The organism is Actinomadura soli, from assembly GCF_005889715.1.
Lineage (GTDB): Bacteria > Actinomycetota > Actinomycetes > Streptosporangiales > Streptosporangiaceae > Spirillospora > Spirillospora soli.
Genome location: NZ_VCKW01000004.1, coordinates 1 through 54,996 on the forward strand (window position 1 = coordinate 1; position 54,996 = coordinate 54,996).

The following is a 54,996-nucleotide window of genomic DNA, read 5'->3' on the forward strand; positions in this document are numbered from 1 at the left end:
CCGGGGTCGTGTCCGGCGCGCAGGCGGCGCAGCCGCGCCAGGCCCCGGGAGATGTGCGACTTGACGGTGCCCTCCGGGACGCCCAGCACGGCCGAGATCTCCGCGACGGGCAGGTCGGTGACGTGGCGGAGCACCACCGCGGCGCGCTGGGCGTGCGGGAGCTCGGCGAGCAGCCCGGCCAGCTCGCGGCCGGTCTCATGGCGGGCGGCCGCGTCCTCCACGCCCTCGCCCGGGTCGGGCAGGTCGGGGGCGTCCTCGATCGGCGGGCCCGGCGGCGGGCGCCGCGCCGCCGACCGCAGGCCGTTGCGCCACACGTTCGTCAGGATCGTCAGCAGCCACGCCCGGGGCCGCAGCTCGGCGATCCGGTCCGGCCCGTACCCGCACAGCGCCCGGTAGGCGCGCAGGAACGCCTCGGCGGACAGGTCCTCGGCCTCGGCCCACCGCCCGCACAGCCGCAGCGCGGTGGAGAACACCGCGCCCCGGTACGCCTCGTAGAGGGCCTCGAACCCGGTGTCCAGGTCCCGCGCCAGCGCCGCGACGACCCGCGCGGCCACCTCGTCGGCCGCCGTGCCGGCCGCCGCGTCGGTGTCGGGGCCGCCGGGCGTCTCCGGGTCGTCGGCCACGCCGGCGGTGTTTGGCGCCGGGGCGGCGACGGGGCGGTCCACCACGCCGCCGCCCGCGGCGGCGACGCCGGTGCTGGCGAGGACTGCGCCCGCCACACCGAGGGCCACGATGGTGCGGGGGCCGCGGCGGCGTGAGCCCGAACCGGGCCCGGACGGGCCGGGCGGCATGGGCATGACGGGCGGGGCCGGTTCGGAGCCGGAGTCGGATCCGGGGGCCTGGTCGTCCACATCGGTGATCAGTGCGCGCAGCAGGCGGACGGCCGGGTCGGGGTCGTCGGCCTGGCGTGGGCGTTCGCCCTCGGCCAGGGCACTGCCCTCGGCCAGGGCACTGCCTTCGGCCAGGGCAGCGGCTTCGGCCTCGGGCGTGGGAGCGTTCTCTGGGAGAGAGGCCGGGGAGGTGCCTTCAGGCTCGGCCGCCACGGCCGCAGCTTCGGCGGCCGTCGAGCGGGCGGCGGAGCCGGCAGCGCGCCGGGCCGCCAGGGAGTCGATGATCGCGTCCGTGCGGCGAACGGCGCTGAGGTCGGCCGGGAGAGCGGCGGCGGCCTGCGGCAGGCCCGCCGGCGCGGGGGAACCGCCGGAGTTCGAAGGCTCGGCCGGACCCGGGGCGCCCTGCATGCCAGTGAAGGGGCCGCGCTCCGTCAAGCGATCGACTCCTCTCTGGCCATCGCCCGAAGCCGGGCCAGAGCCCGGTGCTGCGCGACCCGTACCGCCCCCGCGGACATGCCCAGTACATTACCGGTCTCCTCGGCAGACAGGCCCGCCACCACCCGCAGCAGCACCAGCTCGCGCTGGTGGTCGGGGAGGCGCGTCAGCAGGTCGCGGGCGCGCTGCGCCTCGATGTAGCGCACCACCGTCTCCTCGGGCCCTGGACGGTCGTCCGGACCGTCCGGCAGGTCCTCGGTCGGCACCGCCGCGCGGACGGCGCTGCGCAGCGCGTCGGCGATCTTGTGCGAGGCGATCCCGAAGACGAAGGACGCGAAGGGGCGGCCCATGTCCCGGTAGCGGGGCAGGGCCGACAGGACGGCGATGCAGACCTCCTGGGCGACGTCGTCCGCGATGTGGTACTGCCCGGAGACCCGTCCGAGACGGGCCCGGCAGTACCGGACGATCATCGGCCGCACCTCGGCGATGAGGACCTCGATGGCCCCGGGGTCGCCCTGGACGGCGAGGCTGGTCAGCTCTCGGAGGTCACCGTCCGCCGCTTTCGCCGCGCGCAGAACCCTTACTCCACGGCCGGTGTCGTGGGGTATCGGAGGGGCGAGCCCTCCCGAGGGTTCGGCGGCGCTCGCGGTCATGGTCCCGGCGTAGCATCCCTCGGTCACGTCAAGCATGATGCCCAGCGCGCACCGGCGTGTCTCCCCAGTCCTCTACAACGGAATGGTCACAGTGCGGGAGCGGCCCTGGGGATACTACACAGAGCGACTGATCCACTTCGCCGTGTTCAGGATTCTCGTCCGTCCCACACCCGACGATCAGTCGGAAACAGCTCATTGATCAACAGACAGCATATTCAGCACCAAAAGGCAAGACCCCCGTCCGGACGGACGGGGGTCTGCCGATGGTCTCCCGGACGGGGCGAGCCGCGCGCCCGTCCGGTGTGGGCGGTCTCAGTGACCGTGACCGTGCCCGTGACCGTGGCCGCCGGCGGCCTCCTCGGCCTCCTCCGGCTTGTCGACCACGAGTACCTCGGTCGTGAGCAGCATGCCCGCGATCGAGGCGGCGTTGGTGACGGCGCTGCGCGTCACCTTCACCGGGTCGATGACGCCCTGCGCGATCAGGTCGCCGTACTCGTTGGTGGCGGCGTTGTAGCCGTGGCCCGGCTGCAGCGCGCGCACCTTGGAGACGACGACGTACCCCTCCTGGCCGGCGTTCTCGGAGATCCAGCGCAGCGGCTCGTCCAGCGCGCGGCGGACGGCCTCGGCGCCGGTCGCCTCGTCGCCGGACAGCCCGAGGGTGTCGAAGCCCTCCTTGGCGACGTGCACCAGGGCGGCGCCGCCGCCGGCGACGATGCCCTCCTCGATCGCCGCGCGGGTCGCCGAGATGGCGTCCTCCAGGCGGTGCTTCTTCTCCTTCAGCTCCACCTCGGTGGCGGCGCCGACGCGCAGCACGCAGACGCCCCCGGCCAGCTTGGCCAGGCGCTCCTGCAGCTTCTCCCGGTCCCAGTCGGAGTCGGAGTTCTCGATCTCGACCTTGATCTGGTTGATCCGGGCGGTGATGTCGTCCGCGGCGCCCTCACCGTCGACGATGGTGGTGGCGTCCTTGGTGACGGTGATGCGGCGGGCGCGGCCGAGGTCCTCCAGGCCGATGGAGTCGAGCTTGAGGCCGATGGCCTCGCTGACGACCTGGCCGCCGGTGAGGGTGGCCATGTCGCCCAGCATCGCCTTGCGGCGGTCGCCGAAGCCCGGCGCCTTCACCCCGACGGACAGGAACGTCCCGCGGATCTTGTTGGCGACGAGCAGGGCCAGCGCCTCGCCCTCGACGTCCTCGGCCACCACGAGCAGCGGCTTCTTCGTCTGGGCGACCTTCTCGGCCAGCGGCAGGAACTCCTGCACGTTGGAGATCTTGCCGTCCACGATGAGCACGTAGGCGTCCTCCAGGACGGCCTCCATGCGCTCGGGGTCGGTCACCATGTGCGGCGACAGGTAGCCCTTGTCGAACTGGAGGCCCTCGGTGAACTCCAGCTCAAGGCCCATCGTGTGGGCCTCCTCGACGGTGATGACGCCGTCCTTGCCGACCTTCTCGAACGCCTCCGCGATCAGCTCGCCGATCTGCGGGTCCTGCGCGGAGATGGTCGCGACGTGCGCGATCTCGCTCTTCTCCTCGACCTCGCGGGCCGTCTTGAGGAGCTGGTCGGACACGTACCGGGCGGCGGCGTCGATGCCCCGCTTCAGCGCCAGCGGCGACGCGCCGGCCGCCACGTTGCGGGTGCCTTCGCGGACCAGCGCCTGCGCGAGGACGGTCGCCGTGGTGGTGCCGTCGCCCGCGATGTCGTTGGTCTTGGTCGCCACTTCCTTGGCGAGCTGGGCCCCGAGGTTCTCGTAGGGGTCCTCCAGCTCCACCTCGCGGGCGATGGTGACGCCGTCGTTGGTGATCGTCGGCGCGCCGAACTTCTTGTCGATGACGACGTTGCGGCCGCGCGGGCCGATCGTCACCTTGACGGCGTCCGCGAGAGCGTTGACGCCGCGCTCAAGAGCCCGGCGAGCGTCCTCCTCGAATTCCAGGATCTTCGCCATGCGGATACTCCTCTTTACGCGATCCGCCCCGACCGGCCCGCCGAAGGCGGCGCCGACCGGGGCGGGTGCATCACGTTCTCGGTGATTACTTCTCGATGACCGCGAGCACGTCGCGGGCCGAGAGCACGAGGTAGTCCTCGTTGTTGTACTTGACCTCGGTGCCCCCGTACTTGCTGTAGAGCACGACCTCGCCGACCTTGACGTCGACGGGGACGCGCTCGCCCTTGTCGTCGACGCGGCCCGGGCCAACGGCAAGGACGGTGCCCTCCTGGGGCTTCTCCTTGGCGGTGTCCGGAATCACCAGGCCCGACGCGGTGGTGGTCTCGGCCTCAAGCGGCTGGACGACGATACGGTCCTCAAGCGGCTTGAGAACAACCTTGGTGGCGGTCGTCACGATCTGACCTCCCCTTCGATTGGTCCTCGGCCGGCCATGGCGGGCCGGCCAGCACATGTGACAGAAGAGGCGACCCTGGACCGGCCTGTCGTCGCGGGTGCCAGACCGACCTTCGTCGCTGTTGTTGGCACTCTCCCTCGGAGAGTGCCAGTCATGGAGACTATTCCGTGCCCGGTAAGCAGTCAACACGGACACGGAGACGCCCCGGAGCCGCCCGCCTGCGTTCACCGCAGGCTAACGTCACAGGCCGTCAACTGCCCGAACAGGGGTCGCCCCGTCCGCCCGGGGCGTCACACACGTCATCTGTAGGCGCGTCCCCGTGCTCCGTGGGCGCCGCTAACGTCCTTCTATGGACACCGCGTCGTTCCGGGCTCTGCTCGGCCCGTCCGGTCAGGTACTGCTCGGCGAGGCGGCGGGCCTGGACGTGAGCGAGGACGGCCTGCTCGCGACGGCGTCCCGGCTGCGCGAACGGCACGATCCCGCGCTCGTCGCCGCCGCGCTCACGCAGGTCCGGTTGCGCGAGCGGGGACGGGTGAAGTTCGGTGACGACGCCGACCGCATGTACTTCACCCAGGCGGGGCTCGAACAGTCGACCCGCGCGAGTGTGGCGTCGCACCGTGCGCGACGGTTCGCTGACCGTCTGGCTGGCGCGCGTGTGCTGGAACTGGGGTGCGGGATAGGCGCCGACCTCATCGCACGGGCGCGCGTGGGTCTCGCCGGGGAAGGCGTGGAACTCGACCCGTTGACGGCTGAGGTGGCGCTCGCGAACGTGGCTTCCCTAGAGCTGGACGGTCTCGCCACCGTGCGCGTTGGAGATGCGGCTGAGGAGGACCCGGACGGATTCGATGCCGTCTTCGCCGATCCTGGGCGACGCACAGCACGAGGCAGAGTCTTCGACCCCCGCTCCTATGAGCCGCCGCTGGACGTCGTCCTGGACAAGGCCGAACGGACACCGGCCGCATGCGTGAAGGTCGCCCCGGGCATTCCGCATGAGGCCGTCCCAGACGGCGCGGAGGCAGAGTGGGTCTCCGTGGGCGGGGACGTTAAGGAAGCGGCCCTGTGGCTTGGCGAACTCGCTGGGAACGTTGGCCGGCGGGCCACTCTGCTCCCGTCCGACGCGCAGCCCGCTACCGGCCAGAACGCGTGGACGCTGACGCCGCAGGGACTGGACGACCCGGACATCCGCGTATGGGGCCGCTATCTGTACGAGCCCGATGGGGCCGTGATCCGCGCCCATCTCGTCGGGGAGGTCGCGGATCTGGTCGGTGGCGGGCTCGCGGACCCGCACATCGCGTACGTCACGTCCGACCGGCTGCGTCCGACGCCGTTCGCCTCCGCGTACGAGATCGAGGACGTGCTCCCGTTCTCCGTCAAGCGCCTGCGCGCGGAACTGCGCCGCCGCGGCGTCGGCGTGCTCACCGTGAAGAAGCGCGGCTCGGCGGTCGACGTCGACCGGCTGCGCCGCGACCTGGGCTTCGGCGGTCGGCGTGCGCCGCGAGGGACGGCGGCGGCGGAGCTGACGCTGGTGGTGACCCGCGTCGGACGGGACCCGGTCGCCCTCCTCACCCGTCCCGTCCGCTGACCTGGGACCCGCCCGGAACGGCCTCGGACCCGCCCGGAAGGACCTGGGACCCGCCCGGAACGGCCTCGGACCCGCCCGGAAGGACCTGGGACCCGCCCGGAACGGCGGGCGGCGCCGATCGAGTCCAAAGATCTTCCCGCCGTCCGGGCGCGCCAAGTGCGGCCGGGCGACGCGCAACGTCCGGGCAAATCATCTCCGCTTTCCGGCATCGCGTTCACCAGAGATTGCGGGTGCCCGGCAAGGCCGTAACACCGAGCGCAAATCGGCGCACCGGGATGGGCGGGACCGGAAAACACCAAGTCAGGTTCGGCGGCGGTGACTTCCGCGCTCCGAATACACCGCGGAAATGGCCCGAAGCCCGGCCGGCGGCATGACATTCCGCGGACACGTGTCACCCGGGCCGTGAGCGACCGCGGTCCGCCAACTGCCGATGTCGGACGAGATGTACGGACAGAACGCCGGTCCGAGCACGCCCCGCCCGTGCCCGAACGCCTCGCTCATCACCACAATCGGCGCGATAGCCGCAAAGCAGGAAAAAGCCCTTGCCGCCGGAGAACTCTCACTATTCGCCCCAGCCGGGTAACAGGCACATTACACAGAACTCACAATGTTCTCTGCTCCCCGTTATAGCGACCCCCCGCACGCACTACAGTGGCGGCTCCAGAGATTCATTGCCGTGCGTCATTTCGTCGCGCCGGCACACGAAGGAGCATCGGGTGGAAACGAATCACAACTTCCTGCAGACGGGGGGTCAACCGGTCTCGGATCGGATGCGGGAGTTGCTCGCCCGTGCGGCGCAGGACCACGTCTATGAACAGCGCTCACAGGGTCAGGTCCTGGACGAGATTCGCCAGCGGCTGGAAGGGATGGAGTGGCTGCTCCGCGAGGTCCGCGAGCGGGAGCTGAGCGGGCTGACCGGGCAGCTCGACACCGTCCGCGGGCAGGTCGACGAGCTGACCGGCAAACCCCCGCAATGGGCCGAGGGGCTGGCCGAGCACATCGAGGCCTTCGGCGAGCGGGTCAAGCCCGTCGCCGAGTTGCCCGCGCTGTGGGCCGACGTCGGCGTCGTCGCGGAGAACGTCGACGAGGGCCTGACCCGCATCCAGGCCGTCCTCGACTCCGCGCAGCAGATCACCGACGCCGCACAGGAGGCGTCGCAGCGCATGGACGAGATGACCAAGCGGCTCGACAAGCTCCAGGGCAGCATGGAGGCCGCGTCCGTCCGGTTCAACCGGCTCGACAAGTCGCTCGCGGAGCTCGGCCACCGGTCCGAGCGGCTCGAACACTCGATCAACGGCGTCACGGCGCGGGTCGACCAGGCGCTCGGCGAGATGGCCGAGCGGATGGAGCAGGGCCTTGAGGCGGTCAACGGCCGGGTCGAAGGCGTCGGCGGGCGGCTCGACGGCCTGGACGGGCGGCTCGACGGCGTCGACGGCCGGCTCGAAGGGGTGTCCGGCAAGCTGGAGGGCCTGGACGGCAGGTTCGAGGGCATCGACGGCCGCATCGACGGCGTCGGGGAGCGGATCACCCGGCTGCCCGCCACGCTGGAGATCGCCGAGGTGCACCGGCTGCTGGCCGAGCTCGTGCAGCGCGCGCCGGTCGACCACGGCGACCGCTTCGACGCGCTGGAGAAGCACCTAGCCGAGGCCGTCGACCCGCTGGTCGAGGAGCTGCGCGCCCGGCCGGACCGCGACGAGGTCAGGGCGACCCTGACACAGGTCGCCGAGACGGCCTACAGCGACGTCGCCAAGCGCATGGACGCGTTCTCCCGCCGGTTCGAGGACGTGCACGACGACGTCCGCAAGCGCATCGAGGGCATCCACGAGGAGGTCGCCAAGCGGGTCGACGGGGCGCTGGAGGAGTTCACCGCGCAGGTCGACATCGTGTCCCGCCGGGTCGAGTCGGTGCACGCCGACGTCACCAAGCAGGTCGAGTCCGTCCACACTGAGGTGTCGCGGCAGGTCAGCGGCGTCCACGACGACTTCGGCAAGCGGATCGGCGACATCCACGCCGACGTCACGCGGCAGGTCGGCTCCATCCACGAGGACGTCGCCAAGCAGGTCGGCAACCTGCAGGAGGACGTCACCCGGCACGTCGGGGGCGTCCACGAGGAGTTCGCGCGGCGCGTGGAGGGCATGCAGGACGAGGCCGTACGCCGCGCCGACACCGCGCAGGCCGAGTTCGCCAAGCGCTTCGCGCACGTCGAGGACGAGGTCGGCCGGAAGGTCGACGGCGTCCACGACGACGTCTCCAAGCAGGTCAACGCCGTGCACGAGGACGTGCTGAAGCGGCTGTCCACCCTGGAGGAGACGATGCTCGCCCTCGCCGAGGCGCTGCTGCGCCCCCGCCGCGAGGCCAAGGACTGACCGGCCCCGCCGCGACACGATCGATCATCGGACGGGTGGGGCCGCTTCCGGCCCCACCCGATCTTTGCCATCCCCAACCGATCCGCTTTCGGGGGTATTCGGATACCCACTGGAATCCACGAAGTTTGTCCGGCAAAACACCGTAACGACCGGAGGTGCTCCGCCAAAGCACCGCGATGACGTGCATCTTGTTACGTTCCGTCTTCGCAAAATCACTCCCAATACCCTTCGGAATCCGTTTTCATGGATCAGGTGACTCGCACACCGGCTCTCTGCCTGCCGACCGGCGCTCCACCCGGCCACGCCACCCTGCGCTGGGTCGAGGAATGTCTGGGCAAGGGCGCCGAGGTCCGCATGGTGCGGCCGCTCGCGGGCGGCACCGCGCACGCCAACCACGCCCTGCTCGTGGAGAGCCGCTCCGGCAGCGCGCACCGGCTCGTCCTGCGCCGCTGGACGTCCAGCGAACCGGTTCCCGCGCGCCGCCCCCACGGCACCGAGTTCTCCCCCGAACGCGAGATCGCCGCGCTCGCGCTGCTCGCCGCGTGCGAGATCCCCACCCCGGCCCTCGTCGCCGCCGACCCCGCCGGCGCTTACTGCGACGTCCCCGCGCTGCTGATCACCCGCCTCGCCGGCCACCCGCCGCGCCCGTCGCCGGACGACCTGCCCGAGTACCTCATCCAGCTGGCCGCCGCGCTGCTGTCGGTGCACACGCTGAACGGCGCGTCCACGATGCCGCCGTACGTCCCGCACAACCGGCTCGACGAACGGTGCCCGCCCAAGCACGCGCACCGGCCCGAGCTGTGGGAGCGCGCCTACGAGATCGCGGCCCGGCCCGCCCCTGAGGCGCCCGTCCGGTTCATCCACCGCGACTACCACGCCGACAACACGCTGTGGTCCTACGGCAAGCTCACGGGCGTCGTCGACTGGTCGGACGCCTCGTCCGGCCCCATCGCCGTCGACATCGCCCACATGCGCCGCGGCCTCGCCCTCCGCTACGGCCCCGCCATCGCCGACCGCTTCCTCTCCGCGTTCGACCAGGTCTCCGGCGGCTACCCGCACGACCCGTACTGGGACGTGCGGAGCCTCCTCGACCTCCTCCCCGAAGACCACACGCGCGTCATGGACGAGGCCCACGTCCCCCTCTACGAGGACTACCTCTCGAAACTCCTGGCCGACTGCTGAGGCCGAGCCGGCCTCAGAGGAGGACGGAGTCGATCGGGAGGCTCGAATCCGCCGGGAGTTCGAGGGCGGACGGGGACGCCCCGGCGGCGAGCAGTTCGGAGCCGAGCGCGGCGACCATGGCGCCGTTGTCGGTGCAGAGCTTCGGGCGCGGGACGCGCAGCCGCACCCCCGCCCGCTCGCAGCGCTCCGCCGCGAGCGCCCGCAGCCGCGAGTTGGCCGCGACCCCGCCGCCGATCAGCAGGTCGTGGACGCCGTTGTCCTTGCAGACCTTCAGCGCCTTCTGCGTCAGGACGTCCACGACAGCTTCCTGGAATGACGCCGCCACGTCCGCGACCGGGACGGGCTCGCCCGCGTGCTCCTTGGCCTCCACCCAGCGCGCCACCGCCGTCTTCAGGCCGGAGAACGAGAAGTCGTAGGTGCCGTCGTTGTACTTGCCGCGCGGGAACGCGATCGCGGCCGGGTCGCCGTCGCGGGCCATCCGGTCGATGACGGGGCCGCCGGGGAAGCCGAGGTCGAGGACGCGGGCGACCTTGTCGAACGCCTCGCCGGCCGCGTCGTCCACCGTGGCGCCGAGGGAGCGGACGTCGCCCGTCACGTCCGGCACCAGGAGCAGCGACGAATGCCCGCCCGACACCAGCAGCGCCACGCACGGCTTCGGCAGCGGGCCATGTTCGAGCTGGTCGACGCACACGTGCGCGGCCAGGTGGTTGACGCCGTACAGCGGCTTGCCCAGCGACAGCGCGTACGCCTTGGCCGCGGCGACGCCGACCATCAGCGCGCCCGGCAGGCCGGGCCCGGCCGTCACCGCGAACGCGTCGACATCGGTGAAGGCGACGCCCGCGTCGGCGAGGGCCCGCTCGACCGTCGGGGCCATCGCCTCCAGGTGGGCGCGCGACGCGACCTCGGGCACCACGCCGCCGAACCGGGCGTGCTCGTCCACGCTGGAGGCGATCGCGTCCGCGAGGAGGGTATGGCCGCGCACGATCCCGACGCCGGTCTCGTCGCAGGACGTCTCGATGCCGAGCACGAGCGGCTCGTCCGAAATCACGTGTTCTCCCTGGTGAAGCCCATGGGCGGACGGTCGCGGAGCTTGCGGCACATGACGATCGCGTCCACGTCGGAGGGCTGGTAGTAGCGTTTGCGGATGCCGACCTCGTCGAAGCCGAACCGCTCGTAGAGGCGGCGCGCGGCGTCGTTGTCGGCGCGGACCTCCAGGAACACCGCCTCGCTGCCCCGGCGGGCGGCCTCGTCCAGCAGCTCGGCGAGCAGCGCGGCGCCGACGCCCGACTTGCGCTGGTCGGCGCGGACGCCGATGGTCTGCACGTCGGCCTGCCCGCCGGCCGCGGCGAGGCCCGCGTAGCCGACGATCTCGCCGCCGGACGCCTCCGCGACGACGTAGTGGCGCGTCCGCGGCTGGTCGGCGAGCTCGCCGGCGATCATCTCCTCGCTCCACGCGTCCTCGGGGAACAGCGACTGTTCCAGCAGGTGGACGGTCGGGACGTCCGCGTCGGACATCGCCCGCAGGACGATCTCGCTCACGCCCGCGTCACCTTCTTGCGCGGCCCCGGCTCCCTGGCGTCCGGACGGCGGAGGTACAGCGGCTCGGGCGGCAGGAGGTCCGGGCCCTTCAGCCCGGCCAGGCGCGCGACGGTCAGCTCGGCGAGCGCGCCTGCGGTGGGCAGCAGCGGCTCGTGCCCCACCTCACCGAGGATCTCCGGGTAGAGGGCGGCTCCTTCGCCGACGACAGGGAGGCCGTGCGGGGCCCCGTCCAGGACGTCGGCGGGCAGGCCCACGGCGGGCTCGGTGGCGCGCGCGCGGAACGAGTGGTACCGCGCCCAGTAGACCTCTTTGCGGCGGGCGTCCGTGGCGACGGCGAACGGCTCGTCCATTCCGGTGGCCCAGGCGATGATGTCAAGCGTGCAGATGCCGTGCACCGGGATGCTGAGCGCGTCGCCCATGGAACGGGCGGTGACCAGCCCGACGCGCAACCCCGTGTACGGGCCCGGCCCGACGCCGACGGCGATGGCGCTCAGATCCTCGGGCGCGGCCCCCGCCTCCGCCATCACGTTCGCGATGGACGGGGTCAGCAGCTCCGTGTGCCTGCGCCGGTCGACCGCCTCGGCCGTGCCGCGCGGGACGGCGCCCTCGCCGGGTGTCCACTCGTAGAGCGCCACGGTGATCGCGGCGGTCGCGGTGTCGAAAGCCAAGACCAGCACGGGTTGTAAGCCTACAGGTCCGGTCCGCTGCGACGGCTGTCAGGCGACGGGTCAGATGACAGGCGGGTCAGGACTGGCCGAGGCTCTGGATCACGGCCTTCGCCACGTCGACGGCGCCGCCTCTGGCGTTCTGCGACGACAGCGGCTCGCCGTCGTCCGAGCCGGAGTAGTGGATGGTGATGAGGACGTTCCCCAGCCGGACGTTGCCGACCGCCTCGCCCGAGCCCTGCCCGTCGTCGACGCTGTAGACGACGTACCCGTCGTCGCCGACGCCGGTGAGGCGTGCCTTGTCGGTGAGCTTCTGGCCCGCGAGGAGCGCCTTGCCGGACTCGTCGGCGGCCCGTTCCGAGGTGAACCTGGCGCGGGCGGCGTCCGTGGCCGTCTGGGCGCCGGTGCCGGGGACCGCGCGGAGCTCGATGGTCAGCTGGCGCTTGGCGTCGCCCGCGTAGGCGCCCCACACGCACTGGTTCTGCTGCTCGTCGCCCTGGTAGTTGTCGGCCTCGGTGCGCTGCGCGCCGGGCGCGAGCCTGTCGACGAGGTCCTGGGCGACGATCGCGCAGGAGTCGGGGACGGCGGTGCGCTCGCCCTTGGGCACCGGGGCGCTCTCGGTGGCGGCGCTGCCGACGGCCCGTCCGTCGTCGGGGTCGCCGCTCGCGCCGACGCCCGTCAGGACGGCGACCACGGCGAGCACGCAGATGCCGATCCCGGCCCCGACGGTGCCGAGGATGACGGCCCACCGCCTCCCGGTGCGGCGGTCGCGCACGACGCGATGGCTGCCGGTGTGGTAGCCCCCGGTGTGGTAGCCCCCGCTACCGGAGCGGTACGGGCCGCTACCGGTCTCGTGAGGGCCCGTCTCGCCGCGGTAGGCCCGGTCCCCCAAGGGTGGACGGCGCGGGTCGGCGGCCGGGTGGCGCGGGTACTCGCCCGCATCCCCCCTGCCGCGGTCGCTGCCGCTGCGATGGCTCCCACTCACCGGATCCCACTCCCGCTGTGAGAATCGATATGTCGCGAACGAGAGGTTCGTTCCGGCAAAGAATACGACATGTCGCCGTAAAGTGGCCCAGCCTGGTGAGTAAAGGCATCGAGGTCGGCCGAAGGGTTCAGCCGGCCGCCGGTTCCAGGTCTGACCAGCGCGGACCGATCCCGGTGATCCTTACTTCGCGTTCCTCTCCGGGACCGTTCCCGCGCGAAATGATCAATTCCAGCCGGTCGTCGGCAAGGCCCTCCGCGAGCCCTTCTCCCCATTCCACGATCGTCACCGATTCCTCGACCGAGGCGTCGAGATCGAGATCGTCCAGCTCCGCGAAACCGCCCAGCCGGTAGGCGTCCACGTGCACCAGCGGCGGCCCGCCGGCCAGCGACGGATGCACCCGCGCGATGACGAACGTCGGCGAGGTGATCGGGCCGCGCACCTTCAGGCCCTCGCCGATGCCCTGCGTCAGCGTCGTCTTGCCCGCGCCCAGATGGCCCGTCATGACGAGCAGGTCGCCCGGGCGCAGCAGGCCCGCCAGGCGGACGCCGAGCTCGCGCATGTCCTCAGCCGTCGGCACGGTGACCGTGATCGCGTTCACGCGGTGCGCTCCTCCTGGTACTCCGGCCGGACGCGGTCGATCAGCCGGCGCAGCCCGCCGGTCACCACGCCCGGGTATTCCAGCGGCAGCACGTGCCCGGCCTCCTCCACCTCTACCAGCTCCGCGTCCGGCAGCGCGTCGGCGATGCGGCGGGAGTGCCCGGCGGGGGTCAGCCGGTCCTGCCCGCCGGCGAGCACGAGCGTCGGGACCCGTCCGAGGACGCCCAGGCAGGCGACCTTGTCGTGCGCCATCAGCGCCGGATAGAACTCCGCGATCACGTCGATCGGCGTCGCCCTGATCATCTGCTCCAGGAAGCCGACGACGGTCGGGCTCACCTGCCTGTCGGCGAACGCCATCTTCCGCGTCACGACGAACGCCAGGTCGGCGCCCAGCCCGCGGGCCCGCTCCACCAGCTCGGCGCGGCGGCCGAGCCCGCGCAGCGTGCGGGGCGCCAGCGGCCGGACGACCTTCGCCAGCACCAGCGGAAGCCCCAGCGTCAGCTCCGCCATGTCACCGCAGGACGTGTTGACCAGCGCCACCCCGACGACCTGCCGCTTGAACAGCTGGGGATGCCGGTCGGCCAGCGCCATGATCGACATCCCGCCCATGGAATGGCCGACGAGGATGACGGGCTGCTTGCGCCGCACGGTCGCCTTCAGCACCGCGTACAGGTCGTCGCCCGTCTGTTCGATCGTCGCCTTGAGGGGGTCGCCGCGGCCGGAACGGCCGTGGCAGCGCTGGTCCCAGAACACCATCTGGAGCGATCCCTGCAGGTCACGGCGCTGGTAGTGCCAGGAGTCCTGGTTGAGGGTGTAGCCGTGGCTGAACACGATGGTGAGGTCGGCGTCGTCCGGGCCGTCCACCTCGACGTGCAGCGGCAGGCCGTCGCTCGCCTCGACGGTCAGCTCCCGGCCGCGCAGCTCGCCGAACGGCTCGTCGGCGTCCGGGTCGGGGCGCAGCCGCACCCGGCCGACCGCGACGCGCCGCAGGCCGACGGCCGCCCCGACCCCGGCCGCGCCGACACCCGCGACGGTGCCGGCGATGCCGATCCTGCGCCTGCTGCTGCCCATACGCGCGCGCCTCCTACAGCGCCCCGCCCGGGTACGACCTCGGTACCCGGGATCCGATGCGGGTGACGATCTCATACGAGATCGTGCCCAGTGCGTCCGCCCACTCCTGTGCCGTCGGCTCGCCCCGGTCGCCCGGGCCGAACAGGACGATCTCGTCCCCCGCCGCGAGGTGGTCGTCGCCGAGGTCGATGACGAACTGGTCCATGCAGACCCGTCCGGCGATCGTCCGCCGGGCTCCGCCCGCGAGGACCTGCAGCACGTTCGAGCCGTGCCGGGGGATCCCGTCGCCGTACCCGGCCGGGACCACGGCCAGGGTCGTCTCCCGCTCGGTGTGGTAGGTGTGGCCGTACGACACGCCGCTGCCCCCCGGGACCCGCTTGACCAGCGCCGCGTCCGCCACCAGCGTCATCGCGGGACGCAGCCCGAACGTGCCGAGCGCCGGTATGGGCGTCAGCCCGTACATCGCGATACCCGGACGGACCAGGTCGAACCTGGCCTCGGGCACCGTCAGCGCGCCGGCCGAGTTCGCCAGGTGCCGGACCTCGAACCGCGCCCCGGCCTTCTCCGCGTACGCCGCCATCTCCGTGAACGCCCCGACCTGCGCCGCGATGGACGGGTGGCCCGGCTCGTCCGCGCAGGCGAAGTGGGACATGACGCCCACGACGTGCACCCGTCCGGACGCCTCCGCCTTCAGGGCCGCGTCGACCAGTTCCTCCCAGTCACGGCCGCGGACCCCGCCGCGCGACATGCCGGTGTCGGCCTTCAGATGGATCCGGGCCGCGCGTCCGGCCCGCTCCGCCGCCTGGACGACCTCGTCCAGCAGCCACAGGGCGCCGACGGTCAGGTCGACGTCCCGCGCGACGGCCTCCTCGTACGGCTCGCCGGGCACGCCCACGGACACCAGCGTCCGGACGGTGAAGCCCGCGTCCCGCAGCCGCAGCGCCTCGACCAGCTTCGCGACGCCCAGCCACGAGGCGCCGCCGGCGAGCGCGGCACCGGCGGCCTCGGCCAGGCCGTGCCCGTACGCCTCGGCCTTCACCATGGCCATGACCTCGGCCCCGCGCGCGCGTTCGCGCAGCAGCCCGACATTGCCGGCGATCGCGTCGAGATCGACGCGCGCCTCCGCTGGAACGTTCATGGCCATCAGTCTGCCGCCCCAATCGCCATGCCCGGGGCATCTCGGCCCAGGTCATGGCCAGTCCGGCTCCGTGGAGAGCGCTCCAACGGCACTCCCTGTCCAATAAGACGCCATTGCCCGCCTCCGAGTTCAAGCCGGGGCCCCGCCCTGGACGGTGCGGAACGCGGCGGGGAGGGCTTGGATCACGTCGTGGGCGGTGATGGGGGCCTCGGGGCCCGGTGCCGGGGCCGAGGCCAGGCGGGCGGCGAGGCCGTGGAGGTAGGCGCCGGCGGCGGCCGCGTCCATGGCGGGCAGGCCGCCCGCCAGGAGGGCGCCGATGAGGCCGGACAGGACGTCGCCCGTCCCGGCGGTGGCGAGGCGCGGGGTGCCGGTGGCGTTGACGCGGACGGGACGGTCCTGCTCGGCGATCAGCGTGGTGGAGCCCTTGAGCAGGACGGTCGCGGAGAGCTCGGCGGCGGCGCGCCGGACATGGTCGAGCCGGGCGGCCTCGATGGCGTCGCGGCCGGCGCCGATGAGGCGGGCCAGCTCGCCGGCGTGGGGGGTGAGGACGGTCGGGGCCGCGCGGGCGAGGAGGTCCCGGCGACGGGACAGGACGGTGAGGCCGTCGGCGTCCACGAGCGCGGGCAGGTCGGTGGTGAGGACGGCCTCCAGCAGCGACTCGGCGGCGTCGCCGGTGCCGAGGCCGGGGCCGACGACCCAGGACTGGACGCGCCCGACGCGTTCGAGGACCTTCGGCTCGTGCGGGCCGGGGTCGATGACCGTGGTGACGGCCTCGGGCCAGCGCTGCCGGACGAGCTCGACCGGCCGGGCGACGGAGGCGAAGCGGACCATGCCGGCGCCGCCGCGCACCGCGCCGCCCGTGCTGAGGACGGCCGCGCCGGTGAACGCGTCGCCGCCGGCGAGGATCCCGACAACGCCGCGGCGGTACTTGTCGGACTCGGGGCCGGGCTCGGGCGGCCGGACGTCCGCCGGGCGGGCCGCGACGACGTCCGGGTCGGGCAGGTCGGGGCCGAGCCCGATGTCGACCAGTTCGACCACGCCGCAGTGGGACGCGCCCGGATCGATCAAGAGGCCCGGCTTGTGCGTCCCGAAGGTGACCGTGATGTCGGCCTCGACGGCGGCGCCCTCGACGCGGCCGGTGCTCGCGTCGACGCCGCTCGGGACGTCGCAGGCGACGACGAGGCCCGCGGAACCGGAGGCGAGCGCGGCGTAGCGGGCGTGGGGTTCGCGGAGGCCGCCCGTCCCGCCGATGCCGGTCAGCCCGTCGATGATCAGATCGGCCCCGGCGATGGCGGCGGCCTCACCGTCGTGGATGAGCCGGCCGCCGGCGAGGCGGAGCGCGGCCAGGCCCGGTTCGTGGATCTTGGAGCCCGCCTGGACGGCCTGGACGCGGGCGCCCCGCCGGGCGAGGCGGGCCCCGGCGTAGAGGGCGTCGCCCCCGTTGTCGCCGCCGCCGACGAGCAGGACGACGCGGGACCCGTACACGGCGGGCAGGACGCGGGCGCACACCGAGGCCAGGCCGGCGGCGGCGCGCTGCATCAGGGCGCCGTCCGGAAGCCGGGCCATCAGGGCCCGCTCCGCCGCCCGCACCTTGCCGACCTCGTGCGCGTACCTCATCCGCGGCTCCCCACGTCGATCACACACTCAGAGTGCCACGCGGACGCTTTCCGCAACCCACATACCCGCCTTGCCCGGCAGTAGCGTCCACCCCGTCAGAAGCACAGGTACCTTACGCTGCAACTTTCGGTGTCATGTGCGCGAAAGAATCATCGGCCGTAGAATCTTCCCTATCCGGTCCGATGTATTCGCACTGCGGCGCTCAGGTGCGGCAGAATGCGCTCAGATCAGTCCGCGGGGACTGGAGAGGCCCGATCGATGAGCACTTCCCGAGGTCCCTCCGTCCGGCAGCGCCGACTGGCGGCCGAACTTCGGCGGCTGCGCGAGCGGAAGGGATTCACCGGAGACGAGGTTGCGGAGCGCCTGACCTGGTCCACCGCCAAGGTCAGCCGGATCGAGAACGCGCGAACCGGCGCGAAGATCAGCGACGTACGGCGTCTCCTCGACCTGTACGACATCGACGGCGCGCGATTCGATGACCTCATCTCCCTGGCGCATGACGCCGCCGAACGGGGCTGGTGGGAGGAATACCGCGACCTGCCGAGCCCGCTCGCGGACTTCATCGCCCTGGAGTCCGAGGCGGGCACCATCCGGCAGTGGGAGAGCCTCTCCGTTCCCGGCCTTCTCCAAACCGAGGCGTACGCCCAGCACGTGATCGAGGGTTACCACGCTATATCGACCATGCCGCCACAAGAGATCAGGCGGCGAGTCGACGTCCGAATGACGCGCCAGCGGATTCTGCACCGGACGCAGCCGACCGAGCTTCTAGTGGTCCTCGATGAAGCGGTGCTAACAAGGCGAGTGGGCAACTCTCAGGTGATGCACGAACAACTCGATTACATGCTGGCCACCTGCGAATTACCGAATGTGACACTACAACTACTGCCGTTGGACGCCGCGCACGCAGTCATGGCGGAATCGTTTACTCTTCTGGAGTTCCCGGCCGCACACGAGGTCACTTTTCCTGATATCGTGCACACCGAAAGTATAACCATCAGTCACTTCGTCGACGAGAGCGAGACCTATATGTATCGCCTCGCGCACAACAGCCTGGTGAAACACGCGCTCAGCCCCGTCGAGACCCGGCAGCGGATCCTGGAAGTGCGAAACTCATGGTGGCGCGTCGACGAGTGACGCCGGCAACACTGAAAGGCATCAAGTGTCCGTATCCGACGTCACCGAGCCGGGTTGGCGGCGAAGTTCCCATTGCGGCGCGAACGGGACCTGCGTCGAGGTCGCCATGCTGTCCGACGCTGGACTCATCGGAGTCAGGGACGCCAAGCGCGGTGACCAGAGCCCGGTCCTGGCCTACGACCAAGCCGACTGGCGCGGTCTCATCCATAAAATCAAGGAAGGGACGCTCGATCCGGCGGCGAGCTGATTCGCCGGCGAACTGATTCGGGCGATTGATTCACGTCTCGCCGTCGCGCGAGCAATCGGGCCGAGGTCCATCGACGGATCTCGGCCCACCCCTCAGAAATTCTTACGCATAGCCCCAGAGAGACATTGGGTGCGGCTCCAGCGAGATATCGGGTGCGGGCTCAGCGGGATTTCGTGCCGTGGGCGCGCAGGCGGCGGAACACGCTTCCCGCCACGGCGCCCGCCACGAGCAGCAGCACGGCGACACCGGCCTGACGGGCTCGCGCAGCCAGCGTGACGGCCCTTTGGGACACCGGCTCCTCGTCGGCCTCCTCGTCCTCTACCCGGACCATGGCCGCCCTGTACTCCGCGTCGAAGATCTCATTGAACCGTCGTCCGCGCCTGCTGTTCGCGTACGACAGCCGCGCCTCGCCGCGCCGCCGCCAATAGTCGCGGCCCGCCTCCGCCGAGAAGAGGTCCAGCCGCGCGGCCTCCCGGACCTCGACCTCCGGCATGTCCTTGAACTCCCAACGCATCTGCCACCAATTAATCAGCAGGTTGAGATAGATGTCACGGCGCAGCTCGTCTTTTGTGAGCCCCTCCCGCAGCCGCCGGCCGAGCACCTCCTGATAAACCGGCTCTTCGAGAATCAGGCGCATCAGCTCGAACTGAGCGCTCCGGGCGGCCTGCTCGCGCGCGTGCCGCACCTCCCGGGCCTGCAGAGCCAACGACATCCCGAGAGCGACCAATGCGGTGGCCGACAGCAACGCCGAAATCGCGCCGAAAGTCTCGCCGATGTCACTGAGCCTGGCCCAGTCCATCCGGGTGCCGGAATACGCCGCGTCGAGAAGGAAAGGCGAGAGACCCGCGAGTGCCAATACCACGATGCCCAACAGCCCGAACACCGACCGATGCCCCTGAGCTCGCATGACATCGGGAATCCGCAATTCAACCCCCAGGTCGGACCGGCAGGGACTGATCGACCGACACCAGGCGCGCGCCGCACCGCGTCCAATACTAAACCAAGAGTCGATCAAATCAACTGCGGTGCTGAAATCCGCTCAACCGGCCGGAGCGGGAAGTGAGAGTTTCACGCGACCCGGACGCCGCGCGGCACCCGGTAAAGAGGGGTTCGCAAACGGGCCGCGGTGAGGGCGACCGAACCGCCGGCGAGCGCGAGGTGAAAGAGCAGCCCGTACTGCCAGACCGACTTCTGGTCGTCCTTGTCGCGCCTGTCGTGCCGGCTGTACTCGTCGGACGTGCTCCGAGGCGTGGCGGAGTTGACCTCCACGTAGGGCTTCTCCCCCTCGCGGATGTCGCGCACCTCGCGGCTGAGATCGCCGAGCGGGTCGGACGACGGCGTCCGCTCGTACACCCTGCCGTCGATGACGATCTCGCGCTCGGGCAGCCGCGGCGCGGCGTCCGCGAGCACGACGACCGGGTTCGGGGCGAGCAGCCACCAGACCCGCTCGGTGCGCTCGTTGGTGTGCACGTGGTCCCCGTGGTCCACCCGCTCGGACGTCAGCGGGACCCCGATCATGAACAGCAGCGCCGTGCCGACGAGCAGGCCGAACACCGTCAGGTACGACATGAGGACGGAGGTGACGCTGCGCGCGAGCAGCGCCGACCACGCCTGCGACACCGCGCAGACCGCGCCGATCAGCAGGGCGATGACCAGCAGGACGACCGCGGCGCGGCCCAGGCCGACCGCGCCCTCGGCCACCGGCCAGAGCACGCACGGCAGCGTGAGCAGCAGCGTCAGCAGGCCCGTCCCCCAGGCGGCGGCGAGCTTGCCGAGCGCGATGTCGCCGGGCGTGAGCCGGGTGACCTGGAGGGTCGCGAGCGTCCCGCGCTCCCGCTCGCCGTTGATCGACTGGCCGCCGAGCGCGGGCGTGACCAGCAGCGTCAGCACCAGCACCCCGAGCAGGACCCCGCCGAACATCGGCACGCCCTCCTCGCCGAACTCGGAGGTGTCGCTCGCCTCCAGCGCCAGCCGCAGCAGCAGCCCGAGCCCGTTCACGATCACGAACCAGACGGCCAGCAGCGTCTTCCAGCGCCCCGTCCGCAACCGAGTCCTGATCTCCTGCCGGGCCATCAGGCCGACGCCGTGTGCGGTCATCGCCGCGTCACCTCCGGTTCTCGGTCATCGCGAGGTACGCCGATTCGAGCGCGCTCCCGGCCGGCGCGAGGCCGGTGACGGGGACGTCCGCGGCGACCAGCTCGGCCAGCAGCGCGGCGGCCCCGACCTCGGTGAGCGGGCCGACCTCGGCGCCGCCCGGCAGGTCGGCGGTTGCTTCCAGGCCCGCCTGCCCGTCGAGGACGCGGGCGAGCGTCGTGGTCAGCAGCCCGGGGTCGAGCGACCTCAGCCTCCACCGGACGCGCGCCTCCGCGCCGGTGAGGTCCGCCATGGCGTGGTCGCCGGCCGTCCGCCCGTTGTCGACCAGGACGACCCTGTCGGCGATCTCCTCCAGCTCGCTGAGGATGTGGCTCGACACCAGGATCGCGGCGCCGTCCGCCGCCAGGGAGCGCAGCAGGTCGCGCAGCTCGATCCGGGAGCGGGGGTCGAGGCCGGACGCGGGCTCGTCCAGCAGCAGGACGCGGGGGCGGTGCACCAGCGCGCGGGCCATCCCGAGCCGCTGCTTCTGCCCGCGCGACAGCGCGTGGACGGGCTGGCCGAGCCGGTCCTCCAGGTGGACGAGGCTGAGCAGCGCCCTGACCCGGCGCGGGCGCTCCTGCTTGGGCAGCCCGTAGGCGTCGGCGAAGAACGCCAGGTACTCGTCCACGGTGAGCTGGTCGTACACGCCGAACGTGTCCGGCATCCAGCCGAGCGCGTCGCGCGCCTCGGCGGGGCTCTGCCGCACGTCGTGCCCCGCGATCCGCACCAGGCCGGCGTCGGGCGCCAGCAGGGTCGCGAGGATGAGCAGCAGCGTCGTCTTGCCCGCGCCGTTCGGCCCGACCAGCGCCGTGACCTGCCCGTAAGGGACCGTGATGTCGAGCCCGCCAAGGGCCTGCACGGAGCCGAAGCTCCGCGTCACGCCGCGCGCCTCGACCCCGAACTCGCCGCGTCCTGCCACAGGTCACCCTCCCGGCCCCGGCCCGTCCCGATCTTCGTGGGACGCGACCCGGCGGCGGACGGTTCCGGGCGATCGGCGCTGTTCGCCCGGTTTTCGCCCGCTACTCGACCGTGACGGACTTGGCGAGGTTGCGCGGCTGGTCGACGTCGTGGCCCTTCGCCGTGGCCAGCTCGCACGCGAACACCTGCAGCGGGACGGTCGTGACCAGCGGCTGCAGCAGCGTCGGGACGGCCGGGACGCCGATCAGCGTGTCGGCGTACGGCACGACCGACTCGTCGCCGTCCTCGGCGATCACGATCGTCCGGGCGCCGCGGGCCCGGATCTCCTGGATGTTCGACACGATCTTGTCGTGCAGGACGTCCCGCGCCCGCGGCGGCACGATCACCACGACCGGCAGGCCCTCCTCGATCAGCGCGATCGGGCCGTGCTTCAGCTCGCCCGCCGCGAAGCCCTCCGCGTGCATGTACGCGAGCTCCTTGAGCTTCAGCGCGCCCTCCAGCGCGACCGGGAAGCCGACGTGGCGGCCGAGGAACAGCACGCACCGCTCGCCCGCCAGCGACCGGGCCAGCTCCCGGACGGGCTCCATCGTCTCCAGGACCTTCGCGACCTTCTCCGGCATCCGCTCCAGGAGCTGCACCATCGCGAACACCTCGTCGCCCCACTTGGTGCCGCGCACCTGCGCGATGTAGAGGGCGATGAGGTAGACGGCGACGAGCTGCGTGAGGAACGCCTTCGTGGACGCGACCGCGATCTCCGGCCCCGCGTGCGTGTACAGGACGCCGTCGCACTCGCGCGGCAGCGTCGACCCGTTGACGTTGCAGATGCCGAGCAGCTTCGCCTTCTGCTCCCGGGCGTGCCGGACGGCCATCAGCGCGTCCATCGTCTCGCCCGACTGGGAGATCGCGATGACCAGCGTCGCCGGGGACAGGATCGGGTCGCGGTAGCGGAACTCGCTGGCCAGCTCCACCTCGCACGGCAGCCCGGCCCAGTGCTCGATGGCGTACTTGGCGATCAGCCCGGCGTGGTAGGACGTCCCGCACGCCACGATGATGATCTTGTCGACCTCGCGGAGCTCGCGGTCGGGGATGCGCATCTCGTCCAGGCGGAGGCGGCCGTCCGCGCCGATCCGGCCGAGCAGGGTGTCGGCGACCGCCCGCGGCTGCTCGGCGATCTCCTTGAGCATGAAGTAGTCGTAACCGCCTTTTTCCGCGGCCGACACGTCCCAGTCGACGTGGTACTCCTGCACCTCGGCGGGACGCCCCTCGAAGTCGGTGATCGTCACCCCGCCGGCGCGCAGCTCGACGACCTGGTCCTGGCCGAGCTCGATCGCGTCGCGGGTGTGCGCGATGAACGCGGCGACGTCGCTCGCGAGGAAGTTCTCCCCCTCCCCGACCCCGACGACCAGCGGCGAGTTCCGGCGCGCGCCGACGACCAGGTCCGGGTCGCCGGTGTGCATCGCGACCAGCGTGAACGCGCCGTCCAGGCGGCGGCAGACGCGGCGCATCGCCTCGGCGAGCCCGCCGCCCGCACCGCCGGTCCCGGCGAGGCCGCCGACCGCCTTCAGCTCGTCCTCCAGCAGGTGCGCGACGGCCTCGGTGTCGGTGTCGGAGGCGAGCCCGTGCCCGCTGTCCTCCAGCTCGGCCCGCAGCTCGGCGAAGTTCTCGATGATCCCGTTGTGGATCACCGCGACGGCGCCGGTGCAGTCGACGTGCGGGTGCGCGTTCCGGTCGTTCGGCGGGCCGTGCGTCGCCCACCGCGTGTGCCCCATCCCGAGCGTCCCGGCGGGCGGCGGCTCCTCGGCGAGGGCGCCCCGGAGGTTCACGAGCTTGCCCGCGCGCTTCGCCGTCGCCAGCTTCCCGTCGGCCAGCACGGCCACCCCGGCCGAGTCGTAGCCGCGGTACTCCAGCCGCGCCAGGCCCTCCACGACCACGTCGAGCGCCGGCCGGCCACCTACGTACCCCACGATTCCGCACATGGCGGCAACTCTATTCGGTGCCCCGACCAGGGCCTACCGCAAGTGACGTAGTCGGGTGACGCTGACGTGGACGACCGGTGAAAACGCCGTGACCGGCTTGGCCCCCCGGTTACTGTTTCAGCCATGACGACCGGATGGGACAGCGTGCCGAGCCCCTACGTGCAACTTTCCCGGGATGCCTGGCGGGGCCTGCGCGAGAGCACGCCGCTGCCCCTGACGCCCGGCGAGCTGGACGCGCTGCGCGGCCTCAAGGACCCGATCGACATCGCGGAGGTCGAGGAGGTGTATCTGCCGCTGTCGCGGTTACTGAACCTCTTCTTCCTGTCGGACGGGCGGCTCCGCGACACCGTCAGCGGCTTCCTCGGCGGCGGGGTGGAGCCCACCCCGTTCATCATCGGCATCGCGGGGAGCGTCGCCGCCGGCAAGTCCACGATCTCCCGGCTGCTGCGGACGCTGCTCGCCCGGTGGCCGGAGCATCCGACCGTGGAGCTGGTCACCACCGACAGCTTCCTCTACCCGAACGCCGTCCTGTCCGAGCGCGGGATCATGGACCGCAAGGGCTTCCCCGAGTCCTACGACCGGCGCGCCCTCGTCCGGTTCGTGTCGTCGATCAAGTCGGGCGCGGAGGAGGCGTCGATCCCGGTGTACTCGCACCTGGAGTACGACATCGTCCCGGGCGCGGCGCAGACCGTCCGGCGGCCCGACATCCTGATCGTCGAGGGGCTGAACGTCCTGCAGGCACCGCCGCCCGGCGCGCTCGGGGTGTCCGACTTCTTCGACTTCTCCATCTACGTGGACGCCCGCGTCGAGGACATCCGGCAGTGGTACATCGACCGGCTGTTCGCGCTGCGCCGCACCGCGTTCACCAACCCGCGCTCCTATTTCCACAAGTACGCGAGCGAGCTGGACGAGGACGAGACCGCCGCCTTCGCCCAGCGCGTCTGGCGGGACGTCAACGAGATCAACCTCGTCTCCAACATCCTCCCGACCCGCGCCCGCGCCACCCTCGTCCTCCACAAGGACCGCGACCACGCCGTCCAGCGCGTCCGGCTGCGCCGCATCTGACGCGAGCGCCGTAAGTGACCGAAGCCCTACCCCGCCTTTGCGCTACCGGTACGCCCATCGGGAGGCACCGCCTGCGAACGCTGGTCACCCAGAGGAAGGCACGGCATGGGAGGGCGAGGCGCGGACGAGGACCCCCGGGCCGGGCTGGACGGTGAGAGGGCCGAGCAGCTGGAGGCGGAGCTCACCGACGATCGGTACCGGGAGGAGCTGCGCCGCACGCACCGGCTCGGCCTTCCCCCGGCGGACTCCATCCAGGACAGGGAGCCGGCGTCCACCTTCCAGCGCGGCGAGGTGCCGCACTTCTCCGGCATCAGCACGTTCCTGAAGGCGCCGTACCTGGAGGACGTCACCAAGGTCGGCGAGCACGAGGTCGCCGTGGTGGGCGCGCCGCTCGACACCGGCACCACCTACCGTCCCGGACATCCACTTCGACCGGCACCTGGACACCCAGAAGCGCGACCTCGACGAGCGCATGCACACCACACCCTGGTACTGGGCCGCGCACGAGCACCACTTCGACCTGGGCAACCTCGTGCAGATCGGGATCGGCGGGTGGCAGGTCCCGCGGCCCGGCGTCGCCCCCGTCCGCGACGGCGGCTCGCTGGTGATGACCGTGGAGGACGTCGAGCGCCTCGGTCTGGACAAGACCGCCGACCTCGCCCTGGAGGTCGCCTGGAGCGGCGGCGCCGAAGGCGTGTACCTGTCGTTCGACATCGACGCCGTCGACCCCGGGTTCGCGCCCGGGACGGGCTGGCCGGAGCCCGGCGGCCTCTACCCGCGCGAGCTGCTGAAGCTCGTCCGCCGGTTCGCCGCCGAGGGGCTGCTCGGCATGGAGCTCGTCGAGGTCTCGCCGCCCTACGACCAGTCGGACGTGACGAGCCTGCTCGGCGTGCGGCTGATCTGCGAGGTCCTGGCGTCGTCGGTGGCGGCGGGCAGGCTCGGCCGGGACCGCTCCGGCACGCCGCAGACCGCCCGCGCGGAGCGGCGGGCCGCGGCGCGGGGCGGGCGCTAGCGGCGGTCCCAGGGGCCGGTGACGGCGAAGGTGGTGCCGGGTTCGTAGACGTTGACGAACATGGTCGTCCGGCGGTCGCGGGAGAACGTGACGCCCGCGAACTCGCCCCATTCGGGCTTGCCCTCCCTGCCGATGTTCTGCCTGTTCCGGGCCATCGGATACACCGTGCGGCGGCGGGTCACGCCGTAGACGTGCTGCGCGCCGCCGCCGTCCTCGCACACCATCAGGCCGCCCTCCGGCGCGATGCAGATGTTGTCCGGCGACTCGCCCGGCGCCTCCACATCGGCGTCCGGGCCGAACACGATCACCAGGGTGAGGCGGCGCCGGGACGGCTCGTACGACCACACCTGCCCGAAGTGGTCGGCGCCCGACCCGTCCTTCGTGCGGGCGTAGCTCGACACGAAGTAGACGCGGTCGCCGCCCCAGTAGCAGCCCTCCAGCTTCTGCGCGTGCGTGATGCCGCCGGTGCCGAAGTCCTGGAACCGGATGGGCGTCTCCCTGGCGAGCGGATCGGGCACGGGCAGCCACTCGACGCGCTCGAACACGGTGCCCGGCTTCCGCACCACCGACAGGTCGGGGACGTCGGGGACGCGCAGCGCCTCAAGCCGTCCGCCCGCCCGCAGGCTCCCGGCCCCGCCCTTCGGCTTCTCCGGCAGGAACCGGTAGAACAGCCCGAACGGCTTCTCGAACGCGTCCTCGGTCTCGTACACGGCGCCGTCGCGGGGGTCGACGGCGATGGCCTCGTGCTGGAACCGTCCCATCGCGGTCAGGGGTTCCGGGACGGTCCCGTCCCGCCGGTACGGGTCGACCTCGAAGATGAACCCGTGGTCCTTGGTGTAGCCGCCGGTGCCCGCCTTGTCCTCGGTCTCCTCGCAGGTCAGCCAGGTATGCCAGGGGGTGGGGCCGCCGGCGCAGTTCACCGCCGTCCCGGCGATGGCGACGCGTTCGGTGCGCACCCGTCCGGCGCGGTCGACCTCCAGCGCCGTGCAGCCGCCGAGGGCCCCGGGGTCGTAGGTGAGGCCCTTGGCCGGCGGCACCCGGTGCTCGGCGTCCGGCCGGTTCTCATGGTTGCGGACGAGCCACGTGCCGCCCGCCGGCCTGGGGAACGCCGCCATGCCGTCGCAGTGGCTCGGCACCGGCCCCTCCCCCGACCGCAGCGGCTCGCCCTCGCGGGACAGGACGGTGTACCGGAAGCCGCGCGGCAGGTCCAGCACGCCTTTCGGGTCGGGCACCAGCGGCCCGTACCCGTCGCGGCCGCCGATCGGCACGGCGGCGTCCGCGTCCCCCGCGAACAGTTGCTCGACGGCCCCGCTGAAGGCGATCCCCGCCCCCACCGCGCCCGTCCCGGCCAGGAGCCGACGGCGCGAGACTGACCCCGACGCTGGCACGGCACACTCCCTCCTGCACGATCTTCTGCACGATCGACCCCTCCAGCCCGTTGTAACACGTTCCTTCCGGGCGGGGCCGCCGCCCGTCAGGCGCGGCGGCTCGGTGCACTCCGGGATTTGACGTAGACGGCGAGGCTCCGGATGTTGTCGTGGCCGGACAGGCCCATGAGCATGGGGGCCGTCCAGCCGTCCTCGCCGAGGTGGGTCAGCCGGGAGTGGCGGAGCTGGTGGAGGGTGTAGCCGCGCCCGGCCGGGTCGATCCGCCGCGTCGCCCGCTTGAACAGGTACTCGGCGCGTTCGTAGGAGAGCCTGCCGCGGCCGGTCGCCGGGCACAGGTCGCAGGGCGCGGGCATCCGGGCCGGGGCGGGCCGCCGGTCAGCCAGGAAGAGCGGGCCGCGCGTGCGGTCACCGGTGAGGTCACGGAGCCAGCGGGACGTGACGGCCTGCCAGCGCACCCAGCGGACGGTTCCATCCTTGACGACCCGGCCGCGGTGGTCGGCCAGGTCCAGGTCCTCGACGTTGAGGGAGAGCACCCAGTCCGCGCCGGCCGCGGACTCGTACAGCAGCCGCCAGAGCGTCCGCTCCCGTGGCGGGACGTCGGGGCTGCCGAGCAGGGCCGCGATGCCGTGCCGGTCGATGACACGGGCCCGGCCGCTCGGCTCGGGACGGCGTTCGATGCGGGCGGCCGGGTCGCCCATGTCCCAGCCGCGCCCGGCGGCCCAGGTGGTGAACGACCGGAGCGCGGAGCGGTGCCGGTTCCAGGTCCGGGCGGCGACGCCGTCCCACGCCGCGGTGAACACGGCGGCGACGTGCTCGGCGGTCATCCGGCAGAGCGGGGTGTCGTCGCCGAACTCGCGGCGCAGCCAGCGCATCGTCTGGGCGTAGGACCGGATGGTGTCGACGTCCAGATCCCGGCGGGCCAGGAATTGCTCCGCCGCGGCCCCCAATGGGACCCCGGCAGAAATGATCATGTGTGCGAGCGGGGGCACCGCCGACCTCCGAGCCGTTGATCGAACAAAGATATTCGCGGATCCGGGCGTGGATGTTCATTGCGGTGGTTCCGTCCATTGCGTCCGCCTCCTCGCCGGTTGCCGATGTTTTTTGCTCACTCCGGCGACCACGGTCGCCAGCCTTGAACCGTGCCCCTGCCCACCGCCACGGAAACCTCGACCGCCCAATAATGGCCTTTCAAGATCATCGGAGTCGGCGTCCCGAGTTAAGGCGCGGAATGTGACAGGGAATTGGATGTTCCCTGTCACACGGCGCCGCCACCCGGCCATATTCTTCTGCCATGGGCATTACTTTGCCGTTCCCTGGTTCTCCACAATGGCGCCGATGCGTAGCGTGAGCACCGATCGGCGGCCATGCAATTCGCCGTCCATTTGAAATCGCCACACCACGGCACCGCAGGCGAGCCGATCATCGGAGAGCGTCACAAAGGCGCTCCATCGCCAACCTCAGCAGAAAGGCGAACTCATGGCGAAGTACAGCCTGACCGTCGTCAACAACTCGGAGCTCTCGCAGGGCAACCCGCATTTCGCGGTCATCGCGGAGCTGCCGGAGGCCCGCACCGGCAACGCCCTCAGCACCGCCTGGCTCGGCCAGGTGATCCATCCGGGGAACAGGTACACCTTCACGTGGGACATCACGTGGGGGTTCGCGTGGTCCGCGAGCGGAACGGCCAAGGACTACCAATGGTCGGCGAACGGCGCCATCGAGGCCGATCCGACCTCGGCGTCGAAGTGCGCGGCGACGTTCGACTACACGCACGGGGACTTCCGGCTCGAACACACGACCCAGACCCCCGCGCCCAACCACGACCAGTTGTGGATCTATGACACCGCCGCGATCCCGAAGCCGAGCGACCAGCCGAGCTCGGTCGGCGTCACCCTCAACGGCCTGCCCACCTGCGTGGTCGACGCGGGCCCCAACCTGGAGCACGTCTTCACCCTGCATCCCACCTACTACATCGTCGCCGGCGGCTACCAGCAGAGCCAGATGGTCGACGTGGCCACGCTCACGGAGATCGCGGTCCTCGCCTACGACACGGGCGTCGCTGCGCTGACCGCCACCCTGGACGCCCAGAACCAGTGGCACATCGCGCCCAGCGCCGCGCAGGACGTGGCCGCCGTCAACGCCCAGGCATGACGGGGCCCGGCCGGCCCTCCCACGGTCCCCGGCCGGCCGGCGCCCCCTTCCGTGCCCGGCACCTCCGCGGGACGGCCTGACAGGCGCCGCCCGCGCCCGCCGACTCCCCTTCCGAGGTGCCCGGCACGCCTCCCAGGGCCGCCAGGCCCACCGGTCCGGCACGGGCGGGAACCGGACCGGCGCCTGGCGGCCCCTCCCTCGCTCCCTCCGGAAATCCACCACCGAGCGGAACACGTATCTGGAAGAACAGGAGAAATCCAATGGTGCAATTGCTGCAGGGCCGGCCGCGCATGCTCGACCGGACCAATAGAGGCGTCCGGAGGCAGATCGGCGATCAGGCCAGGGACATCCAGTTCGACGATCTCTGGCGGACGGGCGGAAACGTGGTTCCGCCCGGCGAGCACAATCCCGTCCGCATCGACAACCAGGGCGTCGGATTCGACGTCGTCGACAACGTTGGAAACAGCTATGGACGGGGCCAGCAGATAGCGGCGAAAGGCGGGAACGCGACCTATGCGATCGTCGGCGTCGCGAACAGCCTCAACATTCCGGACGTGGCGCGGGACCGGCAGCGGGTCGACGCGCTCATGGCGGCGGTGCGCAACGCGCTGAAGCTCAGCGCGAGCAGCGATCCCGGATGCGTCTACATCGTCGTGCCGTAGCCCGGGAGAAACGCCGCCCATTTTCCGCTGCACCTATGAATTTTCTTGCTGAAGGAGTTTGGACATGAACGCCAATGATTCGAATGGACGGAACTTCGTCGCCCCTCCGGACGGCGCGGGACGCGGGGCGGCGGCCGGCCCCCGGGTCCACTTCCCGCCCCCGGCCGCGGCCGCGTCCGGAGCGGCGGCGGTCTCCGGCGCGGTCCTGGACGTCCGGGACGAGATCGGCGCGGCCATCCAGCGCCAGGTCGCGGACCAGGCCGTCTCCCCGTACGCGCAGACGTTCGAGGGTTCCGGGAACGTCCAGGGCGTGGCGATCGGGCTGGGCGACGCCGTCGGCGGCACCGGCACAGGCACCGGTGGCGGCACCGTGCCCGGGGCGCCGGTCCTCACCGTGTACGTCGCGGAACAGGCCGCCGCCGACGAGGTGCGGGCGGCTGTCGTCGACGGCCTGGACGTCCGCGCCGCGGCCGACCTGCCGATGCGGGTCGTCACGAGCGGGGTCATCGACGCGCTGTCGAACCGGGCGCGGGTGCGGCCCGCGCCCGGCGGGTTCTCGATCGGGCACTACCGGGTGACGGCCGGGACGCTCGGCTGCCTGGCGACCGGCCGCGAGCAGACCCGCGACGACATGCTCCTCTGCCTGAGCAACAACCACGTCATCGCCGACACCAACCGCGGCGCGGCCGGGGACTGCATCTGCCAGCCGGGGCCCGCCGACTGCGGGACCTGCCCGGACGACCAGATCGCCGCGCTCGAACGGTTCGTCCCGCTCGACTTCACCGGCGGCGTGAACCTCGTCGACTGCGCCACCGGCTGGTGCTGGCCCGATCTCGTCCGGCCCGAGATCGGCTACCAGACCAGCGAGGGCGTCTTTCTCTTCCGCATCGGGTCGGAGATCGAGACGCCGGCGCTCGGCATGGTCGTCGGGAAGTCCGGCCGGACCACGCAGCTCACAAAGGGCCTGGTCACGGGCGTGCGCTGGTCCGGTAAGGTGAACTACGGGGACGCCGGGCAGGCGTTCTTCGCCGACCAGGTCGCCATCGAGAGCCTCGGCGACGGGCCGTTCAGCGCGGGCGGCGACTCCGGGTCCTGCGTCTGGACCTGGGACGACCAGGAGCCCGTCGGGCTGCTGTTCGCCGGCTCACCGGCCCTCACGCTCGCCAACCCGATGGCCCTCGTCGCGTACGCGCTGGACATCGACCTCGTCACCTGAGCACCGGGCCCGGGGGGAGAGCCCATGAAGGATCGAGAACCGCGCAGGTTCCGCAGCCCGCAGGGCTCCCCACCGGCGACGGCGGCGGTGCCGTTCGACCCGCCGCCGTCCGCCCCGGCCTCCCCCGTCGACGACGCGATCTCCCGGCATCGGGCGCGGATCCTCGCGATCGACGGTGTCACGGCGCTCGACCACGCCCGCCGCGAGGACGGGACGGACGTCATCCGCGTCCACGTCACGAGCGAGCCCGCGGCGCGGAACGTCCCCGAGGAGCTGGACGGCCACCCCGTGGTCACCGTCGTCACGGGGACCTACGAGGCGTACTGACCGTCCGGCCTCGTTTCCAGCCGGTCCCTAGTCGGCGCTGGCGACCGTGAGGGAGCGGAGGCGGAAGGCCGCCAGGAACGTCGCCACGGCCGTGACCGCCGCCAGCAGCGAGATCGCCACGGTCAGGTTGACGGTCGACTCGACCGGAGACGCGCTGGTGAGCGCGTCCGTGACCGACAGCGACCACTGCTGGATGGACGCCGACTTGGCGCCCGGCGCGAAGCTGCCGAGCAGCGACTCCCACACCAGCGCGTACAGGAGTCCGATCGTGGCGGCGTTGCGGCTGGCGACCCCGAGCGCGACGAACACCGCGCTGTAGGCGACGCCGCCGACCAGGACGCCGACGGTGAACGCGGGCGTGACCTCCGCGGTCGTGCCGACCAGCACCAGCCCGGCGAGCAGCGTCGGGACGACCGCGAACACCGTCACCAGGATGATCGCGACGGCCAGCTTGGTCAGCACGATCACCTCGCGCGGGATCGGCTTCGTCAGCACGTACATGATCTGGCCGTCGTCGATCTCCGGCCCGATCACGCCCGTGCCGGCGATCAGCGCGAGCAGCGGCAGCAGCGTCGCGAGACCGAACTGCTGCAGGACGTTCGAGGAGACGTCCAGGTCGTTGTTGCCGGTCGCGCGCAGGATGGCCGCCAGGACGAGCAGGATCAGCGGCAGTCCCAGCAGGAGCAGCGCACGCTTGCGGCCGAGCATCGACCGGAACGTGATCATCGCGATCGTGGAGTTCATCGGGCCACCAGGTAGGAGAAGACGCTTTCCAGGGACTCGTCCGCCGGGGAGACCTCCCACAGCCGCACGTCGGCGTCGCGGGAGACCTGCGGCAGCAGCCAGGTGAAGCGCTGGAAGTCGACGGCCTCGATCTGCAGGCCCTTCTCGGTGAGCTGGACGCTGCGGGCCGAGCCGTCCGCGATGAGCGCGGCGGCGAGCCGCCGGTCGTCGGACGAGCGGACGAGGAAGATGTGCGGCCGGTCGGTCATCAGCCGCCGGATCTTGCGGAAGTCGCCGGACGCGGCGTGCCGCCCCGCGACGATCACCTCGATATGGGTGGCGAGCCGCTCGACCTCCTCCAGGATGTGGGAGGAGAACAGGATCGTGCGGCCCTCGTCGGCCATCCGGCGGATGAGGTCCATGAGCTGGAGCCGCTGCCGCGGGTCCATGCCGTTGAACGGCTCGTCCAGCAGCAGGACGGGCGGGTCGTGCACCAGCGCGGACGCCATCTTGATCCGCTGCTTCATGCCCTTGGAGTAGTTGCCGATCTGCCGGTCGGCGGCGTAGTCCATCTCGACCAGGCCGATGGCGCGGCGCGCGGCGGCGGCCGGGTCGGGCAGCTTGTGCAGCTTCGCCATCGCGCCGATGAACTGCTCGCCGGTGAGGAAGTCGTAGGCCGCCTCCCGCTCCGGGACGAGGCCGAGATGGCGGTAGACGTCCGGGTTCTGCCAGAGCGGCGTCCCGTCCAGCGTGACGGACCCGGACGACGCCTGGAGGAACCCGCCCATCATGTGGATGAGCGTCGACTTCCCCGCGCCGTTCGGCCCGAGGAGCCCCGTGACGCCCGGCCCGACCTTCATCGACACGCCGTTGACGGCGACGACGTTGCCGTACCAGCGAGACACCTTGTCGAGAATCAGCTCAGTCATGCTGTGCTCCCTCGTGGGGGGACGACCCCCCACACCCCCCGGTTCGCTCCGCTCATGACAAACCCGCCTTCCGGAACCGGCGGTAGAGGACCGCGATCGAGCCAAGGACGAGGACGGCGCACACCGCCAGCGCGACCACGCCGCCGGTGATGCCGGGCGCGATGCCCGGCGACGCCGAGTCGGCGCCGAGCAGCCGGACCTCGACGATGTCGACCAGGTTGAACGGCGCCAGCAGCCCTATCCAGCCCTGGAGGGTGAAGTTCGTCTCCGCCTCGGCGATGCCCTGGACGGCGCCCGCGACGGCGGTGGGGACCATGTAGGCGGCGATGACCGCGGCGACGCCGAAGCCGCGCCGCGGCGTGAACGCCGCGACCACCATCCCGATCGCGGCGAGGACGAGCGCGTACAGCACGCAGCCGACGAGCGCGCCGAGGTACCTCAGGAGCTGCTCCCCCGAGTCGGGCGCCTTGGCGACCAGGCCGCCGACGTACAGGACGGTGACGGGCACCGCCATCAGCGCGAACAGCGCGGTCACCATCGCCCCGCCCTTGGCCAGGACGAAGTCGAGATGGCCGACCGGACGGGAGAAGTACAGCGGGATGACGTGGAAGCGCACCTCCCGCGAGGCCAGCACCGGCGCCTGCGTGGCCAGGAAGATCGCCACGATGACCTGCATCAGGTCCGCGTACTCGGAGTACGGGATCAGCGCGTCCTTCTCGTTGGTGAACGCGAACGCCGCGACCGACCCGGCGGCCGGCAGCAGCATGAGCGCGCCCAGCACGAACGGCATGATCTTCGCTCGCACGGGGCGGCCGAGGCCGAACGCCGCGCGCAGGTTGTGGACGTACAGGGACCGCAGCACGTAGGAGCGGCCGTTGCGGCGCCCGTCGTAGTGCCGGTACCCGATGTCGTGGATCGTGCTCGTGCTCACCGGGACACCTCCTGCGGCACGGTTCCGGCGGCCGGCGGCACACCCGGCGGCCCCGGCGGCTCGGGCCCGGTCTGGAAGACCTCCTCGATGTGGTGGCGGCGCTGCTCCATCCGGATCAGCCGCAGCCCGAGGTCGGCGACGCCGTCGCGGATCAGGTCGTAGGTCGTCTCGCCGGCGATGTCGACGACGAGGAACCGGCCCTCCGGGTGGACGGTGGCGCCCTGCTCGTGCAGGTGCTGCCCGAGCCGGTCGCGTCCCTCGTCCACCTCGACCGTCAGGACGCCGCTCGCGGTCGTGTACGCCTCGACGGCCTGGGAGCGCAGCAGCTTCCCGCCGTCGATGATGACCACATGGTCACAGACCCGCTCAAGCTCGCCCAGCAGGTGGGACGTGACGAGGACGCTGATCCCGAACTCGGCGCCGATCCGGCGGATGAGGTCGAGCATCTCGTCGCGTCCGGCCGGGTCGAGGCCGTTGGTGGGCTCGTCCAGGAAGACGAGCTTCGGGTCGTGGACGAGGGCCTGCGCGAGCTTCACCCGCTGGCGCATCCCGGTGGAGTAGCCGCCGATGGGGCGGTAGCGCTCCTCGTACAGGCCGACGTGCCGGAGCGTGTCGGCGGCGCGTTCGCGGGCCGCGGTCGGCGGCAGCCCGCACATTCTGGCCATGTGGACGACGAACTCGGTCGCGGACACGTCGGGCGGCAGGCACTCGTACTCGGGCATGAACCCGACGCTCTCGCGGATCCGCAGGCCCTCGCGCGCGATGTCGAGGCCGAGCACGGTCGCGGTCCCGGAGGTCGGGGGCAGCAGCCCGAGCAGGATCTTGATGAGCGTCGACTTGCCGGCGCCGTTGGCGCCGACCAGCCCGACGACGCCCGGCTCGACGGCCACGGAGAGGTCGTCCAGGGCGGTCACCCGGGGGAACCTCATCGTCAGGCCCTGGGTGGCGATGATCGGCATGGCTACGAACCTAGTGGCTGGCGGGTCGCGTCACGTCAGCCTAAAGAGCGATGTGCGTCAGCCTTTCGGCCAAACTCCGGATCGACCTAAGTTCGTCCGCGGGCGGCCTTTCTGTCCTGCCCGCGCAGGACGGCGGCCCACAGCGCCCGCTGGACGAGCAGCGTCAGCGCCCCCGCGATGATCATGCCGGCGAAGTTGACGGCGAGCTGCAGCAGCGAACCGGTGATCTCGCTGCCGTGCCGCAGCGCCATCGCGACCGCGAGGTTCCCGGCGGCGGGCACGGTGGTGACGGAGATGAACACCCCGACCAGCGCCGACGACTTGCCCGCCGTGAGCGACAGCACCCCGGCCGCCCCGGCGAGCAGCGCGACGATGAAGGACCAGCGGTCCGGGCTGTAGATGAACGCGGTGAGCGGGCGCTCGTCGGGCAGCCGGTCCAGCTCGATCACGCCGATCCACCGGCTGACCAGCGCGCAGACATAGGTGATCACGATCGCGACGGCGAACCCGACGGCCAGCGCCCGCACCGCGTGCGCGATCCGCCACGGCTGGAACCGGACGATCCCGTAGCAGATCGCCGCGACGGCGGCGAACTCCGGCCCGAGCACCATCGCGCCGACCACCAGGATCGGCGAGTCGATCAGCGCCGCGATCCCGGCCAGCTGCGTCGCGAGCGCGAGGAACGCGACGAACGACCAGGTGAGGGCCGTCCCCTCGCTGACCTGCCGGTCGAGTTCCTCCCAGACGACGGCGTCGTCGCCGTGGCCGGGGGCACGTTCCATCGCCTCCTCGGCCTTGTCCGAGAGCGTCAGGTCGACCTTGTCGAGCGCGATGGACCCGTCCCGGTCGACGCCGAGGGCGCGCAGCGCGTCCAGGATCTCGTTGGCGGACTCGCGGGCGATGTCGCTGGTCACCAGGTCGCCGCGCGGGGACCTGGCGGCGCCGGGGAGGACGACGACGTTGGTGGCTCCGGCGCAGTCCGCCAGCGCCTCGCAGACCGCGTCGGTCCGGTCGGCCGGGACGATCGCTCTGAGATGCAGCACAGGCACATGCTGCCGTAAATCCCGGACCCGGCGTCACCGGGGGCGGCAACCCGTACGGTTTGATCGCCCCTTATGGGTAAAAACGAGGAAAAACCAGGATGGTGAGGTCATGACGCGGGTGGCCGGACGGACGGCACTGGCGTGCCTCGCGCTCGCCGTGCCACTGGCGACAACGGCCTGCGACGCCGAGGTCGGCCTCTCGGAGCCCGGCTCGTCGTCGACGTCGTCGAGCGGCGGCCGACCCGGGTCCGGGCCCGGCTCGGGCGACGAGGCACGGGCCCGCCGAGACCTGTCCGGGCTGCGGGTCGCGGCCGAGCGCGACGGCGGCGGCTACGAGCGCGGCAAGTTCGGGACGCGCTGGAAGGACGTCGACCGCAACGGCTGCGACCAGCGCAACGACGTCCTCGCCCGCGACCTGACGGCGGTCGAGAGGAAGGGCCGGTGCGTCGTCCTGTCCGGCCGCCTCAGCGACCCCTACAGCGGCAAGGAGATCGCGTTCGCCAAGCGGGACGCGGCCGAGGTGCAGATCGATCACGTCTACCCGCTCGCGCTCGCCTGGCGGATGGGCGCGTCCCGCTGGAGCGAGGACCGGCGCGAGCGGTTCGCCAACGACCACGGCAACCTGCTGGCCGTGTGGGGCGTCCCGAACCGGCAGAAGAGCGACTCCGGACCCGGCGAATGGAAGCCGCGGAAGGCGTTCCAGTGCACCTACGGCGTCACCTACATCGCCGTCGCGAAGGAATACTCACTCCCCATAACCCGCGCCGACCACGACGCCCTCCAGACCTTCCTCGGAAGGTGCTAGCCCAGCGTGGTCTTGACCACGCCCGCCAAGTGCTCGGCGACGGACTGGGCCTGGGACTCCGACGCCGCCTCCACCATCACGCGGACCATCGGCTCGGTGCCGCTCGGCCGGATCAGGACGCGTCCGGTCTCACCGAGGTCGGCCTCCGCGGCCGCGACGGCCGTGGCCAGCTCCGGGGACGTCTTCGCGCGGTTCTTGTCGACGTCCTTGACGTTGATGAGCACCTGCGGCAGCCGCGTCATCACCTTCGTCAGCTCGTCCAGGGGCCGGCCGCGGCGGATCATCGCGGCGAGCAGGTGCAGGCCCGTCAGCACACCGTCGCCGGTCGTCGCGTGATCCAGCATGATCACGTGGCCGGACTGCTCGCCGCCGAAGCCGAACCCGCCCTCCTTCATCGCCTCCAGGACGTACCGGTCCCCGACCGCGGTCTCCACCACGGTGATCCCGGCCTCGCGCATCGCGAGCTTGAACCCGAGGTTCGACATCACGGTCGCGACGACGGTGTCGGCGGCGAGGGCGCCCGCCTCCCGCAGGTCCAGCGCCAGGATCGCCATGATCTGGTCGCCGTCCACGATCTCGCCGGACGCGGTCACGGCGAGGCAGCGGTCGGCGTCGCCGTCGTTGGCGATGCCCACGTCCGCGCCGTGCTCCCGGACGGCCTGCTGCAGCGCCTCCAGGTGCGTGGAACCGCAGCCCGAGTTGATGTTCAGCCCGTCCGGCGCCGTCCCGATCGTGATCACTTCGGCGCCGGCGCGGCGCAGCGCCTCGGGTGCCACGTCGCTGGACGCGCCGTTCGCGCAGTCGACCACGACGCGCAGGCCGTCCAGCGACACCGGGACGGTCGACAGCAGGTGCGCGACGTACTGCTCGACCGCGCCGTGCGCCTCGCGGACGCGCCCGACCCCGGCGCCCGTCGGCGGGTCCCAGACCTCGCCGAGCCGCGCCTCGATGCGGTCTTCGAGCTCGTCGGGGAGCTTGTGGCCGCTGCGGTCGAAGAACTTGATCCCGTTGTCCGGTGCCGGGTTGTGCGACGCCGACAGCATCACGCCGAGGTCGGCGTCCAGCTGGTGCGTCAGGTGCGCGACGGCGGGCGTCGGCAGGACACCGAGGCGCAGCACGTCCACGCCGGAGCTCGCGAGGCCCGCCACGACGGCCGCCTCCAGGAACTCGCCGGACGCCCGCGGATCGCGCCCGACCACCGCCAGTGGCCGATGCCCCTTGAACTCGCCCTGCTCGCCCAGCACCCGCGCCGCCGCGACGGACAGGTCCATGACGAGCGGGGCGGTCAGATCGCGGTTGGCGAGCCCACGCACACCGTCAGTCCCGAAAAGACGAGCCACAGTTCAACTCCCGAAAAGACGAAAGACCGCGCGGACGGGAGCCCGGGGCTCGCGCCCCGGCCCGCTCCGCGCGGTCAAATCTAGTGGTCACCGCCCCTGCGAACCCCCAACAACCGGCGTAGACCGTCCACAGCAGCGTCTGGACGCCCCAGACCCCACCCCTCGGACAAGACCTGAGCCGGGGCCACGGGTCGTGCGGCCGGAGGGCGCCCGGCGCCCGGAGGTCGCACGGCCCGACGACGCAGGCGACCGCAGCGACGCCACGCACGCCCGCAACGGGTACGACAGACCGCAACGGCGGCGTGAGGATCGCCTGCGTCGCAACGGGGGTTCCAGGGGGTCGCCCCCCTGGGTAGACACAGCCCCCTGGGCAAACTCAGCGCTTGCTGTACTGCGGGGCCTTGCGGGCCTTCTTGAGACCGGCCTTCTTGCGCTCCGGCACCCGCGCGTCACGGGTGAGGAAGCCGGCCTTCTTCAGCGCCGGACGGTGCTCGATGTTGCCGAACTGCAGCGCGCGGGAGATGCCGAGGCGCAGCGCGCCGGCCTGCCCGGTGGTGCCGCCGCCGTTCACGCGCGCGAGCACGTCGAACTGGCCCTCCAGGCCCAGCAGCACGAACGGCTCGTTCACGATCTGCTGGTGGACCTTGTTCGGGAAGTACTGGTCCAGGGTGCGGCCGTTGATCTTCCACTGGCCGCTGCCGGGGACGATGCGGACCCGCGCGATGGCCTGCTTGCGGCGGCCGGTGCCGGCCGCGGGGCCCGTCGCGATGGGCTGGCCGAGCAGGCTCTCGCCCGCGGCCTCGGGGGTCTCGGTGCTGTACTCGGACGGCGCGTCCTCGTACGAGTCGGCCTCGGCGGCCGGCTCGGTGATCTCGTCCACGGTTCTCCTTGGGTGTTCTAGCCAGGGCGGCGGGCCCGTGTCACGGGTGCCCCGGCGGCCGCTTCTCCGGATGCGCACGCGTCGCGTGCGCGGGTGTCACTTCTTGATCTGGCTGATCTGGGTGATCTCGAACGGGACCGGCTTCTGCGCCTGGTGCGGGTGGTCCGGCCCGGCGTAGACCTTCACCTTGCCGAACATCTTCCGGCCGAGGGTGTTCTTGGGCAGCATGCCCTTGATCGCCTTCTCGACGGCCCGCTCGGGGTGCTTGGCCAGCAGGTCGGCGTAGGTCACCGAGCGCAGGCCGCCCGGGTAACCGGAGTGCCGGTAGGCGCGCTTCTGCTCCAGCTTGTTGCCGGACAGCGCCACCTTCTCGGCGTTCACGATGACGACGAAGTCACCGGTGTCGAGGTGCGGCGCGTAGATCGGCTTGTGCTTACCCCGGAGCAGCTGCGCGACCTGACTGGCGAGACGGCCCAGGACGACATCGGTCGCGTCGATGACGTACCACTGACGCTGGACGTCAGCGGGCTTAGGGGTGTACGTGCGCACGGTCGTAGGCCTTCGTTTCTCGTCGACTTACAGGCGGTTTCGATCCTCGCCCGCCCTCACGGGCGAGCGCCGTCAGCGGAATCCTGCTCGCGCCGATCAGAGGATCGTCCGACCTGGCGCTCCGGGATGCCGGGGCCCGGACCGGCGTTCACGTCACCTGACGCGAGCGCTCCTGGGGCACACCGGCACGTCGTCGCGTCGTCTCCAGCCCGCCGTCGGCGGGCACGACGCACACAACAAACAGGCAGGATACTCGTCCGCGCGCCCAAGGGTCAAAACGGCCCGCGTCCTGGGGGCTCAGAGCGGTTCCAGGGTCCGCCCCATCGCCCCGAGGGGGAACGGTCAGCGGCGGACAAGTTACGCCTAGTAGTTGAATTGATCTTTTTTGGTCGATCTTCGTAACGGGGGGTGAATAACGGGATATCGTGCCGGGCGACCGGTCCACGCCGGCTACCCGCCGGCCCGCACCCGGGAGCCCCCGCTGTCCACTCCCCGCAGACCAGGCGATCCCGCCGGACGCCGCCAGCCCGGAAACATCGGGCCGTCCGGCGCCGCATCCCATGACGCCACCCCGCGCCGCACCCCTCCTTACGGCGACGAACTCGTCGCAGGCGGCCGCCGGCGCGGCGCGTCCCGCAAAAGCCCCTCATCCAGCGCCCGTCGCCCGAAGGACGAGCGTCGCCATCCGCAGAGCGGTGGCCGGCACTCGCAGGGCAAGGGAGGCGAGCGGACGCGACGCAAGGGCGCGACCAGCATCGTCGTGGCCGTCACCGCCTCCGGCCTCGCCCTCGCCATCGGCGTCGCGATCGACCGGCTGCTGCTGCCGGAACTGCGCTCGGAGCGGACGACCGCGTCCGGTCCCGGATCGCGGCCGACCGACATCGTCGAGCTGGGGCCGCAGAGCGACCCGTCGACCGGGACCGCGCCCGGGACGGGCACCGCGGGCGGCCAGAAGACGCCCACCGGCGGCGCCCCCGCCCCGAACGCGGACGTGCCGACGCCGCCGCTGAAGACGATGCGCGTGCCCGGCGGTACGCCGGACAAGCCGTCCGAGCCCGGCACGCCGTCCGAGACGAGCGGGGCGCCGGGCGAAGGCGCCCGCGTGCCCGGTGGTTCGGAGGGGTCGTCCGGCACGGAGGCCGCCGTGGTGTCGCTCACCAACGCCGAGCGCGCCAAGGCCGGCTGCAAGCCGCTGCACGTCGACCAGCGGCTCGTCACCGCGGCCCGCAGGCACTCCGCCGACATGGCGGCCAACGACTACTTCGACCACACGTCGCGCAACGGCGACAGCCCGTGGGAGCGGATGGAGGACGCCGGTTACCCCAGCCCGGGCGCGGAGAACATCGCGAAGGGCTACTCGACCGCCGCGGCCGTGATGAAGGGATGGATGGACAGCCCGGGACACCGCGCCAACATCCTGAACTGCGACCTGCGCGCCATCGGTGTCGGGAAGGCGTCCGGACCCGGCGGCCCACTGTGGACACAGGACTTCGGCTGGAAATGAGCGGGCCCGGCCCTGGTCCTTGACCTTCGCGAAATCACCGGCGTCCGGTTCGCCCCCATGTCATGGTGGGTGTCTCGAAGGTCCAGAGCCCTGAACGAGGAACGGTAAGGTCCAAGCCATGGGTTATCCGGGCGATCAAGGCAAGCCCGGCGGCTGGCCCCCTCAGCATCAGCCGCCGCACGCGCCGTACGGACCCGGAGCCGAAGCGCCGCCGTACGGCCACGACAACGACGAAGCCCCCTTCGCACCGCGCGAGGAGGGGCCAGGTGCGATGCCGTTCGGCAACGAGCCTTTCGGTAACGAGTCCTTCGGCAACGAATCCTTCGGCAGCGAGCCGTACGGTGCCGAGCCGTACGGCGGGGCGGCGGATCAGACCGCCGCGTGGGCCGACGAGCCCCCCGCCGGGAACGCGCACCCCTCCTTCCCGCCAGACCAGTCCTTTCCTCCGCCGAACCAGTCCTTCTCCTCAGACCAGCCCTTCCCGCCGAACCCGCCCGCGCGGCGCCGCGGCCTGCCGCTGGTCATCGGCGGCGCGGCGGTCGCCGGTCTCCTCCTCATCGGCGGCGGCGTCGCGCTGTCGTCGGCGTTGAAGGACGACTCCGAGCCGGCGTCGCCCAAGGCCGCCGAGTCCAAGCCGCCGCAGGCCACGCCGACCCCGCCGCAGCCCGTCCTGGCGCCGGTGAAACTGCAGAGCCGCACGACCGACCCGAAGCCGCTGACGCTCAAGGAGGTCTTCGGCAACGGGAAGTTCAAGGCGGGCAAGTACAGGTACGTCCGGACGGCCGCGGCCGCGACGAAGAACTGCACCGCGATCGCCGGCGGTACCAAGCTGGACAAGGCCCTCAAGAAGGGCGGATGCACGCAGGGGCTGCGGGCCACCTACGCGCTCAGCAGCGGCTCGCTCATCGGCACCGTCGGTGTGTTCAACCTCGAGACCCAGGCCGCGGTCGAGCAGGCGGTCAAGGCCGCCGGCGACAAGGACGCCTTCCTGCTGGCGCTGCCCGGCAAGGGCGTGTCCAAGACCAACGGCAAGGGCGAGGCGCTCGGCACCTCCCAGACGCGCGGCCACTACCTGGTGATGACGTGGGTGCAGCGGCCGGACGGCAAGAAGATCGCCAGCAAGTACCATGCGGCCGTCCGTGTCTTCGGTACGCAGATGGTGAAGGGCAGCAACCTGGCTCTCGCCCTGCACTACAGGGAAACCGAAGGCAAACCCCTCCAAAAGTGACCCGTTTGAATACCCTCTCTGCCTATGTCTGGACCTAGAGACACCCGGGAGTCCGCCGAGCCGGCGGGGACGTCCGACGTCCCGGCCGACCCGGTGCCGCCCAGCTTCGGCGGCGCGGTCCCCCCGGCCGACGCGCCTCCCGCCGACGCGCCCTCCGCCGACACCACGGTCACGGACGCCCCGAGCACGGACGCCTCGACCACGGGGACGCCGCCCGCCTCCCTCAGGCCGCCCGCGTTCGGCCTGGAGGCCCCTTGGTGGGCCGCCGAGTCGTCCGACCCGGCCCCGCTCGCCGAGGCCGAGGACACGCCTCCCGAAGACGTCCCGGCCGCAGCGGACCCCGCGGCGGACGGACGTCCCGCACAAGAAGCACCAGAGGACCAGGACGAGCCCGAGGAAGTCGTCTTCGGCGCCGTCACCGCCGAAGAACGTCCGGCCGGATACGAGACCACCGGCGTCCCGCCCGGGACGCTCGTCGCCGGAGTCGGCGTCCCCAGCGTCGACTCCCGCCGCGCCGTGCCCGCCGCGCCGATCGTGAAGCGTCCGCCCTCCCACGGCGACACCGATCCCGACGGCTTCCCGCCCGTCCCCCCAGAGGACGGCACCGCACCGGAGGAGACCGTTGTGGACGCTCCCGTCGACCAGCAGCCCGTCCGAGAACCCGGCACGGCCCCGCCCGAGCCGGACGCCGCGTTCGAGAAGGCGAAGCAGGCCGAGAACGCGTCGTCGGCGTCGCTCGCGCCGGTCCTCGTGCCGGACGCGATCCTCCCGCCCGGCGTCGAGCCGCCCACCGGCAGCGGACCGTTCCCGCAGGCCGAGGCCGTCGACGAGGCCGCGGCGACCGCCGAGCAACCCCAGGTGATCACGCCGGTCTACCACGCCGAGGGCGGCGTGCCGATCGACACCCCGCCGCCGCCCGGACCCGCCACGCGACGCGGCGGAGGCGGAGGCGCAAGCAAGCGCAGGCTGCTGCTGATCGGCGGCGGCGCGGCCGCCGTCCTCGCCGCCACCGGCGCCCTGTTCATCGCCGGCGGGACGGGCTCCGGCGGCGGCAAGGGGAACGACGGCCGGGCGGTCGAGTCGCCCGCCGCGACGCAGTCCACACCGGCGACCACGCCGTCCGGCACCGCCGTCCCGGCCACGCCCGTGGACATCACGAACGAGAAGACCGACACCAGGGACCTCGCGTTCCGCGACGTGTTCCCCACCGAGGTCATCCAGCTCGGCGGACGGACCTACACCCGCGAGCGCTGGTCCCTGAACCGCGAGGCGTCGTACGCGGCCAGGGGCTCGATGCTCACGGCGCTGGAGCGGGAGCGGTGCCGCAAGATCGTCCGCGCGACGTACATCGACCGGGACCGCGCGCTCGCCGTCACGTCCGGCATCGCCGTGATGCCGACGAAGGCGGCCGCGCTCGCGATCAGCGAGGCCGGGGACCCCGCCAAGTACGAGTGGTTCCGCGGCATGGGCGGCAAGAACGCCCCGAGCCTCGACCGGGCCGGCGGATACGCCGCCGCGACCGTCCGCGGCCGGTACGTCGCCTACGCCTACGTGCAGTGGGCCAACGGCAAGAAGGCCGAGCCGGGCGATCCCGCGATCAAACAGGCCGCGCAGCAGTTCCTGGACTACGACCTCCGCCCGATCGTGGCCCGCGCCGGAAACTGAACGCGAGCCCCGCGCCGGGCGCCGGCCGTCCCCCCGCCCGCTAGGACGTCCCCCGCTGGGACGAGGCGTCGGTCCCATCCCCGGCCGCGGCTTCCGCGGCGGCCTCCGCGGCCGCGGCGGCGTTGAGCGTCCGGACGCGGCGGGTCTCCTGGGCGCGCCTGGCCAGGGCGTCGTCCTCCGGGTACCGGATCTCCTCCAGGGACAGCCCGTGCGCGGCCGCCACGTTCACACCGGAATCGCGGACGCGGGCCGCGAGCACCTCGGCGGGCCACTCCACCTCGCGCCGCCCGTCCCCGACCATCAGCAGCGCCCCGACGAGCGCGCGGACCATCGAATGGCAGAACGCGTCGGCCTCCACGGTCGCGAGCGCCAGGTGCGGGTCGCGGTCGTCGCGCACCCACTCGTAACGCAGCAGCTCCCGGATGGTCGTCGCACCTTCCCGCCTTCGGCAGTACGCGGCAAAGTCCTGCTCGCCGAGCAGCCGCCGCGCGGCATCATTCATGCGGGCCACGTTCAGCGGACGCGGATGCCACAGCACGTCGTGACGGCGCAGCGGCTCCACCCCGAACGGGTTGTCGCACACCCGGTACACGTAGCGGCGGGACAGGGCGGAGAACCGCGCGTCGAACCCCTCCGGGGCGATCGACACGCGCCATACCCGCACGTCCGGCGGCAGCAGCCCGGCGAGCCTGCGCGGCATCGTCCCGTTGATCGCGGAGTAGGCGGCGACCGGCACCACCAGGTGCGCCACCTGGCCCCGGGCGTGGACGCCCGCGTCCGTCCGGCCGGCGACGGTGAGCATGGGCGGCGGGTCCAGGCGGAGCATGCGGGCCAGCGCGTCCTCGATGACGCCCTGGACGGTCCGCTGGTTCGGCTGCCGCGCCCAGCCCGCGAAGTCCGACCCGTCATAGGAGATATCGAGCCGGAGCCGTACCAAAGCGGTCATGTCAGCTGAGCTGTCCTTCTCTGTCACTCCCCGTCCGTCCTCCCGATGAGCCGCTCCGCCCTACGGGTACCCCCCTGACACGCTCCCCTGCGAACGCTCGCCCCCCAGCCATGACCATGGATCAAGTCTGGCAAAGAAGAGGGCCCGCCGTCCCGTACCGGACGGCGGACCCAAACCATCATGTCGGCCTAGACCATTAATGGATTAGCCAAGGGGCAGGCCAACCTCGACCGCGCCAGGGCCACCCTTGGCGGCCGATGTCTTACTTCGCGTCGCCCTCGCTGTCCTCGGACTCGGCGTCGGCCTTGATCTCCTCGGCCTTGATCTCCTCGGCCTTGGTCTCGTCCGTGGCGGGGGCCTCGTCCTCGGCCGCCTTCGCCGGCGCGGCCTTGGCCGCGGTCGCGGCCTTGCCGGTCGTGACGGCGGGCATCTGCTCCTGGACCAGCTCGATCACGGCCATCGGCGCGGCGTCGCCCTTGCGGGGGCCGATCTTCGTGATGCGGGTGTAGCCACCGGGACGGTTCTCGAAGCGCGGCGCGATCTCGGTGAAGAGCTCGTGCAGGATGGACTTGTCGCGGATCGTCCGGGCCACCAGGCGCCTGTTGTGCAGGTCGCCCTTCTTGGCCTTCGTGATCAGCTTCTCGGCCAGCGGGCGGACCCGGCGGGCCTTGGCCTCGGTGGTGGTGATGCGGCCGTGCTCGAACAGCGCCGTCGCCAGGTTCGCGAGGATGAGGCGCTGGTGCGCGGGGCTGCCGCCGAGGCGGGCGCCCTTGGTGGGCTTGGGCATGGTGCTTCCTTCCTGCACCGGCCGTGCCAGGTACCGGTGTCAGCTGGTCCCGGGACGGCCGGGGGACGCGCCCCCGGCCGTCCGGGATCGGGTTTCTAGTACTGCTCGGTCTCGGCGTAGCTCTGGTCGTCGTCGCTGTAGGAGTCGGCCGCCGCGCTCGGGTCGAACCCGGGCGGGGAGTCCTTCAGCGACAGGCCCATGTCGTTGAGCTTCTGCTTGACCTCTTCGATCGACTTGGCGCCGAAATTCCTTATATCGAGCAGGTCCTGCTCGGAGCGGGCGACGAGCTCGCCCACCGAGTGGATGCCCTCGCGCTTCAGGCAGTTGTAGGAGCGGACGGTGAGGTTCAGCTCCTCGATCGGCAGGGCCAGGTCGGCGGCGAGCGCCGCGTCCGTCGGGGACGGGCCCATGTCGATGCCCTCGGCCTCGACGTTGAGCTCCCGGGCCAGCCCGAACAGCTCGACGAGGGTCTTGCCGGCGGAGGCGACCGCGTCGCGCGGCAGCATCGCCTGCTTGGTCTCCACGTCCAGGATGAGGCGGTCGAAGTCGGTGCGCTGCTCGACGCGGGTCGCCTCGACCTTGTAGGTGACCTTCAGCACGGGCGAGTAGATGGAGTCGATCGGGATCCGGCCGATCTCCTGGCCCGGCTGCTTGTTCTGCGCGGCGGAGACGTAGCCGCGGCCGCGCTCGACCGTCAGCTCCATCTCCAGCTTGGCCTTGTTGTTCAGCGTGGCGATGTGCAGGTCGGGATTGTGGACCTCGACGCCCGCGGGCGGCGCGATGTCGGCCGCGGTGACCTCGCCCGGGCCCTGCTTGCGCAGGTACATGACCACGGGCTCGTCGTGCTCGGACGAGACGACGAGCTCCTTGAGGTTCAGGATGATGTCGGTGACGTCCTCCTTCACCCCCGGAACGGTGGAGAACTCGTGGAGGACGCCCTCGATGCGGATGCTGGTGACGGCCGCACCGGGGATCGAGGAGAGCAGGGTGCGACGCAGCGAGTTGCCGATCGTGTAGCCGAAGCCCGGCTCCAGCGGCTCGATGGTGAACCGCGACCGGTACTCGTCGACCTGCTCTTCGGTGAGAGTCGGACGCTGAGCGATGAGCATGGTGGTGCCTTCTTTCCGCGGTGCCCGCTATTTGACTACCGCGTTCGTGAGTGTTCCCCGATTCGCCGGGATCCCACGGGCGAGCCCGCGGAATCCCGGCGGAGCCGAAGTCCTACTTGGAGTAGTACTCGACGATGAGCTGCTCCTGGATGGGAGCGTCGATCTGCTGGCGGACCGGCATCGAGTGCACGAGGATCCGCATCTTGTCGCCGTCCACCCCGAGCCACGCCGGGACGGGACGGTCGCCGACCTCGGCCTTGGCTACCTGGACCGGGGTCAGCTCCACCGACTTGGGCTTGAAGTCGACGATGTCGGCCTCGGTCACCAGCGCCGACGGGATGTTGACCTTCTTGCCGTTGACCCTGATGTGGCCGTGGCGGATGAGCTGGCGGGCCATGTCGCGGGACTTGGCGAAGCCCGCGCGGTAGACCACGTTGTCGAGGCGGCGCTCCAGGAGGGCGAGCATGTTCTCGCCCGTCTTCCCCTGCTGGCGGTTCGCCTCGACGTAGTAGTTGTGGAACTGCCGCTCCAGCACGCCGTAGATGCGCCGCGCCTTCTGCTTCTCGCGAAGCTGCAGCAGGTACTCGGTCTCCTTCGGCCGGCCGCGTCCGTGCTCACCCGGCGGGTAGGGACGGATCTCGATCGGGCACTTCGGGCCCTCGCACTTGCTGCCCTTGAGGAACAGCTTCATCTTCTCGCGGCGGCAGAGCTTGCAGTCCGCACCGGTGTAACGAGCCATTGTCTTAGATCTCCCCTGCCTCAGACCCGGCGACGCTTCGGCGGGCGGCAGCCGTTGTGCGGAACGGGCGTGACGTCCTGGATCGAGCCCACCTCCAGGCCGGTCGCCTGCAGCGACCGGATGGCGGTCTCGCGGCCCGAGCCCGGGCCCTTGACGAAGACGTCGACCTTGCGCATCCCGTGCTCCATCGCGCGCCGGGCGGCGGCCTCGGCGGCCTGCTGCGCGGCGAACGGCGTGGACTTGCGGGAGCCCTTGAAGCCGACGTGGCCGGACGAGGCCCAGGAGATCACGTTGCCGTTGGGGTCGGTGATCGAGACGATCGTGTTGTTGAACGTGCTCTTGATGTGGGCGTGCCCGTGAGCGACGTTCTTCTTTTCCTTGCGGCGCACCTTCTTCGCGCCGACACGGCTCTTAGGAGGCATCTGCTCTCTCTACTCGTGAGGTCATCGATCCGGAGGACCGACTCCGGACTACTTCTTGCCGGCCTTCTTCTTGCCGGCCACGGTCTTCTTCTTGCCCTTGCGGGTGCGTGCGTTGGTCTGCGTGCGCTGACCGTGCACGGGGAGCCCGCGGCGGTGCCGGATGCCCTGGTAGCACCCGATCTCGATCTTGCGGCGAATGTCCGCCTGGACCTCGCGGCGAAGATCACCCTCGATCTTGTAGTTCGCCTCGATCCAGTCGCGGAGCTTCACCATCTCGTCGTCGCCGAGCTGGTGGACCCGCAGGTCGCCGCTGATCTCGGTGCCCGCGAGGGTTTCGAGCGCACGCGTCCGGCCGATGCCGAAGATGTAGGTGAGAGCGACCTCCAGGCGCTTTTCGCGCGGGAGGTCGACGCCGAGGAGGCGTGCCATGTGGGCAGTTCCCTTTCGTTGCGCGGAGGTATGGACGCGTCGCTTCCGCGAACACCCTGCCCGGGTGGCGGCCCCGGCCTCCGACGATCCGGGGGTGGTCCTCACACGGCGGTGCCGCACGAACCGATCTTTCGACGGGTCGTACGGCTACCTGTGTGAAGGCTGCGATGCGCTTGCTGTGGTGCGGCGCCCGGCCTGTGTCAGCCCTGGCGCTGCTTGTGGCGCGGGTCAGAGCAGATGACCATGACCCGGCCGTGCCGCCTGATGATGCGGCAGTTCTTGCAGATCTTCTTGACGCTCGGCTTGACCTTCACTGGGTCTCCTAGAGATCAGGGTCACCCCCGCGCCGCCACGCACGGGGAAGGCAACCCCAGTGGGATTCACTTGTAGCGGTAGACGATCCGACCGCGCGTGAGGTCGTAGGGGCTCAGCTCCACAACGACGCGGTCGTCCGGCAGGATCCGGATGTAGTGCATCCGCATCTTGCCGCTGATGTGGGCGAGCACCTTGTGCCCGTTGTCGAGCTCCACCCGGAACATGGCGTTCGGGAGGGACTCGATGACGGTGCCCTCGATCTCGATGGCCCCTTCTTTCTTGGGCATGTCCTCCGCGCTTCGCTGATCGGCTCATTGGACTCGGCCCGGCTCCCGGAGGAGAATCGACCGCAATCCACACCGCGACGCGGAAGGCGTCAGGAAGGGGAACCGGGCGGCCGGCGACGGACCGACTAAGGAGTCTACGTCAACCGGCCGTCCAATGCGAAATCAGGGCATGACACGGGTCCGGAGACTCCTCCCGACCCAAGCATACATCGCGTGCGCGTTGTACCTTTCAGGAGAGATACGTTCGAGGAGGATCAGCATGCCGAGCTATGACTTCGCGCTGATCCTCAGCCGTCCCCTCTATGAGGACGAGCTGGACCCGCTGTTCGGCCGCACGCACGGCGCCGTCACGGTGTCGATCATCAGCGAGCCGCAGCACGCCGACCGTCCGGGCAACGCGTCCTGCTCCTGGCCGGGCCCCACCCTCGCCGCCGCGATCATGGAGGTCGTGGAGCACGTCGAGAACAGCGCGCCCGGCGTGCACGTCGCGCAGGTCGAGGCCGACCCGCTGCTGACGATCCGCGACATCGCCGAGCGGGTCGGACGCTCCCTCGACTCGGTCCGGCACGCGATCACCGGCTCCCGCGGCGCGGGCGGCTTCCCCTCGTCGGAGATGTCGACGGCCGGGCACCGGCTGTGGCGCTGGTCCAAGGTGGCCGCCTACTACGGGCTCGACGACCCGCAGCTCGTGGAGGCGAAGCCGACCGTCCAGGCGATCAACGGCTGGCTCGCGCTCCGCGACGTCGTCCCCGACGTGGCGCCCGCCGCCGAAGAGGTCACCTCCGCCCTCTCCCTGGTGATCCCGCACGTCGCGTAGACCGCCCTTTCCGGGCTTTACGAGCACGAACGTCCCAGCCTTCCTTGCCCAGGGTCGGGGTCGCGTGCCGCTGCGTGATCACGCCCGGAATCGGACGGGCGGCAGGTGGCACCCCCGAGTCGACAGTGCGGGCAGGTGGGGGCGAAGATCGTCCCGGTGCCGTGCCGGGGGTGCCTCAACCGAAGGTCCGTGATGTGCTTGGGCAAGGGGGACGATCGATGGCGATCATCGCGCAGCTGAGCGATATCCACCTGGCGGCCGGCCGGGACGGCGAGGTGGACGACGGCTCGGGGCCGGTGCGCGCGCTGCGGGCCGCCGTGTCGAGCCTGCTCTCGCTGCCCGCCCGCCCGGACGCCGTCGTCATCACCGGCGACCTCGCCGACGGCGGCAGGCGCGCGGAGTACGCCCGGCTCCACGCGCTGCTGTCGCCGCTGCCGATGGCCGTCTACCCGATGTGCGGCAACCACGACGACCGCGACGAGCTGCGGAGGGTGTTCGCCGACCATCCCGAGGTGACCGACACGGGGACGTCCCCGCAGGCGCCCGTGCAGTACGCAGTGGACGTGGCCGGCGTGCGGCTCGTCTGCTGCGACACCACCGTGGACGGCCACGCCCACGGGCACATGAGCGAGGAGCGGCTCGCGTGGCTCGACGGGACGCTCGGCACCGCCCCCGACACGCCGACGGTCATCGCCACGCATCATCCGCCGTACCCGATCGGGATGCGGTTCATCGACGACCTGCGCTTCGTCGACCCGGCCGGGTTCGCGGCGGTGGTCTCCCGGCACCGGCAGGTGGTGCGGGTGATCTCCGGGCACGTCCACCGCGCGTCGGTCGGGTCGCTGGCGGGGACCGTCAGCACCACCTGCCCGAGCACGTACCGGCAGCTGTTCCTCGACCTCACCTCGCAGGGGCGCGCGGCCGTCACCGGGGAGCCCGCCGGGTTCGCCATCCACCTCATCGGCCTGGACGGCTCGGCGACCACCCATTTCGCTCCGACCGGGAACTACCGCCCGCTGATGGACGTGGAGTGACCGTCCGCCGCCGTGAGGGCGGCCGGGAGGCCCTGAGGGGGCGTCAGCAGCCCCGGTGGCGCCCGAGGACGGTGCGGAGAAGCAGGAGCGCGCCCCACGGGCCCGCCACCCAGATCCACCACGGGTAGACCGTCCCGGCCCCCTGCACCATCAAGATCAGCCAGATGGTCAGGTTGATGCCGCTGACGACCGCCCACGCGCCCCACATCGCCGCCATCCCCCGGGGTTCGAGGTCGCCCGACGGCCGGACGGCGGGCGACGCGGTGCTCTTCGGCTGCGCCGCCGGGACGGGAAGCTGGTAGAGGTCCTCCTCGGGCAGGTCGGAGGTGACCTCCTGAAGCTGCCCCAGGGTCTTCGCCGCGAACACCGCCTCAAGCCGCTCCTGCAGCTCGTCCATGGTGATCCGGCCTTCGGCACAGTGCTCCCGAAGGCTCTCCGCCACCCGGTCGCGTTCGGCGTCCGAGGCCCGGAGGTCAGGGTTCGGCGCCATGGCTCCTCCGCTCGTCAGGACGAGGTCTCGGTTTCATTCTGGACGATGCCGAGCCTGGTGAGCCATTCTTCGCCCTCGTCCAATGCGGTCAGGACGCGCGGACCGTCCGGCGTGACCGCGAACGTGTGCTCGAAGTGCGCCGACGAGCGGCCGTCGACGGTGACGACCGTCCAGCCGTCGTCCAGCTCGACGGTGTCCTTGGCGCCGAGGTTCACCATCGGCTCGACCGCGAAGCACATTCCGGGCTCCAGGACGGGCCCGTGCCCGGGCGGCCCGTGGTTCGGGATGAGCGGGTCCATGTGCATCTCGGTCCCGATGCCGTGCCCACCGTAGCCCTCGACGATGCCGTAGGCGCCCTGAGAGCGGATGTGAGCCTCGATCGCGTGCGAGATGTCCGAGAGCCTGGCCCCGGCCCTCCCGGCCGCGAGACCGTGCCACAGGGACGCCTCGGTGACCTCCAGGAGCCGCCGCCGCTCCGCGGTGATCTCCCCGACGGGGACGGTGATCGCCGCGTCGCCGTGCCAGCCCTCGACGATCGCGCCGCAGTCGATGGAGACGATGTCGCCGTCCGCCAGCACCTTCCCGGGCCGCGGGATGCCGTGCACGATCTCCTCGTTGACGGACGCGCAGATCGTCCCGGTGAAGCCGTGGTAGCCCTTGAACGACGGGACGCCGCCGTGGTCGCGGATGTGCCGCTCGGCGAGCTCGTCCAGGTCCAACGTGGTGATCCCGGGCTTCACGGCGTCGCGGAGCAGCTCCAGCGTCCGGCCGACCAGAAGCCCGGCCGCGCGCATCAGCTCGATCTGCTCCGCGGTCTTCACCTGGATCGCGGGCCTGTGCCGTCTGAACATCTCTCCCCCTGTACACCGGCGGGCCGGGGCGTCCGCCGCGTCTGCCGCGGGACGGCCCCGGCGTGCCGGCGCGGGGCCGGTTCCGGGTCCCCGCCCTCGCCGTTACCTCTCTAGCGGCCCGCCTTCTCCGGCGGGCCTGACACCGCTCTGGCGGACGGTCACTTCTCCAAGGGGCGCAGTGCGGTCAGGGCGCGCTTGGTGACCTCTTCGACCGGGCCCGTCGCGTCGATGCCGACGAGGATGTGCTCGTCGGCGTAGAACTGCACGAGCGGCGCCGTGTCGTGCTTGTAGACCTCCAGGCGGTGCATGACGACCTCTTCCTTGTCGTCGTCGCGCTGGAAGAGGTGCCCGCCGCAGTCGTCGCAGATGTCGTCCTGCTTGTCGTCGAAGTCGACGTGCCAGATCCGCCCGCACCGGTCGCAGGTCCGGCGGCCGGACAGCCGCCGGACGACCTCGTCCTCGTCGACGACCAGCTCCAGCACGATGTCGAGCCTGGCGTCCCACTCGGCGAGGATCTTCTTCAGCGTCTCCGCCTGCGGGACGTTGCGCGGGAACCCGTCCAGCAGGAACCCGTCGCGGGCGTCGTCCTCGGCGAGCCGGTCGCGCACCATCGCGATCGTGACCTCGTCGGGCACCAGGTCGCCGCGGTCCATGTACTGCTTGGCCTGCCGGCCGAGCTCGGTACCGCCGCTCACGTTGGCGCGGAAGATGTCACCTGTCGAGATCTTCGGGATGGACAGATGCGATGCGATGAACTGGGCCTGCGTCCCCTTGCCCGCACCCGGGGGGCCCACCAGGACGATACGCATCTACCGAAGGAAGCCCTCGTAGTTGCGTTGCTGGAGCTGACTCTCGATCTGCTTCACGGTATCCAGTCCGACGCCGACGATGATGAGGATGCTCGCACCGCCGAAGGGGAAGTCCTGGGTGGCGTTCAGGAGTGCGAACGCCACCATGGGGATCAGCGACACGAGCCCCAGGTAGAGCGCACCGGGTGTGGTGATCCGGGTCAGCACGAAGTCGAGGTACTCGGCGGTCGGCCGACCAGGACGGATACCTGGGATGAAACCACCATACTTCTTCATGTTGTCGGCCACTTCAGTGGGGTTGAACGTGATCGCCACGTAGAAGTAGGTGAAGAAGATGATGAAGACGAAGAAGATCGCCATGTGCCAGGGGTTGTCCTGCTGCAGGTAGGGCTGGATCTTCTGCAGCCACTTCGTGTTCGGCCAGAGCTGGGTCGCCAGGATCGGCAGGTACAGCAGGGACGACGCGAAGATGATCGGGATGATGCCGGCCTGGTTCACCTTCAGCGGGATGTAGGTCGACGTCCCGCCGTACATGCGGCGGCCGACCATGCGCTTGGCGTACTGGACGGGGATGCGCCGCTGCGCCTGCTCGACGAACACGACACCGGCCATGATCGCGAGGCCGACGAGGAGCACCACCGCGAAGACGAAGCCGTTCTGCGTCTTGTAGATGCTCCAGAACTGGGCGGGGAAGACCGCGACCACCTGGGTGAAGATCAGCAGCGACATGCCGTTGCCGACGCCGCGGTCGGTGATCAGCTCGCCCAGCCACATGATCACCGACGTGCCGGCCACCATGCAGATGACCATCGTGATGATCGGGAACAGGCCCGTCTCGTACAGGATGTCGTCGCTGCCGGACACACCGGAGAACAACTGCCCGGTGCTCGCCATCGCGACGATGCCGGTGGCCTGAAGGATCGCCAGCCCGATCGTCAGATAACGGGTGTACTGGGTGATCTTCGTCGTGCCGGCCTGGCCCTCCTTCTTCAGGGCCTCCAGCCGGGGGATCACAACCGTCAGCAACTGGAGGATGATGCTCGCCGTGATGTACGGCATGATCCCCAGCGCGAAGATCGACAGCTTCAGTAGCGCGCCGCCGCTGAACAGGTCGACAAGGCCGTAGAGGTTGTTGCTCTCCTTGGCCGCGTCCGCGGTCTCCTTCAGCACTTTCACGTTCACGTTCGGCGTCGGGATGATCGATCCCAACCGGAACACCACGATGATGAACAACGTGAACAACAGCTTTTTACGCAGGTCAGGCGTACGGAAAGCCCGAGCGAACGCGGTCAGCACCATTCCTCCTGGGGACCTGCATCAATGTGGCGGCGCCCTGATGGTCGATCAACGGACTGTCGGCGCACGGCCTTCTGGCGTGCACACTGTATCCGCTCCGCTGACCAAAGCCGCAACCACGAAGACGAGAGCAGCCCGCATAGTGTAGCGACTCCGCGGATGGCGACAACCATCGCCGAAGATCGCGACAGGAGCCGCCGGAGACGGGGCCGGGACACTGTCGAGAAACGACGAAGACGCGCCGGAGACGTACCGGAGACGGCCACGGTCTTGAGTGTGATCGGAGGCGGCCCGCCGCTGGGCCGTCCGGTCCGACAAACAGAAGATCAGGCGCAAGTAGGACAAGGCCGGCGGGGCGCGTCTCAAGAAATGCGGTTCGACCTACTTCAGAGTGCAGCGCTTCGGGCACCGGCTGCATCGCCCGCTGACCCGCGACGACCTCCCCGCCCCTCCCGCATGACCGTGGGAGGGCCCTCAACGCCCACATCGGCCCGCGCCCCCGTGCCGATGGATGGGCGAAAGAAAGAAGGCCATGGCCGGTTCCCCTCGCGGGGAACGGCCATGGCCTTCCTTTGTGGCCTTCGCCTACAGCTCGTCGGCGGTTCCGCCTGCGGCGGCGATCTTCTCCTTCGCGGCGCCGGAGAAGGCGTGCGCCTTCACCTGGACCGCGACGGAGATCTCGCCGGTGCCGAGGACCTTGACCGGACGGCCGCGGCGCACCGCGCCCCTCGCCGCCAGGTCGTCCGCCGTGACCTCGCCGCCCTCGGGGTAGAGCGCGGCGAGCTTGTCCAGGTTCACGACCTGGAACTCGACCCGGTTCGGGTTCTTGAAGCCCTTGAGCTTCGGCACCCGGCGGATCAGCGGCATCTGACCGCCCTCGAACCCGACGGG

General features: G+C 71.2%; 58 protein-coding genes (1 of these 58 only partly in view). 17 read left to right on the forward strand and 41 right to left on the reverse strand.

Annotation, left to right across the window (positions count from 1 at the left end):
- The 4 genes from ETD83_RS44160 to groES form a co-directional block, all read right to left on the reverse strand.
- Positions 1-1,265: RNA polymerase sigma factor (locus ETD83_RS44160; RefSeq protein ID WP_230420620.1), on the reverse strand; the 1,265-nt coding region annotated here is incomplete at its 3' end.
- Entirely contained in the window at positions 1,262-1,945 is a 684-nt protein-coding gene (locus tag ETD83_RS01500; protein ID WP_230420621.1) for a sigma-70 family RNA polymerase sigma factor, read from the reverse strand. The genes ETD83_RS44160 and ETD83_RS01500, both read right to left, overlap by 4 nt.
- Before the next feature lie 285 nt (positions 1,946-2,230).
- Positions 2,231-3,856 carry a chaperonin GroEL gene (groL, locus tag ETD83_RS01505; RefSeq protein WP_138643226.1) on the reverse strand — a complete coding sequence of 542 codons (1,626 nt, stop codon included), beginning with the start codon at positions 3,854-3,856 and terminating at the stop codon, positions 2,231-2,233.
- A gap of 85 nt (positions 3,857-3,941) precedes the next feature.
- The gene (groES, locus tag ETD83_RS01510; RefSeq protein ID WP_067454521.1) at positions 3,942-4,250 is read right to left on the reverse strand and encodes a co-chaperone GroES; all 309 of its coding nucleotides are present in this window, start codon (positions 4,248-4,250) and stop codon (positions 3,942-3,944) included.
- 349 nt (positions 4,251-4,599) lie between these two features.
- Here groES and ETD83_RS01515 point away from each other — a divergent pair, with 349 nt between their 5' ends.
- The 3 genes from ETD83_RS01515 to ETD83_RS01525 all read left to right on the forward strand — a co-directional run bounded on the left by ETD83_RS01515 (position 4,600) and on the right by ETD83_RS01525 (position 9,380).
- On the forward strand, positions 4,600-5,832 hold the full coding sequence (locus ETD83_RS01515) for a class I SAM-dependent methyltransferase (protein WP_138643227.1): 1,233 nt from the start codon (positions 4,600-4,602) through the stop codon (positions 5,830-5,832).
- Positions 5,833-6,548: 716 nt separating this feature from the next.
- A complete protein-coding gene (locus ETD83_RS01520; protein WP_138643228.1) occupies positions 6,549-8,198 on the forward strand; it encodes an apolipoprotein A1/A4/E domain-containing protein in 1,650 nt (549 codons plus the stop codon).
- Positions 8,199-8,441: 243 nt separating this feature from the next.
- Complete coding sequence (locus ETD83_RS01525) at positions 8,442-9,380, forward strand: phosphotransferase family protein (RefSeq protein WP_138643229.1); 939 nt, start codon at positions 8,442-8,444, stop codon at positions 9,378-9,380.
- A gap of 13 nt (positions 9,381-9,393) precedes the next feature.
- On the opposite strand, the gene tsaD is transcribed toward ETD83_RS01525, so the two are convergent.
- The 8 genes from tsaD to ETD83_RS01565 form a co-directional block, all read right to left on the reverse strand.
- Positions 9,394-10,428, reverse strand: coding sequence for a tRNA (adenosine(37)-N6)-threonylcarbamoyltransferase complex transferase subunit TsaD (gene tsaD, locus ETD83_RS01530; protein ID WP_407921461.1), 1,035 nt, complete (start codon positions 10,426-10,428; stop codon positions 9,394-9,396).
- A complete protein-coding gene (gene rimI / locus ETD83_RS01535) occupies positions 10,425-10,895 on the reverse strand; it encodes a ribosomal protein S18-alanine N-acetyltransferase (RefSeq protein ID WP_138643289.1) in 471 nt (156 codons plus the stop codon). Before rimI ends, tsaD begins: the two co-directional genes overlap by 4 nt.
- Positions 10,896-10,915: 20 nt before the next feature.
- Complete coding sequence (gene tsaB, locus ETD83_RS01540) at positions 10,916-11,596, reverse strand: tRNA (adenosine(37)-N6)-threonylcarbamoyltransferase complex dimerization subunit type 1 TsaB (protein ID WP_138643230.1); 681 nt, start codon at positions 11,594-11,596, stop codon at positions 10,916-10,918.
- A gap of 67 nt (positions 11,597-11,663) precedes the next feature.
- Positions 11,664-12,569 carry a hypothetical protein gene (locus ETD83_RS01545; protein WP_138643231.1) on the reverse strand — a complete coding sequence of 302 codons (906 nt, stop codon included), beginning with the start codon at positions 12,567-12,569 and terminating at the stop codon, positions 11,664-11,666.
- A 127-nt stretch (positions 12,570-12,696) separates the two neighbouring features.
- On the reverse strand, positions 12,697-13,158 hold the full coding sequence (tsaE, locus tag ETD83_RS01550; protein WP_268920398.1) for a tRNA (adenosine(37)-N6)-threonylcarbamoyltransferase complex ATPase subunit type 1 TsaE: 462 nt from the start codon (positions 13,156-13,158) through the stop codon (positions 12,697-12,699).
- A 5-nt stretch (positions 13,159-13,163) separates the two neighbouring features.
- Positions 13,164-14,237 carry an alpha/beta fold hydrolase gene (locus tag ETD83_RS01555; RefSeq protein WP_138643232.1) on the reverse strand — a complete coding sequence of 358 codons (1,074 nt, stop codon included), beginning with the start codon at positions 14,235-14,237 and terminating at the stop codon, positions 13,164-13,166.
- Positions 14,238-14,250: 13 nt separating this feature from the next.
- Complete coding sequence (alr, locus tag ETD83_RS01560) at positions 14,251-15,375, reverse strand: alanine racemase (protein ID WP_138643233.1); 1,125 nt, start codon at positions 15,373-15,375, stop codon at positions 14,251-14,253.
- Positions 15,376-15,504: 129 nt separating this feature from the next.
- Positions 15,505-16,992 carry an NAD(P)H-hydrate dehydratase gene (locus ETD83_RS01565; protein ID WP_138643234.1) on the reverse strand — a complete coding sequence of 496 codons (1,488 nt, stop codon included), beginning with the start codon at positions 16,990-16,992 and terminating at the stop codon, positions 15,505-15,507.
- A 258-nt stretch (positions 16,993-17,250) separates the two neighbouring features.
- On the opposite strand from ETD83_RS01565, the gene ETD83_RS01570 reads away from it, so the two are divergent.
- Both ETD83_RS01570 and ETD83_RS01575 read left to right on the forward strand, forming a co-directional pair.
- Positions 17,251-18,126 (forward strand): helix-turn-helix domain-containing protein, encoded by an 876-nt coding sequence (locus ETD83_RS01570; RefSeq protein ID WP_138643235.1) that lies wholly within the window; start codon positions 17,251-17,253, stop codon positions 18,124-18,126.
- Between the two features lie 25 nt (positions 18,127-18,151).
- Complete coding sequence (locus tag ETD83_RS01575) at positions 18,152-18,373, forward strand: DUF397 domain-containing protein (RefSeq protein WP_138643236.1); 222 nt, start codon at positions 18,152-18,154, stop codon at positions 18,371-18,373.
- A 160-nt stretch (positions 18,374-18,533) separates the two neighbouring features.
- On the opposite strand, the gene ETD83_RS01580 is transcribed toward ETD83_RS01575, so the two are convergent.
- From ETD83_RS01580 to glmS, 4 genes are all read right to left on the reverse strand, one after another.
- Positions 18,534-19,256 (reverse strand): DUF6082 family protein, encoded by a 723-nt coding sequence (locus ETD83_RS01580; RefSeq protein ID WP_138643237.1) that lies wholly within the window; start codon positions 19,254-19,256, stop codon positions 18,534-18,536.
- A 185-nt stretch (positions 19,257-19,441) separates the two neighbouring features.
- Positions 19,442-20,470 (reverse strand): ABC transporter permease, encoded by a 1,029-nt coding sequence (locus ETD83_RS01585; protein ID WP_138643238.1) that lies wholly within the window; start codon positions 20,468-20,470, stop codon positions 19,442-19,444.
- 7 nt (positions 20,471-20,477) lie between these two features.
- Positions 20,478-21,425: an ABC transporter ATP-binding protein gene (locus ETD83_RS01590; RefSeq protein ID WP_138643239.1), complete on the reverse strand. Its 948-nt coding sequence runs from the start codon at positions 21,423-21,425 to the stop codon at positions 20,478-20,480.
- Between the two features lie 100 nt (positions 21,426-21,525).
- Complete coding sequence (gene glmS, locus ETD83_RS01595; RefSeq protein WP_138643240.1) at positions 21,526-23,400, reverse strand: glutamine--fructose-6-phosphate transaminase (isomerizing); 1,875 nt, start codon at positions 23,398-23,400, stop codon at positions 21,526-21,528.
- Positions 23,401-23,523: 123 nt separating this feature from the next.
- On the opposite strand from glmS, the gene coaA reads away from it, so the two are divergent.
- On the forward strand, positions 23,524-24,465 hold the full coding sequence (gene coaA, locus ETD83_RS01600; protein WP_138643241.1) for a type I pantothenate kinase: 942 nt from the start codon (positions 23,524-23,526) through the stop codon (positions 24,463-24,465).
- A gap of 84 nt (positions 24,466-24,549) precedes the next feature.
- On the opposite strand, the gene ETD83_RS43460 is transcribed toward coaA, so the two are convergent.
- A complete protein-coding gene (locus ETD83_RS43460) occupies positions 24,550-24,939 on the reverse strand; it encodes a hypothetical protein (protein ID WP_205717440.1) in 390 nt (129 codons plus the stop codon).
- Between ETD83_RS43460 and ETD83_RS01605 the strand changes: the two genes are divergently transcribed.
- The gene (locus ETD83_RS01605; protein ID WP_230420622.1) at positions 24,938-25,477 is read left to right on the forward strand and encodes an arginase family protein; all 540 of its coding nucleotides are present in this window, start codon (positions 24,938-24,940) and stop codon (positions 25,475-25,477) included. The genes ETD83_RS43460 and ETD83_RS01605 overlap by 2 nt on opposite strands.
- On the opposite strand, the gene ETD83_RS01610 is transcribed toward ETD83_RS01605, so the two are convergent.
- The 3 genes from ETD83_RS01610 to ETD83_RS42210 all read right to left on the reverse strand — a co-directional run bounded on the left by ETD83_RS01610 (position 25,474) and on the right by ETD83_RS42210 (position 28,301).
- Positions 25,474-26,865, reverse strand: a complete 1,392-nt coding sequence (locus tag ETD83_RS01610) for an alkaline phosphatase PhoX (protein WP_138643242.1) — start codon at positions 26,863-26,865, stop codon at positions 25,474-25,476. The two genes, ETD83_RS01605 and ETD83_RS01610, sit on opposite strands and share 4 nt — an antisense overlap.
- Positions 26,866-26,951: 86 nt before the next feature.
- Positions 26,952-27,836 carry a tyrosine-type recombinase/integrase gene (locus ETD83_RS01615; protein ID WP_138643243.1) on the reverse strand — a complete coding sequence of 295 codons (885 nt, stop codon included), beginning with the start codon at positions 27,834-27,836 and terminating at the stop codon, positions 26,952-26,954.
- 327 nt (positions 27,837-28,163) lie between these two features.
- Entirely contained in the window at positions 28,164-28,301 is a 138-nt protein-coding gene (locus ETD83_RS42210; RefSeq protein ID WP_171063971.1) for a hypothetical protein, read from the reverse strand.
- 40 nt (positions 28,302-28,341) lie between these two features.
- Between ETD83_RS42210 and ETD83_RS01620 the strand changes: the two genes are divergently transcribed.
- The 4 genes from ETD83_RS01620 to ETD83_RS01635 all read left to right on the forward strand — a co-directional run bounded on the left by ETD83_RS01620 (position 28,342) and on the right by ETD83_RS01635 (position 31,218).
- Positions 28,342-29,013 carry a hypothetical protein gene (locus ETD83_RS01620; RefSeq protein ID WP_138643244.1) on the forward strand — a complete coding sequence of 224 codons (672 nt, stop codon included), beginning with the start codon at positions 28,342-28,344 and terminating at the stop codon, positions 29,011-29,013.
- 260 nt (positions 29,014-29,273) lie between these two features.
- On the forward strand, positions 29,274-29,675 hold the full coding sequence (locus ETD83_RS01625) for a hypothetical protein (RefSeq protein WP_138643245.1): 402 nt from the start codon (positions 29,274-29,276) through the stop codon (positions 29,673-29,675).
- A 64-nt stretch (positions 29,676-29,739) separates the two neighbouring features.
- The gene (locus tag ETD83_RS01630; protein WP_138643246.1) at positions 29,740-30,891 is read left to right on the forward strand and encodes a hypothetical protein; all 1,152 of its coding nucleotides are present in this window, start codon (positions 29,740-29,742) and stop codon (positions 30,889-30,891) included.
- A gap of 24 nt (positions 30,892-30,915) precedes the next feature.
- Positions 30,916-31,218, forward strand: a complete 303-nt coding sequence (locus ETD83_RS01635) for a hypothetical protein (RefSeq protein WP_138643247.1) — start codon at positions 30,916-30,918, stop codon at positions 31,216-31,218.
- Positions 31,219-31,245: 27 nt separating this feature from the next.
- Here ETD83_RS01635 and ETD83_RS01640 read toward each other — a convergent pair whose 3' ends face one another.
- From ETD83_RS01640 to ETD83_RS01660, 5 genes are all read right to left on the reverse strand, one after another.
- Positions 31,246-31,962 (reverse strand): ABC transporter permease, encoded by a 717-nt coding sequence (locus ETD83_RS01640; RefSeq protein WP_138643248.1) that lies wholly within the window; start codon positions 31,960-31,962, stop codon positions 31,246-31,248.
- Positions 31,959-32,870, reverse strand: coding sequence for an ABC transporter ATP-binding protein (locus tag ETD83_RS01645; RefSeq protein WP_138643249.1), 912 nt, complete (start codon positions 32,868-32,870; stop codon positions 31,959-31,961). Before ETD83_RS01645 ends, ETD83_RS01640 begins: the two co-directional genes overlap by 4 nt.
- A 52-nt stretch (positions 32,871-32,922) precedes the next feature.
- Positions 32,923-33,801, reverse strand: coding sequence for an ABC transporter permease (locus ETD83_RS01650; protein WP_138643250.1), 879 nt, complete (start codon positions 33,799-33,801; stop codon positions 32,923-32,925).
- Positions 33,798-34,760 carry an ABC transporter ATP-binding protein gene (locus tag ETD83_RS01655; RefSeq protein WP_138643251.1) on the reverse strand — a complete coding sequence of 321 codons (963 nt, stop codon included), beginning with the start codon at positions 34,758-34,760 and terminating at the stop codon, positions 33,798-33,800. The genes ETD83_RS01650 and ETD83_RS01655 overlap by 4 nt, the downstream gene beginning before the upstream one ends.
- An 86-nt stretch (positions 34,761-34,846) precedes the next feature.
- On the reverse strand, positions 34,847-35,803 hold the full coding sequence (locus tag ETD83_RS01660; protein ID WP_138643252.1) for a DUF389 domain-containing protein: 957 nt from the start codon (positions 35,801-35,803) through the stop codon (positions 34,847-34,849).
- Positions 35,804-35,912: 109 nt separating this feature from the next.
- Here ETD83_RS01660 and ETD83_RS01665 point away from each other — a divergent pair, with 109 nt between their 5' ends.
- Positions 35,913-36,608: an HNH endonuclease family protein gene (locus ETD83_RS01665; protein ID WP_138643253.1), complete on the forward strand. Its 696-nt coding sequence runs from the start codon at positions 35,913-35,915 to the stop codon at positions 36,606-36,608.
- Here ETD83_RS01665 and glmM read toward each other — a convergent pair.
- The 3 genes from glmM to rplM form a co-directional block, all read right to left on the reverse strand.
- Positions 36,605-37,948, reverse strand: coding sequence for a phosphoglucosamine mutase (gene glmM, locus ETD83_RS01670; protein WP_138643254.1), 1,344 nt, complete (start codon positions 37,946-37,948; stop codon positions 36,605-36,607). The two genes, ETD83_RS01665 and glmM, sit on opposite strands and share 4 nt — an antisense overlap.
- 376 nt (positions 37,949-38,324) lie before the next feature.
- Positions 38,325-38,828: a 30S ribosomal protein S9 gene (gene rpsI / locus ETD83_RS01675; protein ID WP_171063972.1), complete on the reverse strand. Its 504-nt coding sequence runs from the start codon at positions 38,826-38,828 to the stop codon at positions 38,325-38,327.
- Between the two features lie 96 nt (positions 38,829-38,924).
- Positions 38,925-39,377 carry a 50S ribosomal protein L13 gene (gene rplM / locus ETD83_RS01680; protein ID WP_138643255.1) on the reverse strand — a complete coding sequence of 151 codons (453 nt, stop codon included), beginning with the start codon at positions 39,375-39,377 and terminating at the stop codon, positions 38,925-38,927.
- Between the two features lie 760 nt (positions 39,378-40,137).
- Here rplM and ETD83_RS01685 point away from each other — a divergent pair.
- The 3 genes from ETD83_RS01685 (at position 40,138) to ETD83_RS01695 (ending at position 43,774) form a co-directional block, all read left to right on the forward strand.
- Entirely contained in the window at positions 40,138-40,881 is a 744-nt protein-coding gene (locus ETD83_RS01685; protein ID WP_230420623.1) for a CAP domain-containing protein, read from the forward strand.
- Between the two features lie 118 nt (positions 40,882-40,999).
- Positions 41,000-42,109, forward strand: a complete 1,110-nt coding sequence (locus ETD83_RS01690; protein ID WP_138643256.1) for a hypothetical protein — start codon at positions 41,000-41,002, stop codon at positions 42,107-42,109.
- Between the two features lie 24 nt (positions 42,110-42,133).
- Entirely contained in the window at positions 42,134-43,774 is a 1,641-nt protein-coding gene (locus ETD83_RS01695) for a hypothetical protein (protein WP_138643257.1), read from the forward strand.
- A 40-nt stretch (positions 43,775-43,814) separates the two neighbouring features.
- Here ETD83_RS01695 and truA read toward each other — a convergent pair whose 3' ends face one another.
- From truA to infA, 8 genes are all read right to left on the reverse strand, one after another.
- A complete protein-coding gene (truA, locus tag ETD83_RS01700; protein ID WP_138643258.1) occupies positions 43,815-44,720 on the reverse strand; it encodes a tRNA pseudouridine(38-40) synthase TruA in 906 nt (301 codons plus the stop codon).
- A gap of 262 nt (positions 44,721-44,982) precedes the next feature.
- A complete protein-coding gene (gene rplQ, locus ETD83_RS01705) occupies positions 44,983-45,507 on the reverse strand; it encodes a 50S ribosomal protein L17 (RefSeq protein ID WP_138643259.1) in 525 nt (174 codons plus the stop codon).
- A gap of 95 nt (positions 45,508-45,602) precedes the next feature.
- Positions 45,603-46,616 (reverse strand): DNA-directed RNA polymerase subunit alpha, encoded by a 1,014-nt coding sequence (locus ETD83_RS01710; protein ID WP_131963133.1) that lies wholly within the window; start codon positions 46,614-46,616, stop codon positions 45,603-45,605.
- A 112-nt stretch (positions 46,617-46,728) separates the two neighbouring features.
- The gene (gene rpsD / locus ETD83_RS01715; protein WP_138643260.1) at positions 46,729-47,355 is read right to left on the reverse strand and encodes a 30S ribosomal protein S4; all 627 of its coding nucleotides are present in this window, start codon (positions 47,353-47,355) and stop codon (positions 46,729-46,731) included.
- Between the two features lie 20 nt (positions 47,356-47,375).
- Positions 47,376-47,777 (reverse strand): 30S ribosomal protein S11, encoded by a 402-nt coding sequence (rpsK, locus tag ETD83_RS01720; protein WP_021596710.1) that lies wholly within the window; start codon positions 47,775-47,777, stop codon positions 47,376-47,378.
- A 48-nt stretch (positions 47,778-47,825) separates the two neighbouring features.
- Positions 47,826-48,206 (reverse strand): 30S ribosomal protein S13, encoded by a 381-nt coding sequence (gene rpsM, locus ETD83_RS01725; protein ID WP_138643261.1) that lies wholly within the window; start codon positions 48,204-48,206, stop codon positions 47,826-47,828.
- A 200-nt stretch (positions 48,207-48,406) separates the two neighbouring features.
- Positions 48,407-48,520, reverse strand: a complete 114-nt coding sequence (gene rpmJ, locus ETD83_RS01730; protein WP_131963138.1) for a 50S ribosomal protein L36 — start codon at positions 48,518-48,520, stop codon at positions 48,407-48,409.
- 66 nt (positions 48,521-48,586) lie between these two features.
- Positions 48,587-48,808 carry a translation initiation factor IF-1 gene (gene infA / locus ETD83_RS01735; protein ID WP_018657567.1) on the reverse strand — a complete coding sequence of 74 codons (222 nt, stop codon included), beginning with the start codon at positions 48,806-48,808 and terminating at the stop codon, positions 48,587-48,589.
- A 259-nt stretch (positions 48,809-49,067) separates the two neighbouring features.
- On the opposite strand from infA, the gene ETD83_RS01740 reads away from it, so the two are divergent.
- Together ETD83_RS01740 and ETD83_RS01745 are read left to right on the forward strand one after the other, a co-directional pair.
- Entirely contained in the window at positions 49,068-49,625 is a 558-nt protein-coding gene (locus ETD83_RS01740) for a hypothetical protein (protein ID WP_138643262.1), read from the forward strand.
- Between the two features lie 218 nt (positions 49,626-49,843).
- On the forward strand, positions 49,844-50,659 hold the full coding sequence (locus ETD83_RS01745; protein ID WP_138643263.1) for a phosphodiesterase: 816 nt from the start codon (positions 49,844-49,846) through the stop codon (positions 50,657-50,659).
- A gap of 43 nt (positions 50,660-50,702) precedes the next feature.
- Here the strand turns inward: ETD83_RS01745 and ETD83_RS01750 are convergent, their stop codons facing one another.
- The 5 genes from ETD83_RS01750 to rplO all read right to left on the reverse strand — a co-directional run.
- A complete protein-coding gene (locus ETD83_RS01750) occupies positions 50,703-51,149 on the reverse strand; it encodes a DUF1707 SHOCT-like domain-containing protein (protein ID WP_138643264.1) in 447 nt (148 codons plus the stop codon).
- A gap of 14 nt (positions 51,150-51,163) precedes the next feature.
- Entirely contained in the window at positions 51,164-52,000 is an 837-nt protein-coding gene (gene map, locus ETD83_RS01755; RefSeq protein ID WP_138643265.1) for a type I methionyl aminopeptidase, read from the reverse strand.
- A gap of 158 nt (positions 52,001-52,158) precedes the next feature.
- Positions 52,159-52,809: an adenylate kinase gene (locus tag ETD83_RS01760; protein WP_138643266.1), complete on the reverse strand. Its 651-nt coding sequence runs from the start codon at positions 52,807-52,809 to the stop codon at positions 52,159-52,161.
- Positions 52,810-54,108: a preprotein translocase subunit SecY gene (gene secY, locus ETD83_RS01765; protein WP_407921462.1), complete on the reverse strand. Its 1,299-nt coding sequence runs from the start codon at positions 54,106-54,108 to the stop codon at positions 52,810-52,812.
- Between the two features lie 582 nt (positions 54,109-54,690).
- Positions 54,691-54,996, reverse strand: partial view of a 50S ribosomal protein L15 gene (gene rplO, locus ETD83_RS01770; RefSeq protein WP_138643267.1) — the 3' portion only. 186 nt of this gene lie beyond the right edge of the window; the window shows 306 of its 492 coding nt (coding positions 187-492); its start codon lies off the right edge, out of view — the gene reads right to left on this strand; its stop codon occupies positions 54,691-54,693.

What these genes read in the sequence shown, in the direction of transcription:
- groL (WP_138643226.1), bottom strand. Translation starts at nt 3,856, where the DNA reads ATGGCGAAGATCCTGGAATTCGAGGAGGACGCTCGCCGGGCTCTTGAG.
- ETD83_RS01515 (WP_138643227.1), top strand. Translation starts at nt 4,600, where the DNA reads ATGGACACCGCGTCGTTCCGGGCTCTGCTCGGCCCGTCCGGTCAGGTA.
- ETD83_RS01525 (WP_138643229.1), top strand. Translation starts at nt 8,442, where the DNA reads ATGGATCAGGTGACTCGCACACCGGCTCTCTGCCTGCCGACCGGCGCT.
- rimI (WP_138643289.1), bottom strand. Translation starts at nt 10,895, where the DNA reads ATGTCCGACGCGGACGTCCCGACCGTCCACCTGCTGGAACAGTCGCTG.
- ETD83_RS01555 (WP_138643232.1), bottom strand. Translation starts at nt 14,237, where the DNA reads ATGGGCAGCAGCAGGCGCAGGATCGGCATCGCCGGCACCGTCGCGGGT.
- alr (WP_138643233.1), bottom strand. Translation starts at nt 15,375, where the DNA reads ATGAACGTTCCAGCGGAGGCGCGCGTCGATCTCGACGCGATCGCCGGC.
- ETD83_RS01565 (WP_138643234.1), bottom strand. Translation starts at nt 16,992, where the DNA reads ATGAGGTACGCGCACGAGGTCGGCAAGGTGCGGGCGGCGGAGCGGGCC.
- ETD83_RS01570 (WP_138643235.1), top strand. Translation starts at nt 17,251, where the DNA reads ATGAGCACTTCCCGAGGTCCCTCCGTCCGGCAGCGCCGACTGGCGGCC.
- ETD83_RS01585 (WP_138643238.1), bottom strand. Translation starts at nt 20,470, where the DNA reads ATGACCGCACACGGCGTCGGCCTGATGGCCCGGCAGGAGATCAGGACT.
- glmS (WP_138643240.1), bottom strand. Translation starts at nt 23,400, where the DNA reads ATGTGCGGAATCGTGGGGTACGTAGGTGGCCGGCCGGCGCTCGACGTG.
- coaA (WP_138643241.1), top strand. Translation starts at nt 23,524, where the DNA reads ATGACGACCGGATGGGACAGCGTGCCGAGCCCCTACGTGCAACTTTCC.
- ETD83_RS01605 (WP_230420622.1), top strand. Translation starts at nt 24,938, where the DNA reads ATGCACACCACACCCTGGTACTGGGCCGCGCACGAGCACCACTTCGAC.
- ETD83_RS43460 (WP_205717440.1), bottom strand. Translation starts at nt 24,939, where the DNA reads ATGCGCTCGTCGAGGTCGCGCTTCTGGGTGTCCAGGTGCCGGTCGAAG.
- ETD83_RS01615 (WP_138643243.1), bottom strand. Translation starts at nt 27,836, where the DNA reads ATGATCATTTCTGCCGGGGTCCCATTGGGGGCCGCGGCGGAGCAATTC.
- ETD83_RS01620 (WP_138643244.1), top strand. Translation starts at nt 28,342, where the DNA reads ATGGCGAAGTACAGCCTGACCGTCGTCAACAACTCGGAGCTCTCGCAG.
- ETD83_RS01625 (WP_138643245.1), top strand. Translation starts at nt 29,274, where the DNA reads ATGGTGCAATTGCTGCAGGGCCGGCCGCGCATGCTCGACCGGACCAAT.
- ETD83_RS01630 (WP_138643246.1), top strand. Translation starts at nt 29,740, where the DNA reads ATGAACGCCAATGATTCGAATGGACGGAACTTCGTCGCCCCTCCGGAC.
- ETD83_RS01635 (WP_138643247.1), top strand. Translation starts at nt 30,916, where the DNA reads ATGAAGGATCGAGAACCGCGCAGGTTCCGCAGCCCGCAGGGCTCCCCA.
- ETD83_RS01640 (WP_138643248.1), bottom strand. Translation starts at nt 31,962, where the DNA reads ATGAACTCCACGATCGCGATGATCACGTTCCGGTCGATGCTCGGCCGC.
- ETD83_RS01645 (WP_138643249.1), bottom strand. Translation starts at nt 32,870, where the DNA reads ATGACTGAGCTGATTCTCGACAAGGTGTCTCGCTGGTACGGCAACGTC.
- ETD83_RS01655 (WP_138643251.1), bottom strand. Translation starts at nt 34,760, where the DNA reads ATGCCGATCATCGCCACCCAGGGCCTGACGATGAGGTTCCCCCGGGTG.
- ETD83_RS01665 (WP_138643253.1), top strand. Translation starts at nt 35,913, where the DNA reads ATGACGCGGGTGGCCGGACGGACGGCACTGGCGTGCCTCGCGCTCGCC.
- ETD83_RS01690 (WP_138643256.1), top strand. Translation starts at nt 41,000, where the DNA reads ATGGGTTATCCGGGCGATCAAGGCAAGCCCGGCGGCTGGCCCCCTCAG.
- ETD83_RS01695 (WP_138643257.1), top strand. Translation starts at nt 42,134, where the DNA reads ATGTCTGGACCTAGAGACACCCGGGAGTCCGCCGAGCCGGCGGGGACG.
- truA (WP_138643258.1), bottom strand. Translation starts at nt 44,720, where the DNA reads ATGACCGCTTTGGTACGGCTCCGGCTCGATATCTCCTATGACGGGTCG.
- rplQ (WP_138643259.1), bottom strand. Translation starts at nt 45,507, where the DNA reads ATGCCCAAGCCCACCAAGGGCGCCCGCCTCGGCGGCAGCCCCGCGCAC.
- ETD83_RS01710 (WP_131963133.1), bottom strand. Translation starts at nt 46,616, where the DNA reads ATGCTCATCGCTCAGCGTCCGACTCTCACCGAAGAGCAGGTCGACGAG.
- rpsD (WP_138643260.1), bottom strand. Translation starts at nt 47,355, where the DNA reads ATGGCTCGTTACACCGGTGCGGACTGCAAGCTCTGCCGCCGCGAGAAG.
- rpsK (WP_021596710.1), bottom strand. Translation starts at nt 47,777, where the DNA reads ATGCCTCCTAAGAGCCGTGTCGGCGCGAAGAAGGTGCGCCGCAAGGAA.
- rpsM (WP_138643261.1), bottom strand. Translation starts at nt 48,206, where the DNA reads ATGGCACGCCTCCTCGGCGTCGACCTCCCGCGCGAAAAGCGCCTGGAG.
- infA (WP_018657567.1), bottom strand. Translation starts at nt 48,808, where the DNA reads ATGCCCAAGAAAGAAGGGGCCATCGAGATCGAGGGCACCGTCATCGAG.
- ETD83_RS01740 (WP_138643262.1), top strand. Translation starts at nt 49,068, where the DNA reads ATGCCGAGCTATGACTTCGCGCTGATCCTCAGCCGTCCCCTCTATGAG.
- ETD83_RS01745 (WP_138643263.1), top strand. Translation starts at nt 49,844, where the DNA reads ATGGCGATCATCGCGCAGCTGAGCGATATCCACCTGGCGGCCGGCCGG.
- ETD83_RS01750 (WP_138643264.1), bottom strand. Translation starts at nt 51,149, where the DNA reads ATGGCGCCGAACCCTGACCTCCGGGCCTCGGACGCCGAACGCGACCGG.
- map (WP_138643265.1), bottom strand. Translation starts at nt 52,000, where the DNA reads ATGTTCAGACGGCACAGGCCCGCGATCCAGGTGAAGACCGCGGAGCAG.
- ETD83_RS01760 (WP_138643266.1), bottom strand. Translation starts at nt 52,809, where the DNA reads ATGCGTATCGTCCTGGTGGGCCCCCCGGGTGCGGGCAAGGGGACGCAG.
- secY (WP_407921462.1), bottom strand. Translation starts at nt 54,108, where the DNA reads ATGGTGCTGACCGCGTTCGCTCGGGCTTTCCGTACGCCTGACCTGCGT.